Genomic DNA, 55,623 nt, shown 5'->3' on the forward strand with positions numbered 1-55,623 from the left:
TCGCCTGCTCCCCCCGCCCCCTCGGCCCATCCGCTCTACTGGAGGCGCTGCAGGCGGTTAACTCCCGCCCTGTGTACACCCGGGGCGCGGCCCCCCCCCCCCCCGCGCCCCCGCGCGGCCCCTCCCGGGGCCTGACCTCGAGCACACTTCAGGTCGCAGCCTGACGGCATGACGGCCCCGGAGGGAGCCGCGCTCTTCCACGATCTCCCGACGTCCGTCCAGGTCCCGCCGAGTGGGAGAATGGGGCGTTCGTTCGGCAACCCTCAGCAGGAGAAGGCGGTCAGCGTGTCGGAAACCGGCCCGGAGAGGCTGCGCGCCGACTGTTCCCGGTGCGTCGGGCTCTGCTGCGTGGCCCCGGCGTTCGCGGCCTCGGCGGACTTCGCGATCGACAAGCCGGCCGGCCGGCCCTGCCCGCACCTGGGGTCGGACTCCCGCTGCGGCATCCACGCGCACCTGCGCGACCGCGGCTTCCCGGGCTGCACCGTCTTCGACTGCTTCGGCGCCGGCCAGCGGGTGACCCGGGTGACGTTCGGCGGACGGGACTGGCGGGACGACGCCGCGACCGCACGGACGATGTTCGACACCTTCGCCGTCGTACGGCCGCTGCACGAGCTGCTCTGGTACCTGACCGAGGCGCTGGCGCTGGACCCGCCACCGGACCTGCGCGCGGCGCTGGCGGACGCGCTCGCCGAGACCGACCGGCTGGCCGGCGGCGACCCGGACACGCTGCGGACGCTGGACGTCGACGCGCACCGGGGACGGGTCAACCCGTTGCTGTCCCGCGCCGGGGACCACGCGCGCGCCCGGGGCGGCCGACCCGGCCCGGACCGGCGCGGAGCCGCCCTGTTCGGCGCGGACCTGCGGACCGTGGACCTGCGGCGGGCGAACCTGCGCGGGGCGCTGCTGATCGGTGCCGACCTGCGGGGTGTGCACCTGGGCGGCGCCGACCTGACCGGCGCGGACCTGCGCGGAGCGGACCTGCGCGGCGCGGACCTGTCCGGCAGCCTGTTCGTGCACCAGTCCCAGCTCGACGCGGCACGTGGTGACCGGCACACCGTCCTGCCACCGGGGCGTACCCGCCCCGCGCACTGGACGGCGCTGCCGCTGACCCCGGTCCCCCGCCGCCGACCGACCGCGGCGCGGCGCCGCCCTCGCTGACCGCCCCCACCGCGACCGGTCGACGTTCACGTTTCCACCGGGAAGGGCCGGGTAGGCGGTGCGGGACACGGTCACCATCGCCGATCGGGGAGGCACGGGCGTGGGATACCGAGTGCGGCAGGGTGAGCAGCCGGTCGATCCGGAGCACGCCGAGGACGAGGCCGGTCAGGCCCGGCTGGTCCAGGTCGACGCGGACACCGACGTGCCGCCGCCGGACGGGACGACGACGAAACCGGACATCGTGACCGAGGACGACGGGTCCGGCGTGGCCGGGGGGTCCTCGGGCAGCAGCAGCGGCGGGTCCGGCATGCCGGGCCACCCGGACGCGGCCCGCTGACGTTTCCGTCGAGCCTGACGGGGCAGGAGAGCGCCATGACCGACCAACACCGTTTCGACCTGGCCGACACCGACGAGCCGGACGGCGCCACCGCGATGGAGGCGTCGCTGCGGCCGCCGGGTGAATCCCTGCACACCACCGAGGACATCGGCGACGACTTCGAGGACCTGCCCGCCGAGGACCGGCGGTCGGCCCGGGAGGTCAGCCGCGCCGGGTACGACGTGGCGGAGGTCTCCGGCACCACCGACCCGAACCGGGAGTGAGACCGGGCCGCGCGGCGCGGCCCGGCCCAGCGCCCGGCGTGACAGGGGAGACAGGTCACCCCGCCGGCTCGGTCGCGGGACTCGCACCGGCCGGGGCCGCCGTTCCGGCGACCGGCGCGGGCTCGCCCGGAGCGGTGAGGGGTCCGGTTTCGGGGAAGTGGCAGGCGGTGGCCTGCCGGCCGCCGTCGCGGGGGGTGAGGTCGGGTTCCTGGGTGGCGCAGATGTCGCGGGCTTTCCAGCAGCGGGTGCGGAAGCGGCAGATCCGGGTCAATGTGGCAACGCGACGACCACGGTTGCGGTTGTCATCCGCGCGTTTCATTTTCATGTCGGTTCCTCGACGCCGGGCCGCGGGAACGCCGGCCGACGACCACGAGGGCCGGCGACGGTGTCAGCCGTCGGAGCGGGAGGCCCGGATCGGCGGGGCACCCGTGACGGGCGGAGGGACGGTCCACGTCGCCCGGCGGCGGGACGGCACCAGGCGGTCCCGGAGCCGGGCGGCGGCGTCACCGGCGGTCGCGGCGACCATCGGCAGCAGGCGCGTGGAGCTCATCACCGCGACCTCCTCGGCCGGCGTGGTGGCGCCGTCGAGGAAGCGCAGCACCCGCTCCGGCGGGTTGCGGTCGAAGAGCCGGTCGAAGAAGTCGGGGCCGCCCACGCCGCCCCGGTCCAGCGCCCGCAGTGCGACCGCGTCCATCCACAGGTGACGGCGGGGGTACGCGGGCGCCGGCACCGGCGGCCGGCCGGCGGCCAGCGCACGGGCCACCTGGTCGGCCTGGCGGTGCATGGCGGAGAACGTGAAGCCGGTGGACGGGCGGGTGGCGCCGCCGGCGGTGCCGAGGCGTACCACCCGGGGCGAGGGCCGGGGCTCGAACGGGCCGTCGGTCATCGGGATCACCCCGTTCTCGACCTCCCGTACGGTCAGCCGGGCCGGGTCCAGGCCCAGCAGGTCCCGGTACGCCACCAGCGCCGCGTCGTAACCGGAGTCGGCGAGCAGGCCGGGGGTGAACTCGGTGTACTCCACGAGCGCGTACCGGTCACTGACCGGAAGCACGTACCCGAAGGAGACGCCCCGCGCCGGTTGCGGGGTGCGGAAGTCCATCAGCACCGCCCGCCGCGGGTCGAACACCGGCCGGTCGGCCGCCACCCACCACCCCCGGAAGTGCTGGAGCCAGTTGGTGCGCCCCGACCGCCGGGGCGGGCGGGGCCGTGAGTCGAGCACCCAGGACGCCCGGAACGTCGACCCGGCCGCGTGCACGGTGACGCGTTCGCCGTCGTCGTCGAGGGCCTCCGCCGGGGCGACGACGCGGATCACGTCGAGGCGCTGCTCGGCGGCGGCAGCCCGGTCGTAGACCGGGCCCGAGCGCAGCATGGCGTACCGCAGCGGGGTGAGGTCCAGGACGCGGCGCCGCGCCGGCGTCGCCACCTCGACCTGCGACCAGCTCGCCGCGAGCAGCGGATCGAGGTCGTCGTCGGGCCGGCCCCAGAACGCCCAGGTGCGGTCCTGGCCGCGGCGGTGCACCGGGTCGACGACCGCGACCCGCAGGCCGCGCACGCGGTGCCGGTCGAGGGCGGCGAGCACGAGCGACGCGGCGCCCCCGCCGCCGACCAGGGCGAGGTCGACGTCGACGGGCGCGGCGGTGTGCACCCGTCCACGCTGCCACACGGACGCCGGGGGCCGACCGGCGGCCTTGGTCCACTCGATGCCGGCGGCCTCGCGCAATCCCGGCGGTTACCGACGCCGCCGGGTCGGCGGCATCGGGTCATTCCGGGCCATCGGCCCACGGGTGACCGCCCGGCCCCGGGCGGCATCGACCGGAGCAAGCCACGCGCACGCCCCGTCCCGGCATATCCGCTGCTGCCTCCGCCTCGCGGGTGGACACGTGACGGCAACGAGGATTTCTCATTTTCACCGGATCGAGGGCCCAACCCTCCTAGTGTTGGGCACACCGGTGCTAGTCGCGGAGTTGGCCACCCGAACGACGTCCCACCCAACTGCGGACGAAGAGTGAGGGAAGACGCGTATGAAGGCGAAGACAGTCCTCGTGTCGGCGGCGGTCGGCGTCGGCCTCGGCACGCTCCTGCTGCCCGGCGCCGCGTGGGCGGAGACGACCGTGTCGCCGGCCACCACACCGGCGGGCGGGACGATCGTGTCGCCGGCCACCACCCCGGTGGGCGGAACGGTCATCCTCACCGCCACCACCTGCAACCCGAAGTCCGGCGACGCGATCTTCCGCGTCACCGGCCCCAACCGTGACATCAACGTCCGCTCCACCACGGCCGCGGCCGGCGGCGGGCTCAGCGCGGAACTCTTCACCGCCGGCTTCACGCTCGGCACGTACACGGTGACCGCCACCTGCGGCGACGGAAGCGCCGCCGGCACGGCCACGTTCACGGTCACCCCGATCGGCGGCGCCCAGGCCGGGGGCGGCACGCCCGGTGACCGCACCGGCTCCGTCGCCGCGGGGGTCGCGCTCCTCGGCTCCGCGGCCGGCGGCGCGCTCATCCTGGCCCGCCGCCGCCGGCACGCGGTCACCGCCGCGACCGGCTGAACCGGGCCCGTCCATCCCTGGATACGGGTGCCCGCCCGGCGAGCCGCCGGCGCGGGCACCCGGGCGACGCGCGTACGGAGGTGGGAGTTGTCCCGACGCCGGCCCGGCTGGGCGGTCCGAGTCGTCGCCCTGCTCGCCGCCGCCGGACTGGGCCTGCTGACCAGCGGACTTCCGGCGTCCCCGCCCCGGCCCCGGCCGGGCGACGCCCCGGCCGGCGCGCGCCCCGCGACCCCGCTGCCGCCCCTGCCCCGGGCCGAACCCGTCGAGGTCCGCATCCCGGCGATCGGGGTGCGGGCGCGGCTCGTACCGGTCGGCGCCGACGCCCGCGGGGAACTCGAGGTGCCGCCGCTGGACCGGCCGGGCATCGCCGGGTGGTACCGGCACGGCGTCACGCCCGGCGAGACCGGCAACGCCGTCGTCGTCGGCCACGTCGACACCACCGCCGGTCCGGCGGTCTTCTTCGACCTGGGGCGGCTGCGCCCCGGTGACACCGTCCGGATCGCCCGCGCCGACCGGAGCGTCGCCACCTTCGCCGTCGACGGCGTCGCCGCGTACCCGAAGGAACAGTTCCCCACCGCCCTGGTCTACGGCCCGAGTTCCGCCGCCGGCCTGCGCCTCGTCACCTGCGGCGGCCGCTTCGACCCCGACCGCCGCAGCTACGTCGACAACGTGATCGTCTCCGCCACCCGGGTGCCGTGATCCGGAGTGGGCCCTCCCCGCCCAACGGCCTCAGTCGTCGTCCTTCTCCTCGTCCTGCTTCTCGTCGTCCTTGTCGTCCTGCTTGTCATGCTTCTTGTCGTCGTCCTTCTCGGCCGGGGTGTTCTGGCCGGCCACGGAGAGCACGGAGCCACAGGTCGCGCCGTCGAGCTGGAACTGGCCCGGCAGGGAGTTCACACCCCGGTAGGTCCCCTCCACGGTCGCCGTACGGGACGTCGCCGCCGGCAGCTCACCGATTCGCGCCTGCACCGAGTGGCCCGCCTGCCGCCAACCACCGGGTGAGCCCCGTAGGAGCCGCTGTTCACCGGGGAGGGCGAAGGTGAGCCGGCCGGCGCGGAACGGGACGGTTCCGGTGTTGGCGACGCTGACCGCCGCGGCGAACCGGCCGTCGACGGCCCGACGGACGGTGTATTCGACGGTGCACTCCGGCGCGCGCTCTCCCAGCGCCGCCACGGCCGCCGGCGGGGCAGCCAGCGTCCGGTCTGCCCGGCCGGTGTCAGCCGAGAACGGCGCCGCCACCACGACGCCGGCGGCCACCAGGGCGGCGGCACCGGTGCCCGCGACAGCCGCCCGCCGGGCGGACGGCATGTGCCGCCAGCGACGCAGCGGCGCGTCCAGGGGGCGGCCCGCCCACCAGGCCGCAGCGGCGGCGACCCGGCCCGGCAGGTCCACCGCGGTACGGGTCCGGGTGGCCGCACCGGCGTCGCCGGCCTGGGGCAGCAGGAGGGTGGCGGGAGCCAGGCCCGCCACGGAACCGAGGGCCTCCGCGACCTCGGCCGCCGAAGGGCGCTGGTCCGGGTCCTTGTCCAGGCACCGCCGGCACAGGTCGCCCACCTCGGGCGGCAGGTCGGCGATCCCCGGCAGTGGCGCCGGCTGCTGGTAGCGGTGGGCGGTCAGCATCTGTGTGGTGGTGGCGGCCTGCCACGGCAGCCGGCCGGCCAGGGCGCGGTACAGCAGCAGGCCGAGGGCGTACACGTCGGTGGCGGGCCGTACGGCGCCGCGCTCCAACCGCTCCGGCGCCAGGTACGCCGGTGTGCCGTACAACTGGCCACCGGCCTCGGACTCCCCCGACGTCGCCGAGATGCCGAAGTCGACCAGCCGCACCCCGGCACCGGCGACCACCACGTTGCCGGGCGTGACATCACGGTGGACCACACCCTGTTCGTGTGCCGCGGCGAGCGCGGCGGCGACCTGGGCGCAGATCAGCACGGCCACCCGCCACGGCAACGCGCCGCCGGTGAGCAGCTCCGCCAGGGACCGCCCCTCGACCACCTCCATCACTACGTACGGCAACGGCCGGCCACCGCTGCCGGTCGCGTCGCCGTAGTCGTACACGGCCACGATGTTCGGATGGCGCAGCCGGGCGGCCGCGCGGGCCTCCGCGCGGATGCGGTCCAGCAGCTGCGGGTCGGCGGCCAGGTCGGACGAGAGCACCTTGACCGCGACGTCCCGCCCCAGCACCTCGTCGTGGGCCCGCCAGACCACCGACATGCCGCCCGCGCCGAGCCGCTCCCGCAGCCGGTACCGCCCGCCCAGCAGAGATCCGGTGTCCATAGTCCGTAGCGATGCCCACCGGGCACCTGCGGAAAACACCGGCAGCCGCCGGCTACCCGGGACGACCACGCCACCCCTGGCCGGCCACGCCTTCCTCCGCGCGGAAAGATGACCACCATGGCGAAGCGTGGAGAGCGGGCCGGCCAGGTCGGAACCTGCCCGTGCGGCTCGGGCATGCCCTACCCGGAGTGCTGCGGCCGGCTGCACCGGGGCGAGGCCGACGCGCCGACCGCCGAGGCGCTCATGCGCTCCCGCTACTCCGCCTTCGCGGTCGGGGATGCCGCGTACCTGCTGCGCACCTGGCACTCCACGACCCGCCCGGCGCGGCTACGGCTGGAGACGGACGAGCGCTGGACCGGCCTGGAGGTCGTCGACACCGAGCTGGGCGGCCTGTTCGACACGACCGGCACGGTGGAGTTCCGGGCGCACTACCGGGAGCGCGGCCGGCCGGGCACCCTGACCGAGCGCAGCCGGTTCGTCCGGGAGGACGGCCGCTGGGTCTACCTGGACGGCGAGACGCGCTGACGGCCGGGGACGCTCGGACACCCGTGGTGCGGCGTCCGGGTGTCCGACGACCCGTCGGGGCGGCTAGGATGGGGCCGGCGCCGTCCTGCGCCACACCTCCCTCCCGGTGCTCACGCCACCGGCCTCGCGGAGGCAAAGGGGGCCCAGCCCTCGGGACGCACCACCACGTGCCCCACTCCGGCGGGGTCGACGGGAGCGTGAGTCCCTGCGACCGCGCCGTTGACAGGGAGCATGTGATGACCAATCAGCGCGCCTTCAAGGCCCGGGTCCGCGCCCGGATGGACAAGACCGGCGAGAGCTACACCACCGCCCGCCGGCACCTGCTGGCCCGGATGCCCGCCGTCGCACCGGGGACCGAACACCCGGCCGTCGAGGCCGGGACCGAAAACCCGGCCGTCGAGCCATCTGCCGCACCGGCCGCCGCCCCCGGCACCGGGCCGGCCGACCCGCCGGCAGGGTCGCCGGCGGCCGAGGCTTCGCCGGCCGGTGGCGGCACCGCCGGGCAGGTGGCCCGGATCCCGGACGCCCTGCTGCGCGAGCGCACCGGGCGGGGCTGGGAGGAGTGGTTCGGCCTGCTCGACGAGTGGGGCGGGACCGAACACACCCACACCGAGATCGCCCGCTGGCTGGTGGCCGTCCACGAGGTGCCGGGCTGGTGGGCGCAGACCGTCACCGTCGGGTACGAGCAGTCGCGCGGCCTGCGCGCCCCCGGCCAGCAGCGCGGCGGCGCGTACTCGGCCGGGGGCAGCCGCACGGTGGCCGTGCCGGTGGACCGCCTGTTCGCCGCGTTCGCCGACGAGACGCTGCGCCGCCGCTGGCTGCCCGACGTCGACGTGCGGGTGCGTACCGCCACCGCGCCGAAGACGTTCCGCGCCGACTGGGCGGGCGGCCCGACCCGGATCGTGGTCGGGTTCGTGCCGGCCGGCGACACGAAGTCCCGGCTGTCCGTGCTGCACGAGAAGGTCGACAGCGCGGGGCGGGCGGCAAAGCTCAAGGCGTACTGGCGGGAGCGGCTCGACGCGCTCAAGCGCCTCCTCGAGACGGAGGGGGACCGACGGTGACGCGCGGGCCGGCCGCCGGTCAGCCGGCCCGCGCCACGGTCAGCCGACCGGGGTGCCGGTCAGCCCGCGCGGTCAGCGGGCCCGGGTGGCGGGCGAGGCTCGCCGGGCCCGACCGGCCGCCATCAGCAGGGCCATGACGAGGTACGGGCCCGCGGCCACCGCGAACGCGACACCGTTGCCGGCGGCGGTGGCGAGCAGCCCGTACGTGGCGTAGACGGCGATGATCGTCACGTCGGTCGCCATGCCGGCCAGCGACGTGACCGTCGCCCGGCTCGGGCCGGTGATCCGGGCCTGGAGCCGGGCGTCGGCCAGCACGGTCGCCAGTTGGAAGCCGCCGAAGGCGGCACCGACCAGCACGAACCCGACCGGCTGGCCGAGCAGCGCGCCCACCGCCAGCGCGACGGCCGACCCGGCGAGCAGGCCGCCGTAGCCCCGGCGGCCGAGCCGCTCCCCCGCCGGGGCGAGCAGGCCGCCGACCGCCACCCCGACCCAGGTGAGCAGGAGCAGCAGCGGCACGGCCGGCTCGGAGACGCCGGTGTCCCGGGCCAGCAGGGGGGTGTACTCGTCGAGCGCGCCCCACACCGCGGCGACCGCGGCGACCAGCAGCACCGCCGCCCGGACCCGCCGGTCGGCGTGCGCCTCGGCGAGCCCGGCGCGCAGGCTGCCCCACCAGCCGAGGTCGCCGCGGTCGTCATCGTCGCAGTCCGTGCCACCCGACTGGCCGGACCGGCCGAAACCGTCGGAACCACCGGAGTCGCGGGAACCGCCGGAACCGCCGGCAACGCCGGAGCGGGCGGAACCGCCGGAGCGGGCGGCGTCACCGGGCGGACCGGAGCCGGCGTGGTCGGGATCGTGGTGCTCCGGCAGGCGGGTGGCGACCGCGGCGGCGAGCAGGCACGCGAGGACGCTCGCCGCCCCCACGGCCGGGTAGCCGCCGACGGCCAGCACGGGCGCGGCCAGCACGATGGACGCCAGCACGCCGACGGTCTCCGCGGTGCGGGCCCGGCCGATGACGCGCGCGTACCGGCCGGCCGCGCCGAGGTGGTCGAGTTCGGTGAAAACCAGCGCCTCCAGCGCGCCGGAGGCGAGCGCCCCACCGGCGCCCCAGAGCAGGAAACCGGCGGCGAACGCCGGGTACGACGGGACGAGCACCCAGACGGCGAACCCGGCGGCGGTCACCAGCGGCGCGAGGCAGAGCAGCAGCCGCCGCGAGAGCGCGTCCGCGAGCGCGCCGGAGGGGACCTCCAGCAGGATGCCGCTCGCCGACCAGATGACGAACAGGGTGGAGATCTGCCAGACCGACAGGCCGGTGTCGGCGAAGAGGAGCGCGTAGACGGGATAGAGCAGCACGAGGTCGCGCAGGACCGCGTACGCGTAGAGGGTCGCCGCGAGCCGGCGGACCCGGCGGTCGGGCCGCCGGACGGTGGTGGGGGTCATGGAACCTTCCCGTGGGGTGGGAGTGGACGCCGGACGTACGGCGGCCACGGCGGCCCACGGGACGGGCTCTCAGCGGTGGATCAACATCGCCACGTCATGCCGGTGATGCTAGACGGCCCCGGCGCGGGCGACCACACGGTTCGGGGCGGGATCCGTCGTGGATCCCGCCCCGAACACCGGCCGGTCAGCGGCGGAACTTCTCGCTGTCCGCCGGCGGGATGACCACCGTCGCCTCGACGTCGTCGGCCGCCGGTTGCGCCGGTCGCGACGGGACCGGGGTGGCGTCGGCGTCACCGGCACGCGGCACGGGCACGGTCGGGTCGGCGTCCGTCGTCGCCCGCGGCACGACCTGCGTCACGTCGGCACCGGCGCCCAGGTGCGCCTCGGTGTCCCGGCGTCCCGCCTGGTAGGCGCGGGCGTGGGTGGCGATGGCGTGGGACTCCTGCTCGGCCCGGCTCAGCCACGACTCCCAGCGGCTCTGCATCGGACGGACCAGGCCGCCGCCGACCCCGACGACGAGGATGCCGCCGACGGTGGCGAGCACGGCCACGAGCACCGGGGTGGTGATCGCGGTGGCGACGCCGATCTGGTTCAGCGCGGCGATCACGCCGAGGCCGAGGATGAAGACGTACGCGATGGTGGCCAGGATCCGCCCGTACGACAGGCCGCCCAGGGCGCCGCTGACGATGTCGCGGACCGCGTTGGCGATCGCGGCCGCGACCACCACGATCACGATCGCCACGAACGCCCGCGGCAGCCAGGCGATCACGCCGGCGATCAGGTCGGAGATCGGGTTCGGGCCCCAGATGCCGAAGGCGAGCTGGAGCGTCACCAGCAGGATCGCGTAGTAGACGAGCTTGGCCACGATGTCGCTGGCGTCGTACCGGGAGCGGGCGAGCGCGCGGCGGATGCCGCCGCGCTCGACGGCGCGGTCGAAGCCGACCCGCTCCAGCACCTTGTCGACGATCTTGAGGGCTGCCTTGGCGACCAGCCAACCGACCACCAAAATGGCCACGAAGGCGAGGGCCTTGGGCAGGAAGAGCAGCACCGAGCGGAGGGCGTCCCCCGCCGCGTCACCAATGTTCTCTCTCATCGAGTTCCTCCAGGGGCATGCGGTTCGTCCGCCCGACCTACCCCTGGCGCCGACGCGAGAAACCCGGCCTCAGCGGCGGCAGGCGTAGCTGACCTCCGTTCGCGCCTGCGCCGGCGCGGGCTCGGTGATGTTGACCGTCGCCGTCTCGGTGGTGCGGCCGACCCCGGCGAACGACCACCGCAGCGTCAGGTCCACGGTGCGCTGGCCGCGGCCGACCCGTTCGGTGAGCACCGCGCCCGGCGCGCTGCCGGAGCGCAGCCACTGGTAGCGGATCTCACCCGCCCGGCCGTTGGTCGTCACCGTGGCGACCACGTCGACGGTGACGTCGCAGCGGTCACCGGCCGGCTCGGGCACCGCCACGGTCACCCCGTTGATCTCCAGTGGACGGAGCTGCTGCCACAGGTAGAGCCCGACGACCGCCACCAGCACCAGGGTGAGCAGGGTGGACAGCACCGACGTCACGCGCCGCCACAGCGGGCGCCGGCGCGGCGGCGACGCGGACGACGGCCAGGCCGGGGCGGACGGCGGCGCGGCGGGCACACCGGGGCCGAACCGCACCTCGCCGCCCGTCGGGGCTGGTGCTGTTCCCGGGGTACGCGCGCCGCCACGGGAGGTGGGCAGGCCGGTGCGTCCGCCGAAGACGGTTCCCGGTCCGGTAGCCGCGGTGCCCTCCCCCGCCGCGGTGGCGGTCGACTCCCCGCCCGGTGCCGCAGCGGTCGAACTCCAGGTGGGCGCGGCGGTCGTCGGCTCCCACGTCGGCGCGGCGGCGGTCGTGGTCTCCCAGGTCGGGGCGGCGGCGAGGTGGACCGTGCGCTCGTCGGCCGGTTCCGGCGCGCGCAGGTGCACGGTCGCCTCGCCCTGGTGCACGGTCGCCTCGCCGTCGTACGCGGTCCACCCGCCGGCGCGCAGATCCGTCGTCGGCTCCTCGGGAGACCGACGCGCGGCGGGCGGGGCGGCCGACAGGTGCAGGGTCGGCTGACCCTCCGGGCCCGGCGCCGGGGCGGGGACGAACCGGGTCGTGGCCGCGTCCGGCGCCAGCCGGGCGGTGGCCTCGTCGCCGCCCAGACGCACGGTCGCGTCGAGGTGGGTGGTCGGCTCGTCCGGCGTAGGTGGACCGCCCAGGTGCACGGTCGCGCCGTCGTCGGGTGTCCACCCGCCCGGCGTCGTCCGGTCGTCCGGCTGGGTCACGGCAGCCCGCCTCCTGTCGGTGTGCCGGGCGTCGTCAGCCCGGGGTGCAGTACGGGTAGAGCGTCACGTACACCGGGCCGCCCTCCGCCGAGGTGTTGCCGGCCCGGTCGGTCGCGACCACCCGGACCGGGATGCGCGTGCTGTCGGCCGGCCGGGGCAGGTCGCCGAGCACGCCGGTGAACACGCCCCGCCCGGCGGCGCTCATCGTGACCTCGGTGGTGCGGTTGTCCAGCGTGTACCGCAGTCGTACCCGCAGGTCCCCGGCGGCGGTGCGGTCGTCGGAGGCGGTGGCGGTGACGGTGCTCGCGGTGGGCCCGTACGGGCAGCCCTTCGGGTCGAGCTGGGTGGGGCTGGCGCCGACCTTCCCGACCGTCGGGGCGGTCGTGTCCGGTGGAGGCGGCGGGCTGGTGGACGTGGTGGGCGGGGGTGCCGGCGGGGTGGTCGCCGGGGCGGTCGTCGCCGGTGCGCCCGGCGTGGTCGGGTCACCCGGCGCGCCCGGGGTGCCGGTCGCGCCGCCGGTCGGCGCCGCCGTCGTGGGGCCGGCGGTCACCGTGGGAATGGCCGTCGGGTCGGGCGTCGCGGTCGGCGCCCCGGGCGCGGCGCCCGGAGCCGTCGTGACGACGGTGTCGGCGGTGGGCTTCGCGTCGGCCGTCGCGCCGGGCGCCGAGTCCTCCCGGGCGGCGTAGCTCAACCCGGCGCCGCCCAGCACGACGGCCGCCGCTACGACGCCGGCCACCAGGGCAGGGCGGGCCCGGCCGCCGCGCAGCCGCCCCCACCGGCCGGTGCCCGAACTCAACGTCGTGGTCGCCACGCTGGTGGCGCCGCCGGTGCCGTCGCGGAACGGGAAGAGAGCGGCGAGCAGGGCGGCCCGGCGGGCCAGCTCGCGCAGGCCGCGCTCCTCCCACTCCGGCCCGTACGCGTCCGCCGCCACCTGTTCCAGGGCGGCGAGGAAGACCTCCGCCGGCTGGGGACGCTCGTCCGGGCGCTTCGCCATGCCGTGCCGCAGCAGGTCGTGCACCGGCGTCGGGGCCGGGTCGGTGGGGATCGGCTCCTCCGCGTGCTGCCGGCGCAGCGTGAACAGGTCCCGCCCGTCGTACGGGGGCCGGCCGGTCAGGCACTCGTAGAAGGTGGCGGTCGCGGCGTAGATGTCGCAGGCCGGGCTGGCCGGCGCGCCGGTCCACTGCTCGGGCGCCATGTAGCGGGGTGTCCCGGAGACGGTGGCGCCGGAGCCGGTGCCGGCCGGCAGGGCGATCCCGAAGTCGGCGAGCTTGCTGGCGCCCTCGGCGGTGACCAGCACGTTCTCCGGTTTGTAGTCCCGGTGCACCACGTCACGGGCGTGGGCCGCGCCGAGCCCCGCCAGGGATCCCTTGAGGACGACCAGCGCCGCCTCGGGCGTGGTGGCGCCGTTGGCGCGCAGCATCTGGCGCAGGGAGACACCGTTGACCAGTTCCATGACGATGGCCGCGCCGCCGGGCGACTCGACGTACTCGTAGAGGCGCGACACGTGCGGGTTGTCGATCTCGGCCAGCACGCGGGCCTCGGTGCGGAACGCGTCCCGGAACGACGGGGCGTCGCCGACCGCGCCGGTCAGGTACTTGATCGCCACCGGCGTGCCCGTCGCGTCGTGGACGGCGAGGTCGACCCGCCCGGACGCGCCCACGCCGAGCTGCCGCACGGGCGTGTAGCCGGAGACCTGCCAGCCGGTCACGCCAACCCCTCCTCCGACCCGGCAGGGCGGGTCAGCCGCCCGCCCCGCTGCTCATTGTGGTCGGGCCGGCGGGCCGGGCCATCGGCGCATCGGTTGCTTCCCCGGCCCGGACGTCGGGCCGGGGCCGCCCCGGGGACCGGGCTCCCGGGATCATGGTCGGTTACGGACACGGCCCAGTGGTAGCAGGTACCCGCAAGCTCACCGGCCGGGGACCGGGGCGGGACGGCGCGCGTCGTACCTCCACGGCGGGGGCCGGGGAGTGACCCGCCCGCCCGGCCTACCGGCGCGGGCCGCCGTCGCCGCGGTGACCGTCGCCGGGCAGCGGGCCCACCGGCTCCGCCACGACCTCGCCCTGGTCGGCGGACGTGGTACGCGCGTACTTGTCGAAGAAGCGCAGCAACTCCACCGGGAACGGCATCACCAGCGTGCTGTTCTTCTCCGCGGCCACGTCCGACACGGTCTGCAGCAGCCGCAACTGGTACGCCCCCGGGGTGCCGGCCATCATCCGGGATGCGTCGGCCAGCCGCCGGGACGCCTGGTACTCGCCGTCGGCGGCGATGACCCGCGCCCGCCGGTCCCGCTCGGCCTCGGCCTGGCGGGACATCGAGCGCTTCATCCCCTCCGGCAACGCGACGTCCTTGACCTCGACCCGTTCGATGTTCAGCCCCCACGGTTCCTCGGTCGGGGCGTCGATCACCGACTTGAGGTCGGCGTTGACCCTGTCCCGGTCGGAGAGGAGGGTGTCCAGGTCCACCTTGCCGATGACCGACCGCAGCGCGGTCTGCGAGATCTGCAGCACCGCCGCCGGGTACTGGCGCACGTTCACCAGGGCCTTCACCGGGTCCACGACGCGGTAGTAGACCACCGCGTCCACGGTGACGGTCACGTTGTCGCGGGTGATGACGCCCTGCGACGGCACGTCGATCACCGTGGTCTGCATGCTGACCCGGACCATCCGGTCCGCGACGGGGATGATCAGCCGTAGGCCGGGCTGCCGGACGGGCTGCACCACGCGGCCGAACCGGAACACGACACCGCGCTGGTACTGCTGCACGATCCGGATGCTCAACACGCCGAGCAGCACCAGGACCGCGAGCGCGATCACCACGCCGATGACACCGCCTACCATGAAACCCCCGATCGGTACGCCTCCGCGGCGGCCCTTTCCCGCTGCGGGGCGGAATAGTCCTCGGGGAACCGGCCGGGTCACGCGTGGGAGTCGAGCAGCCGGTCGAGGTTCACGGCGGTGCCGATCAGCGACAGGTGGCTGAAGGCCTGCGGGAAGTTGCCGGTCTGCTCGCCGCTGGCCGCGATCTCCTCGGAGTAGAGGCCGAGCGGGCTGGCGTAGGTGAACATCTTCTCGAGGGTCAGCCGGGCGTCGTCGAGCCGGCCGGACTCGGCGAGGGCCTGGACGTACCAGAACGTGCACATGGTGAAGGTGCTCTCGCTGCCGACCAGGCCGTCCGGTGCCGCCTCCGGGTTGTAGCGGTAGACGAGGCTGTCGGAGACGAGCTCGGCGTCCATGGCGCGCAGGGTCGACTGCCACATCGGGTCGGTCGGCGACACGAAGCCGACGGCGGGCATGGCGAGCAGCGCCGCGTCCAGCACCTCGGTGCCGTAGTGCTGGACGAACGCCTGGCGGCCGGGGCGGAAACCCCTCGCCATGATCTGGTGGTAGATGTCGTCGCGGACGGCCGTCCAGCGGTTCGTGTCGCCGGGGCGTCCGTGCCGGTGCGCGAGCCGGACGGCCCGGTCGAGAGCGACCCAGGACATCAGCCGCCCGTAGGTGAAGTCGTGCCGGCCGCCGCGGGTCTCCCAGATCCCGTCCTCGGGCTGGTCCCAGTTGTCGCAGAGCCAGTCCACCAGGCGCGCGGTGTTCCGCCATCCCTCGTGGCCCGGCTGCAGTCCCTGGCCGTCGGCGACGTGGAGAGCGTTGAGCGCCTCTCCGTAGATGTCGAGTTGCAGCTGATTGGCGGCACCGTTGCCCACGCGCACCGGCGCCGAGCCGCGGTAGCCCTCGAAGTGGTCGAGCAATTCCTCGGCGAGGTCCGGCGAGCCGTCGACGCGGTACATGATCTGCAGTGGTCGATCGCTCTCCCCGGCGTCCCGGACCCGGTCGTTGACCCAGCGCATGTACTGCATCGCCTCGTCCTTGAAGCCCAGGCACAGGAGCGAGTGCACCGAGAAGGACGCGTCGCGGATCCAGGTGTAGCGGTAGTCCCAGTTGCGGACGCCGCCGACGTGCTCGGGCAGCCCCGCGGTGGGGGCGGCGATCAGCGCCCCGGTGGGCGCGTACGTCATGAGCTTGAGGGTCATCGCGGACCGCTCCACCATCTCCCGCCAGCGGCCGGTGTACCGGGAGCGGCCCAGCCAGCGCCGCCAGAAGTTGCGGGTCTCCTCGAGCAGTTCCCGCGCCTCGCCGGGGCTGTAGGCGCCGGGCGGATCCGGCGATTCGCCGGTCTCCAGGTGGATACCCCCGGCCTCGCCCTCGTGCAGGGTGGCGATGAGACACAGGCCGTCCTCGCTGCGCTGGCGTTCGTGCTCCTCGGACAGCCGTTCCGCATAGCGGATGGGACTCAGGGCGAGGGAGAGCGTGGAACTGCGCAGGATGCTGCCGTTGGGGTGCACCTCGAGCTGGTAGGGATCACGGCCGTAGTTGAACCGGGGCCGGCAGTCGAGCCGGAACCGCATGCTGCCCCGAACCATGCGGAGCAGCCGCACCAGCCGGTGCCGGTCGGTCGGCTGGTCTCCCGCCACCGGCATGAAGTCCACCAGCTCACCCACGCCGTCCGCGCTCATGAACCGGGTGATCAGGATCGCCGTGCCGGGCAGGTAGAGCTGCTTGCTCACGTAGTCGACGCCGTCCGGCACGATCTGGAAGTAGCCACCCCGGTGCCGGTCCAGCAGTCCGCCGAAGATGCTCGGCGAGTCGAACCGCGGGGCGCAGAACCAGTCGATCGTGCCGTCCATGCTCACCAGCGCCGCGGTCTGCAGGTCGCCGATCAGCCCGTGCGCCTCCACGGCAGGGTACGAGTCCACCCGACCTCCCCAGGTCCTTTCCGACCGCGCGACTACCCCCGACCTCGCCCGGCACACCTCGCATCGGGTCCGGGCACGGAAGCCGGCGCGAGCCGGTCCGGGCTCGGGCCAGCGGCCGGAGATTGGATCTCGCTCCGCCACCGCTGTCCGTCCCTACGATGGGTGCTCGACCGCCCCGAGGGAGGACGTCGGATGCCGGAGCCGTTCACCGACCTGTCCACGCCGCTGGTGGCCGACGCGTGCGTACGGCTGGGGTTGCCGCTGCGGGCCGCGCCCGCCGGGATCCGGCCGGTCGTCGCCGGCCAGCGCGTCGCGGGGCGGGTGCTGCCGGTCCGCCACCACGGAAGCGTGGACGTGTTCCTGGAGGCGTACACCCGGGCGGCGCCCGGTGAGGTGCTGGTGATCGACAACGCCGGGCGGACGGACGAGGCGTGCGTGGGTGACCTGGCGGTGCTGGAGGCCGCGGCGGCCGGGGTCGCCGGGCTGGTGGTGTGGGGCCTGCACCGCGACACCCCCGAGCTGGTGGAGATCGGCGTGCCGGTCTTCAGCTACGGCGCGCTGCCGCTGGGCCCGATGCGACTCGACGACCGGGGTCCCGAGACGCTGACCAGCGCCCGGGTCGGCCCGCACGTGGTCGACGGCGCGGACCTGGTGCTGGCGGACGACGACGGGGTGCTGTTCGTCCCGGCCGCCCGGGCCGAGGAGGTGTCCGCGACCGCCGAGCGGATCCGCCGCACCGAGCGCGTCCAGGCCCAGCGCATCCGGGCCGGCGAGACGCTGCGGGAGCAGACCGCCTTCGCGGAGTACCTGGCCCGCCGCGACGCCGACCCGGGGTACACGTTCCGGGCGCACCTGCGCCGGGTCGGCGGGGCCATCGAGGAGTGACGAATCCGCAGGCCCGGCGGCACGTGAGGGTGGTCATAACGGCTGGACGGCGGATCGTCACGCGCTGCTAGTCTCGGTCCAGGTCATGAGCGCCAGCGCGAAGCCCCGGCTTGCTGGCCGGCAACCCTCGTCCACGTAGGGGTGCCCCGGGTGAGGACCGGGCACCGGAGCGGGCTCCGGTGCAAGCGTGGCCTGGCACCCCAGGTCAGCACCGACCTGGAGGAGAGCCATGTCCGTCCGCACCGTCGCCCCGCCGGCCCTGACCCGGCGTCGTCACGTCGACATGATGCGGGTCTGCAGCGCCGCGTGTAGCTGAGCGCCCCACTCCCTCGCACCGAACCATCCCAGCGGTCCGCCCACCGGCGCACCGCCGGCGGCGCACGCCCGTGCCCGCCCGGACACCCCTCTCGGAGACACCTGTGCGATTCCTTCCTGCCCTGACCCGGGCCGCCGCCCTCGCCGTCGCCGCCGTCCTCGGCGCCGCCACCCTCGCCGCCTGCGGCGGTGACGACGCCACCGGCTCGGCGGACAACCCGTACGGCCTGCTCCAGCCCGGCGTGCTGCGGGCCGGCACGCTCACCGACGCACCGCCGAACGTCTACCTGAAGGACGGGACGTTCACCGGCTTCGACAACGACCTGCTGGTCGCGGCGGCCGACCGGATCGGCCTGAAGGTGGAGTTCGTCGGCACCGACTTCTCGGCGCTGCTCGCCCAGGTGGCGAACCGCAAGTTCGATGTTGGAAGCTCGTCGATCACCATCACCGAGGCGCGGAAGAGGACCGTCGACTTCGGTAACGGCTACGACTTCGGCTACTTCGGACTCGACGTGCCGGCCGGCTCCACCATCACCGGATTCGACCAGCTCGAAGGCAGGCGGGTGGTGGTCGTCCAGGGCACCGTGCAGGACGACTACGCCACCCGCGAGGGCCTCGACCCGGTGCGGGTGCCGGACTACAACGGCGCGATCAACCAGCTCAAGGCGGGCACCGCCGACGCCTGGATCGCCCCGGCGGAGATCGGCGACACGTCCGCCGCGGAGAGCAACGGCAAGATCAAGGTGGCGGCCAAGGAGCTCAGCCCGGCCCCGACCGCGTACGCGTTCGCCAAGGACAACGACAAGCTGCGCGCGGCCCTCGACAAGGCGCTCGACGAGGTCATCGCCGACGGCACCTGGAGCCGGCTGCAGCAGCAGTACTACCCCGGCCGACCGATCCCGCCGGACTTCAAGCCCGGCAGCGGCACGGTACCGGTCGGCTGACAAGGAAGGGCCCCTTGTTAACGCCTGGCGAGGTGAAGGGGCCCCTTCTTAACAGGAGAGAGCGAGCGGGGCGGTAGGAGAGGCGACTGATGGATCCGTTGAGCACCCTGTGGGAGACCTTCTTCGACTGGGACTCCATGCGCGAGGCGCTGCCCGAGATGCTGACCGTCGGGCTGCCCAACACGCTGGTCCTGGCGGTCTCCGCCGCCCTGCTCGGCTCGCTGCTGGGCATGCTGCTGGCGGTCGCGGGCATCTCGCGTACCCGATGGTTGCGCTGGCCGGCCCGCGTCTACACCGACGTCTTCCGCGGCCTGCCGGCGGCGGCGACGATCCTCCTGATCGGCGTCGGGCTGGCGCCACTGGGGATGGAGGTGTGGGGCCCGAACCCGTACCCGCTCGGCATCCTGGCGCTGTCGCTGATCGCGGCGGCGTACATCGGGGAGATCTTCCGGTCCGGCATCCAGTCGGTGGAGGCCGCCCAACTGGACGCCGCCCGGGCCCTCGGCTTCTCGTGGGCCGAGGCGATGCGGGTGGTGATCATCCCGCAGGGCGTCCGCCGCGTGCTGCCCGCGTGGGTCAACCAGCTCATCGCGCTGATCAAGGACTCCAGCCTGGTGTACTTCCTCGGCCTGCTGGCCAGCCAGCGGGAGCTGTTCCGGATCGGGCAGGACCACGCGGCGAACACCGGCAACCAGTCTGCGCTGCTGCTGGCCGGCCTGTTCTACCTGGCGCTGACCGTGCCGTTGACCCATGCCGTCAACTGGATCGACCGGCGGCTGCGGCACGGGCGTCCGGCCGGCCCACCCGGTGACGAGGACGGCGACCTGACGCCCGCCGGCGCGGTGGAGGGGAGCCCCCGATGAGTACGTCGGTCAGTGTGAGCCTCCGCGACGTGCACCTCGCGTTCGGCGCGAACCGCGTGCTGCGCGGCGTCGACCTGGACGTCCCGCGCGGGGCGACCGCCTGCGTGATCGGCCCGTCGGGCTCCGGCAAGTCCACGTTGCTGCGGACGGTCAACCGGCTGATCGAGCCGGACCGCGGTGACGTGCTCCTCGACGGCCGCAGCGTCCTGGGCGACGACCCGGACCGGTTGCGGCAGCGGGTCGGCATGGTGTTCCAGCAGTTCAACCTGTTCCCGCACATGAGCGTGCTGCGCAACGTCACCCTCGCGCTCCGGCGGATCCGGAAGCTGTCCGAGGACGAGGCCGTCGCGGTGGCCCGGCACGAGTTGGACCGGGTCGGCCTCGCCGCCAAGGCGGACGCGCGGCCGGCACAGCTCTCCGGCGGGCAGCAGCAGCGGGTCGCCATCGCCCGCGCGCTGGCGTTGCAGCCGCAGGTGATGCTCTTCGACGAGGCGACGTCGGCGTTGGACCCCGAGCTGGTCAAGGGCGTGCTGTCGCTGATGGCGGAGTTGTCCGCGGGGGGCATGACGATGGTGGTGGTCACGCACGAGATGGGCTTCGCCCGGGAGGTGGCCGACACGGTCGCCTTCATGGACCGGGGCGTGGTGCTGGAGGCGGGTGCGCCAGCCGCGGTGTTCGACTCCGCCCGGCATCCGCGCCTGCGCCGGTTCCTCTCCCAGGTCCTCTGACGAGGGTCCGATCGGCACAGGCCCTAGCGCTGCCGGCGTCCTGGCAATATTCTCCACCTCACGCCCGGCCTTTGGAGCTGGTTTTCACGCGGCTCACTCCCACCCCCGCGTGCCGGGCGCGGAGGAGATGCCATGCACGTCGAGCAGAGCGAACTGGACCGACGCACGCTGCTGCGGGCCGGCCTCGGCGCCGCCACCGTGGCGGTCGTCGGCAGTGAACTCGCCTTCCCGGCCACCGCCCACGCCGACCCGGGCGCCGACCTGGACTGGATCTACAGCTGCGACGAGTGGGGCGCGCGGCCACCCAAGGACCCCCTGGTGGTCAGCGCGATCCCGACCAACAAGATCATCGTGCACCACATGGCGTTCCCGAACGTCACCGACTACAGCGAGGCGCAGGCCATCAAGCTGGCCCGCGACTGCCAGAACCTGCACATCGACGGCAACGGCTGGTCCGACACCGGCCAGCACTTCACCGTCAGCCGCGGCGGGTACGTCCTCGAGGGACGGCGGGGCAGCCTGGAACGGCTCCAGGCCGGCGACCGGCAGATGGTCTCCGCGCACTGCCCGGGCGAGAACGGCCGCGCCATCGGCATCGAGAACGAGGGCACGTACGTCACCGAGACGCCGCCCGAGGCGCTGCTCGACTCGCTGGTCAAACTCTGCACGACCATCTGCCGGCAGTACGGGCTGCACGCCCACGACATCTTCGGCCACTGGGACTTCCGCAACACGCTGTGCCCCGGCGCCGCCTTCTACCGACAGTTCCCGATGCTGCGCCGCCGGGTCTTCGCCGCGCTCGGCACGCGCCTGGCCGACGTGCCGGCCCGCCGCTGGCCGGACCTGTGGCGGTTCGTCGGGTCGCCGTCGGTGCGGGTGGTGCAGTACCTGCTCGCCCACCACGGGTACGCGGTGACCCCGACCAGCGTCTTCGACGCGGCCACCGTCGCCGCCGTGCAGGACTGGCAGGCCCGCAACGGCATCCCGGTCGACGTCGACGCCACCCTCACCACGCCCACCTGGGAGACCCTCGCGCCCGAGCTGGACCACCGCGCCTCCGGCCTGCCGGTCGCCGCGGTGCAGTTCATCCTCAACGCCAAGGGCTACGCCGAGGTCACCGTCACCGGCCAGTACGACCGCGCCACCCGCCAGGCCGTGAAGGACGTGCAGGTCCTGCACCGGCTGCCCGACAACGGCAAGGTCAACACCAGCACGTGGTGTGTGCTGGTGGGCGGGGTCGTCCGCCAGTCCTTCCGCAAGGACGACTGAGCGACGGTGCCGGCGCGGGGGACGCGGCAGCATCTCCCCGCGCCGGCACGGAACTCGCGTTCGTCCGCCTCGTTGGTCACCCTGCCACCCCTTCGCGACGATGGCGCGGAGGCCGACGAAGGAGGACGCGGTGCAGACGCAGCTCAACCCGTACCTGAACTTCCCCGGCAACGCCCGGGAGGCGATGAAGCTCTACCACTCGGTCTTCGGCGGTGACCTCACCGTGACCACCTTCGGGGAGTTCGGCGAGAACGACCCGGCGATCGCCGACAAGGTCATGCACGCCCTGCTGCGCTCCCCCGTCGGCCTGGTGCTGATGGCCTCCGACCTGGCGCCCGGCATGGAGCACCGGCCCGGCACCAACATCTCGATCAGCCTGAGCGGCGACGACGCCGACGAGTTGCGCGGCTACTGGGACGAACTGTCCGCGAGCGGCTCCGTCGTCATGCCGCTGGAGAAGCAGATGTGGGGCGACGAGTTCGGCATGTGCGTCGACCGGTTCGGCATCCAGTGGATGGTCAACATCACCGCGCCGACGCCCTGACCCGCCGGACCGCGTTTGGCGTACCGGCCGGGCGGAGAACAACAGCGGCATGAGCTGGGCCAACCGAGCCGTACCCGCCGCCGTCGCCGCCGTGGCCGCTCTCGCCGCGCGCGACCTGCTGCAACGTGACCACGCGCTGCTGCGCAACTTCCCGGTCCTCGGTCGCGCCCGCTACCTGCTGGAGTCGATCGGGCCGGAGCTGCGCCAGTACATCGTGGCCGGCAACAACGAGGAGCGACCGTTCACGCGCGACCAGCGACGCTGGGTGTACGCGTCGGCGAAGGAGCAGAACAACTACTTCGGGTTCGGCACGGACAACGACATCGAGTACACCCCCGGGTACCCGATCATCAAGCACCGCACGTTCGGCCGGGCGGTGCCGCCGTCGTCCCCCGGCGCCGGGCACGACGTCACGCTCCCCTGCGCGAAGGTGCTCGGCGCCGCCCGGGGCCGGGCCCGCGCGTTCCGTCCGGAGTCGGTGGTCAACATCTCCGGCATGAGCTTCGGCTCCCTCTCGGGCAGGGCGGTCGAGGCGCTGAACCGGGGCGCCGCCCTGGCCGGCTGCCTGCACAACACCGGTGAGGGCGGGCTGTCGCCGTACCACCGCAAGGGCGGTGACCTGGTCTTCCAGATCGGCACCGCGTACTTCGGATGCCGCGACGAGCACGGCCGGTTCAGCCTGGAACGACTCAAGGACCTGGTCGCCGGCGCGCCGGTCAAGGCGCTGGAGATCAAGCTCAGCCAGGGCGCGAAGCCGAGCCTCGGCGGCCTGCTGCCGGCGGCGAAGGTGTCCGCCGAGATCGCCGCGACCCGCGGAATCGCCCAGGGTCGGGACTGCGTCAGCCCGTCGCGGCACGCCGAGTTCTCCGACTGCGACAGCCTCCTGGACTGGGTGGAACTGCTCGCCGCCGAGACCGGCCTGCCGGTGGGCATCAAGTCCGCCGTCGGCGACCTCGGCTTCTGGGAGGAGCTGACCACGCTGATGCGCGACACCGGGCGCGGCGTGGACTTCGTGACGGTCGACGGCGGCGAGGGCGGCACGGGCGCCGCGCCCTTGATCTTCACCGACTCGGTGTCGTTGCCGTTCCAGCAGGGCTTCTCGCGGGTCCACCGGGTCTTCGCCGAGCGGGGCCTGCACGAGCAGGTCGTCTTCGTCGGCGCGGGCAAGCTCGGCCTGCCGGACAACGCCGTGGTGGCGTTCGCCCTCGGCGCCGACATGGTGAACGTCGGCCGTGAGGCGATGCTGGCCATCGGCTGCATCCAGGCCCAGAAGTGCCACACCGACACCTGCCCCACCGGCGTCGCCACCCAGAACGCGTGGCTGGCCCGGGGCCTCGACCCCGCCCGCAAGTCGGTGCGGGCCGCGAACTACATCCGTACGTTGCGGCGCGACCTGATGAAGGTGGCCGAGGCGTGCGGCGTCGAGCACCCCGGGCTGATCGACACGGGCTCAATCGAGGTCCTCGACGGGCGTACCGCCTCCACCCCGCTGGACCAGGTGTACGGGTACCGCCCCGGGTGGGGACTCCCGTCGGCCGCCGACCGGGCCGAGATCGTCCGGCTGATGACGGCCGAGGCGCCGCAGGGCAGCAGCGCACCCCCCTCCCCGACCGCGGTGGGCTGACCACGAAAAATCGCGGGCGCCGCCGGGCGGGTCTCGCCTACGGTGACGCGGTGCTGATCCGACGTGAGTCCCCCGCCGACATCGCCGCCATCCACGCCGTGCACGCCGCCGCGTTCGCGGACCCGCAGCGGCCGGACGCCGTACCGGTGGAGGCCGCCCTGGTCGACGCGCTGCGCGCCGACGCCGGCTGGCTGCCGGCGCTCTCCCTGGTCGCCGTCGTCGACGGCGAGGTGGTGGGGCACGTCGTGGCCACCCGTGGGCACGTCGACGGCGAGCCGGTCGCACTGGGGCTCGGGCCGCTCGGGGTGCTGCCGGTCCGGCAGCGGCGCGGGGTCGGGTCGGCGCTGATGCACGCCGTGCTCGGCGCCGCCGACGCGCTCGACGAGCCGCTCGTGGTGCTCCTCGGCCACCTCGACTACTACCCGCGGTTCGGGTTCCGCCCCGCGGTCGACCTGGGCGTCACCCCACCGGTGCCGGCGTGGGGCGCCCACTTCCAGGCCCGCCCGATGACGGCCTGGCGGGACACCATCAAGGGCGAGTTCGCGTACGCGGCTCCGTTCGCGGACCTGTAGGCTGCCCGGCTCCCGCCGATCCGACCGGCACCCGCCCGACCGGTCCCGCCCCAGCTGGGAGACTGGACGGGCGTCTGGAGGTTCCGGGTGCTGGCTGTCGGGAGGTCGCCGTGGCGGTGGACGTGGTGTCGGAGGTCGTCATCGACCGTCCGGTCGCCCGGGTGGCGGCGTTCGCGGGCGACCCGACGAACGCTCCGGCCTGGTACGTGAACATCGGGTCGGTGGAGTGGCTGACGCCCCCGCCGCCGCGGGTCGGCTCGCGGGTGGCGTTCGTGGCGCAGTTCCTCGGCCGTCGGCTGGCCTACACGTACGAGATCGTCGACCTGGTGCCCGACGACCGGTTGGTGATGCGCACGGCGGAGGGCCCCTTCCCGATGGAGACCACCTACCGCTGGGAAGCGCTGGACGGCGGCCGCACCCGCATGACGCTGCGCAACCGGGGCGAGCCGAGCGGTTTCGCCTCGATCGCCGCCCCGGTGCTGGCCGGGGCGATGCGCCGGGCGAACCGCAAGGACCTGGCACGGCTCAAGGGCCTGCTGGAACGACCGGAGCGGTGAGCGGCGGCGTTCCGGCAGGTCGTCGCACGAATTAGAACATGTGTGCGAACATGGGTGCGTGTCGACCGAGGCCACCGTCCTGCACGCCGACCTGGACGCGTTCTACGCGTCGGTGGAGCAGCGGGACGACCCACGCCTTCGCGGCCGGCCGGTCATCGTCGGCGGCGGCGTGGTGCTCGCCTGCAGCTACGAGGCCAAGGCGCGGGGCGTCCGCAGCGCGATGAACGGCCGGCAGGCCCGCCGGCTCTGCCCCGACGCGGTCGTGGTGCCGCCCCGGATGGCGGCGTACACGGCGGCCAGCCGCGCGGTGTTCGAGATCTTCCGGCGCACCACGCCGCTGGTGGAGGGGCTCTCGGTCGACGAGGCGTTCCTCGAGGTGGGCGGCCTGCGCCGGCTGGCGGGTCCACCGGCCGACATCGCCGTCCGGCTGCGCCGGGAGGTCCGCGAGCAGGTCGGCCTGCCGATCACGGTCGGCGTCGCCCGGACGAAATTCCTCGCCAAGGTGGCCAGCGGCGTCGCCAAGCCCGACGGGCTTCTTGTCGTCCCACCCGGGCAGGAACTGGCGTTCCTGCACCCGTTGCCGGTCGAGCGGCTGTGGGGCGTGGGCCCGGTGACGGCGGCGAAGCTGCGCGAGCGGGGCGTCCGCACCGTCGGTCAGGTGGCCCGGCTCGGGGAGGCGACGCTGGTGACGCTGCTCGGCGCGGGAGCCGGCCGGCACCTGCACGCGCTGGCGCACAACCGCGACCCGCGGCCGGTGCAGGTGGGGCGCCGGCGGTCGTCGATGGGCGCGCAGCACGCCCTCGGCCGCGGCCCGCACTCCCCCGCCGACCTGGACGCGATCCTTTCCGGTCTGGTGGACCGGGTGACCCGTCGGATGCGGGCGGCCGCCCGCTCGGGGCGCACCATGATGCTGCGGCTGCGCTTCGCCGACTACACGCGGGCGACCCGCTCGCACACGATTGGCAAGGCGACGGCGGACACGGCGCCGCTGCTGGCCACCGCGCGGTCGCTGCTGCGGGCGGCGCTGCCGGAGATCGAGCGGCGAGGCGTCACGCTGATCGGCGTCTCGGTCGGCAACCTGGACGACGCCCCGGTCCAGCCGCCGCTGCCGTTCGAACGCGACCCGGGGGCCGACCTGGACGCCGCCGTGGACGCGGTGCGCAGCCGCTTCGGCTCGGCCGCGCTGACCCGGGCGACCCTGCTCGGCCGGGACCCCGGCGTGGAGATGCCGCTGCTGCCCGACTGACGGTAAACGGGCAGGCCGGGCGGCAGACTGAGGTCATGCCGCGATTGGCCGGCCCTTCCGACAGCGATCCCGCCCGTCCGCCCCTGTCGGCGTGGCGGTTCGTGCTCTGGTTCGGTGTCGTGGCGATGCTCGCCGACGTCGTTTACGAGGGCGCGCGGTCGATCACCGGGCCGCTCCTGGCCGGCCTGGGGGCGAGCGCACTGACGGTGGGCGTCATCACCGGCGTGGGCGAGGCGTCCGCGCTGGTGCTGCGGTTGGTGTCCGGGCCGCTGGCGGACCGTACCGGCCGTTTCTGGGCGTGGGCCCTCGCCGGGTACGGGCTCACCGTCGTGAGCGTCCCGCTGCTGGGCGTCGCCTCGGTGGTCTGGGTGGCCGGAACGCTGGTCGTCGCGGAACGGGTGGGCAAGGCAATCCGCCAGCCGGCCAAGGACACGCTGCTCTCCCACGCCGCCGCCGTGACCGGTCGCGGTCGCGGTTTCGCGGCGCACGAGGCACTGGACCAGGCGGGAGCGCTGGTCGGGCCGCTGGCCGTGGCCGCCGTGCTGGCGGCGAGCGGCGGCGACTACGGGCCGGCGCTGCTCGCGCTCGCGGTGCCGGGAGCGCTCACTCTCATCGTCCTGGTGTGGTTGCGGATGCGGGTTCCGCACCCGACCCGCTACGAGAGCGGCGGGCCCCCCGAGCGGCCGCGACGGCGGGACCGGGCGGCGCCGCGGGAGGCGAGCCGACTGCCGGGCAGGTTCTGGGTGTACGCCGCCTTCGCGGGGCTGACCATGACCGGCTTCGCCACCTTCGGGGTGCTCTCCTTCCACCTGGTGGAGGCGGACCTGCTGCCCGCGACGGCGGTGCCGGTGCTCTACGCCGCCGCGATGGTCGTCGACGCGGTCGCCGCCGTCGCCACCGGGTGGGCGTACGACCGGTACGGCGCGCGGATCCTGGTCGTCCTGCCGATCGTGGCCGCCACCGTCCCCGCGCTCGCCTTCTCCCCCACGGTCGGGCCGGCGGTGGCCGGCGTGCTGGTGTGGGGCGCCGTGCTCGGCGTGCAGGAGTCGACGTTGAAGGCCACCGTCGCGGATCTGGTGGGTCCGGGCCGGCGCGCGACGGCCTACGGCGTCTTCGGAGCGGTGGTCGGCGTCGCGGCGGCCGTGGGTGGCGCGCTGACCGGCGGGCTGTACGAGACGTCCGTGCCGCTGCTCGTGGCGGTGACCGCGACGGTCCAGGCGGTCGCGCTGGGCGTGCTGGTGACCGTCCTGCGCCGGGACCGGGTCGGCTCGCCGCGCCGGGGCGGTGTCGGAGGTGCGGGTTGACGTGCGGACGTGACCGGACCTGGGGATGTCCCACCCGAGCTTCTCGACCGGCTGCGACAGATCTGTCTCGGCCTGCCCCAGGCGTGCTGCCCGGGTGGCACCCCCGGTGCTTCCGGGCGGCCCCGCCCGCTGAGGCAGCGGGTGGCCGGGGGCTCCGATCGACGCGCCCGCGACGGCGGTCGGTCACGGTGCGTACGCCGTCAGGCGGCCGGCGGTCCCCCGGTCGGTCGGGCTTCGGGCCCGTGTGTCGTACCGCCGGAACCCCGCCGTGTCCGCTCTCGTTACGTGACCGCGAGCCCCGGCCGCCCTCCCGGCGGCGACGCTCGGCGGAGGTGAGCGGTGTCGGAACGTCACGATCCGGTGACTCCCGCGTGGGTATGCCGGGACTGCGGGCAGAGTTGGCCGTGCCCGACCCGCCGCCAGTTGCTGCTCCGGGAGTACGGGCCGCAGCCGGCCAACCTCAGTGTCTACCTGGCGGCCTGCCTGACCGCCGCCACCGCGGACCTGCGGTCGCCGCCGGCCGCCCTGCGGGAGCGGTTCCTCGGCTGGATCCCGCACCCGCGCCACCGCGCGTTCTGAATTGTCGGTTCCCGGTCGGGCCCCTGCTGAACAACCACGATGACCGTGCCCGCCGACGGGTACCGGATTTGTCACACAACCGTCATGCGGCCGAAGGGTGACCGCGAATCTGGGCCGGCAGGTTGTGGGCTGAACGGATGCGTCGCGGGCCCGACGGAGGCGGCGACACCGTACCCGGTGAGCCCGCAGCTGAAGGAGGGACCGGCACGATGACGGTCGTCCGGGGCGACGAGCGAACGACACTGGTCTGCGACATCTGCGGGGACACGGTCGTCGAAACGGGAGGCGGCCCGGCGGACGGTGGCGTGGTCTGGACCATGGTCGCCGACCACGGCTGGAGCGGCTCGCCCCTCGCCGACGGCCCCCACCGATGCGCCCACTGCACCATGGCGGCGAGGTCCGGCCACGCGGTGCCGGACGGGCCGGGGACCGGCGGGATCCTCGGAATCGACCACCGTGGGGACGCGACCGTGATCACGTGCGCGGGCGACATCGACGTCGACGGCGAGGACACCATGCGCACCGCCCTGCGCCACGCGACCGACATGGGCGGGCACGTCGTCGTGGATCTCACCCACGTGCACCTGATCGACTCGACCGGGCTGGGCCTGCTGGTCCGCGCGCACCGCGACGCCGCCGCCCGCGGCGCCACCGTGAGCCTCGCCGCGCCGTCGCCGTTCCTCCGCACCGTCCTGCGGACGCTACGCCTCGACGGGATGTTCCCGGTGTACGACAGCCGCGCCGAAGCGGTCGCCCAGCTGAGCGGGCGGGCCGGGTCCGCGGCGTCCGGGGGCCGGCCCTGATCCCGAGCAACGAGCCCCGCTTCGGCCTGGAGGTCCCCGTGGCGTCGATGTCGATCACCGTGACCATCCTGTCCGCCGGCGTCGTGGTCCTGGTACTACGGGGCGGCATGCGCGGCGCGGACGTCGACACTCTCCGCGACGCGCTGCACCGGGTGCTGCGCGACCGGCCCCGGGAGGTGCACCTCGACCTCTCCGGCGTGGTCGACGTCGAGCCGTCCGCCGCCGCCGCCGTCACCGCCGCCGCCCTCGAGGCGGAGCGGACCGGGACGATGGTGCGGGTCGTCCATGCCTCCCCGCCGGTACGGCAGCGGATGACGACGGCCGGCGCGGACGGTCTGCTGCGCTGACGGTTTGCCGGCGGGACGGGCGGGAACGCCAGGGTCCGGGCGGCACGAGCGCGTCCTTGTGCCGCAGCCGACACGGGGAGGTTGACATGGGTGACCGCGAACGGCTCCACGACCTGCGCCAGAAGGCCCACGACGCGGGCATCGAGGGCAACTCGAAGATGACCGAGGACCAGCTCCGCGACGCGTTGCGCCGGGTCGGCAGGGGCGCCGACCCGCAGCTGGCCAAGCAGCAGGCCAAGCGCTGACGGTACGGCACGTCCCGCGCCGGTCCGGTACCCGAGCCGGCGCGGGACGTCGTGCCCGGATCAGCTCATCGTCGCCAGCAGGTCCCGGCATGCCTGCTCGCAGGCGCGGCAGGCGTCGGCGCAGATCCGGCAGTGCTCGTGCCGGTCCGCGTGCCGGGCGCACTCGTCGCCACACGCCCGGCAGGCGGTCGCGCACGCCTCCAGCAGGCTGCGGCTGATGTTCGCGTCGTACCCGGTGTGCCGGGACAGGACCCGTGCCGTCGTGGTGCACACGTCGGCGCAGTCCAGGTTGGTGCGGACGCACTTCGCCAGTTCGGCGACCATGTCCTCGCTCAGGCAGGCGTCGGCGCAGGCGGTGCAGGCCTGCGCGCAGTCGTTGAGGGCGTCGATCACCGCGGCCAGCCTCTTACGGTCCAGGTTGATCGACTTCGGGTACGTCTCCAGCATCGGCATGGTGGTGCCGGTCATGGCTTCTCCTCTCGGGATCGTCGTCTCAACGTCGTACCCCTTCCCTCACGCCGCACTCCCGGACGTCCGGGAGCCCCCACCGGTGACGGACGGCTCGACCGACGTCGGTGGCAGCGCGGGCGGGGTGGGCTCGGCAGCTTCGGACGACGTGGTGGTTCGCGGGGTGGGCGTCGGTTCCGCCGTCACCGGCGGCTCGGACGTGGCCGACGGCTCCGACGTCACCGGCGGCTCCGACGTGGCCGACGGGACCGACGTGACCGGCGGCTCCGACGGCGGCGGCGCGCTGGTCGGCGGCGCGGTGGTCGGTGGGTCCGACGGCGGCGTCGGCGTCGGCGCGGCGCCGGACGGAGTGGTCACCGACGGTGACGGCGGCACGGGCGCCCCGCCCGCTCCGCGACCACTGCTGCGGGCGTCGCCCGCCGGTGGCCCGCCGGCGGAGCCCCGGCCGGCCGTCCCCGTCGGCGCCGCGGCCGGGACGGCCGCGACGGACGGGAGCACGGACGTCCGGACGTGCGTGCCCGTGCGGTCGCAGACGACGTCGCCCACCGTGAACCGGCGGGGTGGCTCGTGTCCACCGGTGTCCGCCCGGCCGTGCAGCGTCGCGGTCAGGTCCCCTCCCGGTACGGGCGGCTCGGCGAGGCGGAGCGTCACCCGCCGCTCGTCCCGGGTCCAGGCGGCGCCGACGACGTCGAGGAGCCGCTGCCCCTCCGGAAGGGTGAAGGTCAGCGTGCGGTGCTGCGTGCCCGGACCGCCGATGCCCGTCACGGTGATCCGTGCCGTGAAGCCGCCGTCGGCTCCCTGCTGCGCCAGGTAGCGGGTTCGGCAGCCGGCCCCGGACGGGGCCGGGTCGGCGGATCGGTCCTCGGCGGTGACCAGTCCCGGCAACAGCCCGGCGAGCGCGGCGGCCGCCGCGGCGGGAGCCGCGAGGCGAACGCCACGGCGTACGCCTCGCGCCGGCCGGCTCGCGACCCGCGGGCGCGCGCGCCGGGTGGGGCCCGGGACGGTCCGGGCGGGCACCGCGGGTCGGGCACCACCGGCCGTCGGGTCCACCGCCACGGTCGTCCCGGTGAGCGGCCCGAGCGCCGACGCCAGCTCCGCCGCTGTCGGCCGCCGGCCGGGATCCGTCTCCAGGCACGCGCGGACCAGCTCCACGTGGGGCGCCGCGAGCCCCGGGAGGGCGACGCTGGCTGCCGGTTCGTGGGGGGCCCGCTCCGGCACCTGACCGGTGAGGCACTCGGCGAGGACGACGCCGAGCGCGAACACGTCGCCCGCCGGCGCCGCCTCCGCGCCGGCCGCCTGCTCCGGCGGCAGGTAGGCCGGCGTACCCCAGACCAGCCCGTCCGGGTCCGCCACGTCCTCGCCCACGCCGGCGGCGATTCCGAAGTCGACGACCTTCACCCCGCTTCGGGTGAGCATGATGTTGCCGGGCTTGACGTCGCGGTGCACCACGCCGTGCGCGTGGGCGGCGGCGAGGGCCGCCGCCACCTGCCGACCGGCCCGCAGCACCTCCGGTGCCGGGAGCGGCCCGTCACCGCGGAGCCGGGCGGCCAGGGTCCGCCCGTCGACGAACTCCATCACCAGGAACGGAGTGGGGGTGCGGGTCAGGTGCCACTGCTCGCCGTAGTCGTAGACCCGGGCGACGTTCGGGTGGTCGAAACGGGCGGCGGCCAACGCCTCATGGCGGATCCGGTCCCGGGCCGCCGGGTCGCCCAGCGCCGACGACAACAGCTTCACCGCCACGGTACGCTGCAACCGCAGGTCGTAGCCGCGCCAGACGGTCGCCATGCCTCCCCGGCCGACCGGCTCGTCGAGCCGGTAACGCCGTTGCAGACAACGCACCGCCCTGCCCCCTCCCGGTCCGGCACCCTCGCGGGCGCCGTGTCGCTGTCGGTCGACATCGGAGCCGGAGCCCCGGTCGACCATCGCGCTACCCGGCCCCCGGCCGGCGAAAACTCCGATCGGGAGCCCGCCCGGTGTTGTCACACGACCGTCACGTTGCCGCGCGACGGCCGTCACACCTCGGAGCGTTCCTGGTGACAGGAGCACTGTCGACGGTCACGACGAAGGCAGGTGATCACCATGGTCGGGCAGCACGGCGTCCGCCGCGCGGCGATCGCCGCGGGACTGGTCGCCGCCCTGCTGTCGGGCGGCTGCTCCCGGGACCCCGGCCCCGAACCGCCGCGGCGGCCCGCCAGCACCAGCCCGCCGAGCACGCTCGCCCGTGCCGCCGTCGGCGACCGGCTCACCGTGACCGCCGCCGTCGAGCGGGTCATCGACGAGGGCGCGATCGTCGTCCGGGACGTCGACCTGAGCGACGGCCCACTGCTCGTGCTGACCCGGCAGGCCGTCGAGGCGACGCCACCGCAGCTGGTCACCGTCGAGGGAACCGTCATCCTGTTCTCGTCCGGCGACCTCGCCGCGGAGTTCGCCCCGCACCCGTACCGCGCGTTCGACGGGAAGAAGGCGCTGGCTGCCGGGACCGTCACCGTGTGGCGGTGACGATCCGTCTCCGGCGGCCACCGCTCCCGAGGGTGTCATCCGTACCGACCTGCCCTGCCCGCGACGGCGGGCACGGGCGACACCCGATGGCGTCGCAGACGGCGGATTCCCGCGCCGGGCCCCCGGGCGGGGCATAGCGTGGGCAGGGACGCGACCGGACCGGAGGGAGAGTGCCGTGACCGAGCCGGAGGAGGGCCGGGAGAAGAGCCCGAAGACCGACCGGGTGCTGTTCTCGCCCGACGGCGACCCGCACCACACCGTGGCCCAGGCACCCCAGCCGGACGAGCATCTGGAGGTGACGGTCACGCACGACGACCGCACCGACGTCGTCGACGACGAACAGTCATGACGGTCACGCGTCCGGATGCTTCTCCAGCGTCGACGCGGAGTAGTGGATGGTCTGCGCCACCGGCAGGCCGTCCGGCCGACTTCTGACCGAGCCGGTCAGCGCAGGCGGTCGGCTGTGGTGAAACCGCCCCTGGGCCAGCATCGCGGACGGAAACTGACCGGGTGAGCGTTCCGCCGCCCCTCCGCCGCTCGCGGTGGCTCATGCCGGTGGCACCCGGCAGCCGGGTCACCCGGCTGGAGCTGTTCTACGACCTGATCTTCGTCTTCGCGTTCCTCAACGTGACCGGTCTCGTGTCCCGGGAACTGACCCCCGTCTCCGTGCTGTCCGGCACGATCGTCCTGGCGCTGCTCTGGTTCTGCTGGACCGGGTTCGCGTCGCTCGGCAACGTCGTCCGCGCCGACCACGGGTTCCTGCCGCCGCTCGGCTTCGGCATCATGGCGGCGGCGTTCATCCTGGCGATCACCATTCCGCAGGCCTTCATCGACCAACCCGACGACCTGCCCGGCCCGGTGGTGTTCGCGGTCTCCTACCTGGCCGTACGCGGCCTCACGTCGGCCGGGTTCCTCTACGTGCTCAGCCGGGCGGGCCGTTCCCGCCGGCAACTGGTCGTCATCACCGCCCCGGCGGTGCTGGCCGCCCTGCTGGTCGGGCTGGCCACCACCGCGCCCTGGTGGGTTCCGGCCGACGCGGTCCTCGCCGCACGCCTGACGCTGTGGGGCGCCGCCCTGCTGGTCGAGTACTCGGTCGGCCTGTTCCTGCCGTACGCCCGCTGGGGGGTCGCCTCGGCGGGGCACTGGGCGGAGCGGCACGCCCTGATCATCCTGATCGCCCTCGGTGAGGCGGTCATCGCGCTGGGGCTGGGACCGGGCCGCTTCGACCGGCTCGCCCTGACCGGGCCGGTCATCACCGGCTCCGTCCTCGGCATCGCGTTGCTCGCCGCGATGTGGTGGTTGCACTTCGACACCCTCGCGCCCAGTGTCGAGCATGCGATGCACGGCACCCGGGGCCCGAGCCGGATACCCCTGGCCCGGGACGTCTTCACCTACCTGCACCTGCTGGTCCTGGTCGGAATCGTGATGACCGCGCTCGGGCTCAAGCTCGTGCTCGAGGAGGTCGCCGCGCCCGGCGTCGAACCGCTGCCGGGGCCCAGCGCCATCACCCTGTACGGCGGCGTCGCCCTCTTTCTCCTTGCCGACGCGCTCGTCGCCGCGCGCACCTTCCGCCGGTTCCGGCGCTCCAATCTCGTCGCCGCGCCGGCACTGGCTGTGCTGGTCGTGCCGGCGACCCTGGTCACCCCGCTCATCGCGCTGGGCGTGCTCGTCGTCTTCTGCGGCGTCGTCGCCCTGGTCCAGCGGTTCACCGGAGCGGATGCCCGCGAGCGGATCAAGGACTCGGTCCGCCAGGAGGAGCGGGTGACCGAGAGGGCGCTCAGCGAGTGGCGCTGCCAGCATCTCTGACCGCTACCGCCCCTCGTCGCGCACATCGGCGAGACTGCTGCCGTCGCCGAGGCCGCTGCGGGTGATGACGCTGAGGCTGCCGTCCGTCTCCAGCACCACCGCCGCGAGTTCACCGAGGTCGCCGGCGCCCTGGCTGCGGGCGACCTGCCGGATCTCACTCTCCGCCACCCGGACCCGGCGCATGGTGTCGTACCGTGGCCGCCCGTCCCGCAGCAGCATGGTCGGCCGGGCCTTCAGCAGCCGCTGCGACGGGGGCCAGCGGACGGCGAGCAGGGCGACCGCGTACTGCAACGCCACCAGCAGGGCCAGCGCGAGGATCCCCTCGACCAGCGAGACGTCCCGCGACAGCAGTATCGTCGCCAGCGTCGAGCCCAATGCCACCGTGACGACGAGGTCGAACGCGTTGAGCTTGGACAGCGTCCGTTTCCCGGACACCCGCAGGATCACCACCAGTGCCGGATAGACGAGCACGGCGACGAGGAGCAGGCGCAGCAGGTCGGCGGGGTTCTTCAACACCATCCCCGGGAGCTACCCCACACGTCCGGCGGTATCCGCCCGCGCGCCGGATTCGGTCAGCCGGTGGCCCACGGCGAGGTCGGCTGCAGGACGGCCTCCCGCAGGGCCTCCGTGCGCCACCGGGTCACCTCCTGGTACTCCGGATCGGCGACCATCCGGCTGAAGGCCGTACGGCTCGGGTAGCGCACCAGCAGCACCGCGTCCCAGGCCTGGCCCTCCTCGGCCACCAGGGCCGGGCCACCGTCTCCGGCGTAGAGCACCTCGCCGCCGTACCGCGGCAGGAACGTCTCCCGCAGCGCCGCGGCGTACCGCTCGTACGACTCCCGCCCGCCCTCGGCGAAGCGCAGGAGGTTGAGCATCACCACCGGCTCCTCAGGGGTGGCTGCCAGGAACTGCTTCAGGTCGCGACCGGTCGGGTCGACTGCCATCAGTGCGCCTCCAGTCCGCTGTCCGGGTGGCGATCATCAGACCACAGGTCACCGGCGGTCGAAAAGGGAGCCGGCGCGGTGGTTGTCGGCCCCCCGATGACGGGTAGGGCGGACGGAGCAATGCCTCCACGTGCCGGATGAAACTCCTATATCGTCGCAAATTAGTGCTGCCACTGACCGTGCCCGGAAGACGAGGAAACCATGGCAGATCGAGGGCGCCGGAGTTTCGCCCGCCCCTGGAAGCGCCGTCCCGCCGGCCGCGCCGGGCGACGGTTCGGAGCCGTCGTACGGATGGTCGCGGCGCTGGTGCTGGCCGGCGGCGCGTACACGGTGTTCGCGCCCCAGGCGCAAGCGCAGGAGGAGCCGCGGTTGAGTGCCGCCGCGGCGGAGGGTGAGGCGCTGTTCGAGGTCGGCTGCATCACCTGCCACGGTCGCTCCGCCGGCGGGGTGGAGGGGCGGGGCCCGAGCCTGATCAACGTGGGTGGGGCTTCGGTGGAGTTCCAGGTGGGCACCGGCCGGATGCCGCTGGCCCGGCAGGAGGCACAGGCACAGCGCAAACCCGAGCTGTACACCGACGAGCAGGTGCGCCAGCTGGCCGCGTACATCGACTCGCTGGGGGTCGGCCCGGTGGTGCCGGACGACGTGGACGCCCTGGTCAAGGACGCGAACCTCGCCCGCGGCGGTGAGCTGTTCCGGATCAACTGTTCGCAGTGCCACGCGTTCGGTGGCGGTGGCGGGGCCCTGTCGTCGGGCAAGTACGCGCCGAGCCTCTACCCGGCGAGCGACCGGATCATCTACGCGGCGATGCTCAGCGGGCCGCAGAACATGCCGGTGTTCGGCGACACCACGCTGACCCCGGACCAGAAGGCGGACATCATCGCCTACATCCAGCAGGTGATCCAGACCGACACCGACCCCGGCGGGTTCGACCTCGGGCGGTACGGTCCCTCCACCGAGGGCCTGGCGGTCTTCCTGGTCGGCATCGTCGCGCTGGTCTTCGCCAGTCTGTGGATCGCGGGCAAGTCGTGAGCGAGCAGCACGTGACGCGGCAACAGCGGGGGGCGGTCGACGTCAACGACCGGTCGCTGTCGCGCTTCGACATCGTCCGGGAAGGCGCCCGCCGCGACGACATCGAGATCGTCCACTACGAGCCGCAGGTCGTGTCCGGCTCGAAGGCCGAGCGCCGGCTGGTACGGATCGTCGCGGCGCTGTTCCTGATCGCCGGGCTGGCGGCGACCGCGTTCCTCGCGGTCTACATCTGGTGGCCGTGGCGCTACCGACTGGTCGCCGACATCGAGGAGTACTACACGCCGCTGCTCGGGGCGACCCTGGGCATCGCGCTGCTGGGTGTCGGCTTCGGCGTTCTCGTGTGGGGCAAGAAGCTACTGCCCAAGGAGGTGTCCATCCAGGACCGGCACGAGGGCGCCGTGTCCCCCGACGAGCAGCGCATCACCGGTCAGACCATGCTCTACATGGCCGACGAACTCGGCGTGCGGCGTCGACCGCTGCTCGGAGTCTCGCTGCTCGCCGGGCTCGTCCCCGTCGGCGCGGTCGTCGCCGCACCCCTGGTCGGCGGCCTCATCCGCGACCCGCACACCGGCCGGGAGCTGCACCAGACCGGCTTCGCGCCCGCCGACGAGCAGGGCGCCATCACCCGGGTCCGCCTGGTCCGCGAGGACGGGCGTCCCGTGCGCCCCTCCGACCTGCTCGCCGGCGGCCAGGTCACCGTCTTCCCCGGCATCCCGCACGGCGTCAGCAACCAGTACGCCGACTCGGTCACGCTGCTCATCCACCTGCGCGCCGAGGACGCGATCACCGCCCGCCTCAACAACCGCGACGCCGGCAAGTTCGACTGGATGTGGGGCAACTACATCGCCTACTCGAAGATCTGCACCCACGCCGGCTGCCCCGCCAGCCTCTACGAACAGCAGACCAACCGGCTGCTCTGCCCCTGCCACCAGTCCCAGTTCCTCATCACCAACAACGCCGAACCCGTCTTCGGCCCGGCCAACCGCCGCCTGCCCCAGCTGCCGATCGAGGTGGACGAGGAGGGTTTCTTCGTCGCCACCGCCGACTACCAGGAGCCGATCGGCCCCGACTTCTGGGAGCGCCCCTGACCGCGCCGCCGGCCGGCGGCGGGCGGACGTCCGGCGCCGGTCACCCGTCCGGTGGGCACAGCCGGTTGCTGACGTCGTGGACGTCCGCGGCACCCCAGGCGAGGGTGTGGGCGTGGGCGCTCACGTCGGCCGAGCTGACCGTCCCCTCCAGGATGACCACCCGGTTCTGCACCTCGATGCAGATGCGCTCGTGGCGCAGCACCGGATCCCGCTGCATCTGCTCGAGCAGCCGGCAGGCCAACCGGGCGTCCTCCGAGGCGGGGGTGTTCTGGAACAGCGATGGCAGGTCGTCGGGGAAGAACCAGGGGTACGTCACGACTTACTCCTCACGTCTTGATGACCTGCGGAGAGCCCTACCCCCACGCTTCGCCGTCAATACGACAAGGTCGTGACGATTCGTGCCCGCGACGGTGACGAGTCACCGCGGCCCGCACCGGCCACCGCCGGACCGAACACCGCCACCCGCTGACGCCGTGCCCACCCACCGCCGGCCCCTGCCGCCCACCCGGCTCCCCGGATGACCGGCCGCCAGGGCGACGAGCGGTCCCGCGACGCCGTCCTCAACGGTCTCGCCCGGCGGCTGGACAAGCCGATGGGCGCCCTCGGCGTGCTCTTCCTGCTGGTCGTGCTCGGTCAGTCACTCGCCCGGCACCCCACCCTGTCCACCGCCCTGACCGTCACCAGCTGGGTCCTGTGGGCGGTGTTCGTGGCCGAGTTCGCCCTGCGCGCCTGGCTCGCCCGGCACCGCCCCCGCGCCTTCTGGCGCCGCAACTGGTGGCAGGTCATCTTCCTCGCCGTACCGTTCCTGCGGTTCGCCCGGGCCGCCGCCACCCTGCGCGCCACCCGCGCCGGCGGCGTCATCACCGCCGCCGTCCGCGGCTCCCGCTCCGCCGGACGCCTGCTCACCGACCGGCTCGCCTGGCTGGCGATCATCACCACCACGGTCATCCTGTCCGTCGGGCAGTTGCTCGTTCTCACCGGCTCCTACCGGACGTACGGGCAGGCGCTGCACGACGTCGCCCTCACCACCATCACGGGCGAGCCGCTCACCGCCACCGACCCGCTCGCCCAGGTCGTCGAACTGATGCTCGCGGTCTACTCGGTGGTCGTCTTCGCCACCCTGGCCGGAGCGCTGGGAGCGTTCTTCCTCAGCTCGGAACGACAACGGGACGAGGGTGACCGGGAGCAGCGGGAGTGACGGCCTGCGGCACCCCCCGGTCCGGGCGGTACGTCGTACGCCGGGCGGAACCGTCCCGCGTACGCCAGGATCAGGGCGTGACGCCCGGGATCTGGACGCCGTGAGTCGGCCCCGCAGCCCAGCGGCGCTGGCCGCCGACGTGCTGGCCAGCTTCTGGCTGCTGCCGGCGGTCTGCGCCGTGGGGGCGGTGGCGGCGGCGATCGGCCTGTCGGTGCTGGAGCTGCACCTGGACCTCCCCGTCGAGTGGCTCCTGCCCGGCGGGCCGGCCGGCGCCCGGTCGCTGCTGTCGTCGATCATCACGGCGATGATCTCCTTCACGGCGCTGGTCTTCTCCATCACGGTCGTGGCCCTGCAACTCGCCAGCAGCCAGTACTCGCCCCGGGTGCTGCGCACCTTCCTGCAGGACCGGACCATCCAGGCGACGCTGGGCACGTTCGTCGCGACCTTCCTGTTCGCGATGGTCGTCCTCGCCGCGCTGCCGGCCCGGCACGAGCAGCGGCTGCCGGAGTTGTCGCTCGCCGTCTCGATGTCGCTCGTCCTGGGCAGCAGCGGGATGTTCATCTACTACCTGCACCACATCACCACCGTGATGCGGGTGTCGCACATCATCGCGTCGATCGGCGCGCAGACGCGCCGGACCATCGAGCGACACCTGCCGGACGACGAACATCCGCCGCTGCGGGTCACCGGCGACGTCGTGCAGGTCCTGCCGGCTCCGGTGCCGGGCATGGTCACCGACGTCGACGTCGCCCGGCTCGCCCGGCTGGCCCGGGAACACGGCTGCGCCATCTCGGTCGTCCCCACACCGGGCGATTTCGTGGTCGCGGGCGCGCCGCTGTTCCGCGCGCACCGGTGTCCGGGCGACGAACCTCGCCCGCTGCCCGCCGATCGCGCCGCACGCACGGTGACCATCGGTGTGGAACGCACCCCGGGTCAGGACGTCGGCTTCGGCTTCCGGCAACTCGCCGACATCGCCGAGCGGGCCCTCTCCCCTGCCTCGAACGACGTCACCACCGCGACCCGCGCCGTACAGGAGGCCCACGACCTGCTCCGCCGGCTCGCCACCCGCCCCGAGCGGGCCCGCACGGTCCGCGACGACGACGGAACCGTCCGGGTACAGGTGAACAGCCTGCCGTTCGACACGTACCTGGCGATGATCGTCGACGACGTGCGCGCGACCGCGGGCCCGCAGCCACGGATCACCCGCCTGCTGGACACACTCCTCGACGACCTGTACGCCGTCGCGCTGCCCACCCACCGGCCCGCGATCCGGCGTCGCATGCCACACGGGTGACGCACACCAGCGAGGTCCTCCGCCGCCTCACGACGGCGGCGTCGTCCGGGGTGGTGGCACGGGGCGGGCGGCGGCATCCTCGGTCGGCGTGCCGTCCGGCGATTCGAGGCGCTGGCGCAGCGCCGCGATCTCCCGCCGCAGCGCGGCGATGTCCTCGGCGGTGGCGGCGGGTTGCTGGCCGCGGCCGGAGACCCGGTCGACGATCCAGGTGGCGAGGGAGCCGGTCACGAAACCGATCAGCCCGATACCGCCGATCATCAGGCCGACCGCCACGAACCGTCCCTCGGTCGTGACCGGGTAGAAGTCGCCGTATCCGACCGTGGTGATGGTCACGGCCGCCCACCACAGGGCGTCCCCGTAGCTGGTGATGGAGGAGTCCGGGGCGTACCGCTCGGCGTCGAGGACCGCCAGGGCCGCGACCACCACCAGCAGCAGGGTGGTCGCCGCCACGTAGACGCCGAGCCGGCCGCGGACCCAGATCTCGGTACGCCGGCTCAGCGTGAGCACGACCGTCACCAACCGCAACGCCCGTAGCGGGCGGAGCACCGGCAGGAGCAGCACCGCGAGATCGAACAGGTGCTCGCGGACGAACCGCCGTCGATCCGGCTGCTGAACGAAGCGGACACCGATGTCGAGCCAGAACAGCAGCCAGATGGCGAGGGTCGTCAGCTGGCAGGCGCGCCTCCAGCCCGCCCCGAGCTGCGGATCCAGGATCGGCGCCGCGTAAGCCGCCAGGAACACCAGGGAGAGAACGGTCAACGGCAGCGCGGTCACCCGCTCCCAGCGGGTGGTCCGCACCGCCGGTGAGCCGGTGGAGCCGGCATTTCCCATGGTCACCCCTCCGACCATAAATGCGTGTACCCGTGCAATCATTGGCCGGTGCGACTCTACGTGGAGCCGGCGGAGTCCCCGACGGCGGTGGACGAGGGCCTCGTGGATGCCCTGGCGGCACTGAGCCGATCGCTGGTCGGCATCACCGTCCGCTCGCTCGGGGTCCTGGACGTCGACCTCACGATGTCGCAGTACCGGACCCTCGTCCTCCTCGCGTCCCGGGGGCCGGTCCGGGTCGTCGACCTTGCCGTGGCGCTGCAGGTCCACCCGTCCACCGTCACCCGGACCTGTGACCGCCTGGTCCGTCGCGGTCTGGTGGCACGGCGACCGGGCGAGAGCGACCGGCGGGTTTCCTGGCTCAGCCTCACGACGGCGGGCAAGGACATCGTCGGCGCTGTGATCCAGCACCGCACCGCCGAGATCCGGCGCCTGGTGGCGACGACCGGGGTGCGGGCCGGCGGCGGGCTGAGGGAATCGGTCGAGGTACTGGTGGCGGCAGCCGGCGAACCGGACGAACGACAGTGGCGACGGCACTGGGAACGATGCGCCGGGCCGCCCGCCCCGCCGACATGAGCCTGCCACTCGAATGGGCCTTCCGACGCGACTTCCGCGCCGGCTCCACCCGGATCGTGCTCGCCGGTGGCTGCCCGCCCGACGCGGAACCGCTGCTGGCCGCCGTCCTGCGGGACGGCGACGTCGACGCCCCGCTGGCCCTCGTCATCGACCTGCGGGACCTTCCCGCCGTCGCGGTCGCGTCAGCCGGCACGGTGATCGTCCCCTGGGCCGCCGCCCGCGCCGGCGGGCCGGTCCTGACCGTCGAGCCGCCGACGCACGCCGCCGGCCTGCTGCCGGCCGGCACCGGTCGGGATCCGCAAGGGGCACCTGGTCGCCGCCGGGCCCACCTGAACCTGCCCGCGCACCCGGATTCCCCCGCCGCCGCGCGCCGGCTCGTCGCCGACCGCTGTCGGGCGTGGGGTCGCCCGGCGATGACGGAGCGCGCCGTCATCGTCACGTCCGAGCTCGTCAGCAACGCCGTGGAACACGCCGGCACCGAGCTCGACGTCACGCTGGTGGAACAGGCGGGGGCGGTGCGGGTGAGTGTGCGGGACCGCGCCGCCGACCGCCCGGACCCGGCCGCAAACGGGAACCTGCTCGCCGAGCGGGGCCGTGGCATCCCCATCGTCGCGGCCCTCGCCTCCGACTGGGGCTTCGTGACCGTCGGCGACGGCAAGACGACCTGGGCCGTCGTCGGGGGCGACCTTCCGGCCGACGGGTGACCTGGGGCGCGTCCGGACCGCACCGGGACGGCCGGATGTTGCGCCGCAACATGCGCCGTGAGCTGGTCACCGAGGAGGAGCTGTACGCCAAGCTGCGCGAGCAGGGCGTCGACGACATCGCCGACGCGCGTGAGGTCCGGATGGAGTCCGACGGCGAGTTCAGCGTCATCACCCGCTGCGGGCAGGGCGGCGCCGGCGGGAGGTCCCGCAGGCGGGGTGCGGCCTGACCGGTCACCGTCCCACGGCCGTGTCGCCGCGCCGGAGCCGGCCGCGGGCGATCAGCTCCACGGTGAGCACCACCGCGACCACCTCCACGGCGAGCAGGCCGATGAGCACGAACAGCTGGGTCACTCCGGCGGTGAGCGGGTCGGCGCCGCCGAGCAGCACCCCGACGAACGCCCCGGGCAGGGTGACCAGGCCGACCGTGCGGGTCTGGTCGAGCGCCGGGATCAGCGCCTGACCCGCCGCCGGCCGGCACACCAGCAGCGCCGCGTCGCGTGGGGGCAGGCCCAGGGCGAGGGCCGCTTCCACCTCGCCGCGGCGGCCGGTCAGGTCGTCGAGGGCCCGGCGGCCGGCCAGCGAGGTGGCCGTCATCGCCCCGCCGATCAGGATGCCGGCGACCGGGATGACCGCGATCCCCCGCAGCGGCAGCAGGCCGGTCAGGAGCAGGGCCGCCACGAGCGGCAGGCTGCCCGTGACGATCGGCGTGCCGGCCCACCAGCCCCGCCGGCCGCCGGTGATCCGGCGGCCGGCGGTCACCGTGGCGACGGCGCACATGAGCAGCACGAAGCCCGCGGTCGCCCACATCGACCCGACGATCGCGGCGATCGCCACCGACACCGCCGCCAGTTGCAGCGTGGCGCGCACGGCGGCGGTCACGATCTGCCGCCCGTGCCCCAGCCGGCCGGCCGTCGCGACGGCCGCGGCCAGCGCCGTCAGGACGACCAGCGCGACGGCCAGCCTCGGCCCGATCACCAGCATCGTCGACGTCATGCGCCAGTGCTTACCCGATCCGGTCCGGCTGCGTGGTGGGATGCCGCCCACACGGCCGGCCGCCGGCGCCCGGGCCCGAGCACGGTGGCGGGTCGGCCCACCCGCTTCGCCACGACCGCGACGAGCTATCCCCGCGCCAGCTCGGCCAGCCGGTCGACCTGGCGCGGGTCGGCCAGCGCCGAACCGACCCCGACCACCCGGGCGCCGGCGGCGAGGAAGTCGGCGGCGTTGGTGGCGTCGATCCCGCCGGTGGCCACGAAGCGCAGGTCGGGCAGCGGTCCGGCGACCGCCCGTTTTGGAACCGGTTCGTCGGCCGGGACAAGACACTGCTGATCGGCTCGTCCAACACCGTCGGCCCGGACGTCGGGCGGCTGAACGTGACCCTGCACCACAACCTCTTCGACGGGGTCCGCCAACGCCTGCCCCGGGTCCGCTTCGGCCAGGTCGACGTCTACAACAACCACTACCGGCTGGCCGGCGACGGGTTCGCCTACGCGATCGGGATCGGCGTGCGGTCGGCGGTGCACGTCGAGCGCAACGCCTTCACCCTCGGCGCGGGGATCACCGCCGCCGACCTGCCTTACGACTGGGGCGGCACCGCGGTCACCACCCGCGGCAACGTCGTCGACCCGGCCGACGGCCCGGCCCGCCCGGTGGACCTGGCGGGCGCCTACAACGCCGCCCACGACCCCGACCTGGCACCCGACGCCGGGTGGACGCCCACCCTGCGCCACGGCCCGGTGCTGCCGGCCGTGGCCGTGCCGTACGTCGTCGGGGCGTTCGCCGGCGCCGACCGCCTGCTGCCCTGACCACCCTCCCGTCCACACCGTGGTAGCCGGTCACGGCGGTGTCCGGCGGCCGCCGGGCACCGCCGTAACCCGGACGGGTGGCCGGACGGCGTTCCCGGCCGCCCGCCGCCCCCGCGTCCCTAAGGTTCGACAGGTGTCGTGGGAAAACGGGGAGACCGGCATGTCGGCCTACCCGGCAATCGAGGATCACGGTCTCATCGGGGACCTGCAGACCGCCGCCCTGGTCACCCGCAACGGCACCATCGACTGGTTCTGTGCGCCCCGGTTCGACTCGCCGAGCATCTTCGGGGCGCTGCTGGACCGCCGGCGCGGCGGGTACTTCTCGATCGTGCCGGACGGGGTGCGGTACATCAGCAAGCAGCTCTACCTGCCGGACACGCCGATTCTCATCACCCGCTTCATCAGCGCGGACGGCGTCAGCGAGATCGTCGACTTCATGCCGGTGACCGGCGAGCGGCCCACCGACCAGCACCGGATCATCCGGACCATCAACATGGTGCGGGGCAGCATGCGGTTCCGCGCCGAGTGCTGCCCCCGCTTCGACTACGGCCGGGAGCGGCACGAGTTGGACGTGCACGCGGACGGTGCCGTCTTCCGGAGCCCGTCGGCCACCCTGACGCTGCACACCTCCCATCCCGACGGCCGGCTTATCCCGATCGAGAACCTGCAGAACCTCGACGGGGACCTGATCGCCTTCACCACCCTGCAGGAGGGGGACACGGGCGCGATCGTCATGGAGACCGCCGGCACCCAGGCGCCCCGCCGCTTCAGCCGGGAAGAGGTCCAGGCGCTGTTCGAGTTCACCCGCGACTACTGGCGCCAGTGGCTCGACCGGTCCCGGTACACCGGGCGGTGGCGGGAGATGGTGGAACGGTCCGCGATCACCCTCAAGCTCATGACGTACGCGCCGACCGGCGCAATGATCGCCGCACCGACCGCCTCCCTGCCCGAGGAGATCGGGGGGACCCGCAACTGGGACTACCGCTACACCTGGATCCGCGACACCTCGTTCTCGGTGCACGCCCTGCTCGGGCTGGGCTTCACCGAGGAGGCGGCCCGGTACACCAACTGGCTCGACGAGCGCATCCGCGAGGCCGGCGACCACGCGGCACCCCTCAAGATCATGTACCGGGTGGACGGCTCGTCCGACCTGCACGAGGAGGTCCTCGACCACCTGGAGGGGTACATGGGGTCGGGGCCGGTCCGGATCGGCAACGGCGCCGCCGACCAGCTCCAGCTCGACATCCACGGCGAGGCCCTGGACGCCATGCTCTTCGCCGACGAGCAGGGCATCCGCGCCTCGCACCAGGTGTGGCGCAGCACCGTCCGGATGGTCGACTGGCTCTGCGACAACTGGGACCAGCCGGACGCGGGCATCTGGGAGAGCCGCAGCCACCCCCGTGACTACACCTTCGGCCGCCTGATGTCCTGGGTGGCCATGGACCGGGCGATCCGCCTCTCCACCCGCCACGGCCGCCCCGGCGACGTGTCCCGCTGGGTCCGCGAACGGGACGCGATCTACAACCAGATCATGTTGCGGGGGTACGACTGGAACCGCCGCTCCTTCGTCCAGGCGTACGGGGAGCACGTCCTCGACGCCGCCCTGCTCATCATGCCGTCGGTCGGGTTCGTCACCCCGAGCGACCCGCTGTGGCAGTCCACCTTGCAGGCCATCGACCGGGACCTGGTCTCCGACAGCCTCGTGCACCGGTACAAGCCCTCCGAGGCGCCGGACGGGCTCCCCGGCGACGAGGGCACCTTCAACATGTGCACCTTCTGGTACGTCGCCGCCCTGGCCTGCTCCGGGCGACTCGACGACGCCCTGCTCACGTTCGAGAAGATGTTCACCTTCAGCAACCACCTGCGCCTCTACGCGGAGGAGATCGCCCTCACCGGCCAGCAGATCGGCAACTTCCCGCAGGCGTTCAGCCATCTCTCCCTGATCACCACGGCCCTGGCGCTCAACGACATGCTGGACGCCCGCAACCGGCGGGGGTGACCGGCGCTCACTCCACGTCGGTGTGGTTGTCCGACCACCGGCCGCCCACCGGTGGGGTGTCCAGGCGCAGCGCGCCGTCGGCGTTGCCGGCGAGGTCGTTGTCCTCGATCCGGCAGGCCACGCAGCTGCCCCGCCCGGTGATCCACAGGCCGTACGTCTGGGTTCCGGCGCCGGTGTCCCACACCCGGTTGCCCCGTACGGTCGCCGAATCGAGCGGGGCGTTGACGGTGATCCCGGCGCGGACCGGCGGCGGGGCGGGCAGCTCGTACCGGCTGCCGGGCTCCGGCACCGCTTCGTTCCACCCGCTGGCGGCGTCCGGCCGCACCTCGGCGAGGCTGAGCTCGGTGGCGCTGTTGCCGGCGACCACGGCCGTCCGCCCGCCGACGTGGACGACCTTGCCCCGGTGACCGTCCGGTGGCCAGGTCGCGCCGACGTCGGTCACCGTCCTGCGCCCGTACCGCACGGAGGCTCCCGACCCGCTCGTGGCCGGGGCGCAGCGGCGGCCGTTGTCGCGGATCCGGTTGCCGACCAGGAAGGCGTCGACCATCGGCCGGTCGACCCGGACGGCGTCGAGACCGTTGTCGGCGAGGTCGTTGCCGTCGACCACGACGGCCACGGCCGGACCCCGGTAGCCGTTGCCCAGGTCGTGCTCGTGGAAGCCGTACCCGCCGTTGCCGCTGATCCGGTTTCCCCGGATCGTGTACGGGCCCGGCGTGTTTCCCATGCTGATGCCGTCGCCGACGTTGCGGTCGACGACGCAGTCGGTGAGGATCCCGCCGCGGCCGGCGACGCCGGCGGTGCCGTTGGCGGAGACGTCGAAGCCCGCCTCCAGGTTGCCGGTCAGCGTGCAGGCGGAGACGACGAGACCGTCGGCGCCCCAGTCGGAGATGCCGAAGCGGTTGGCCTGGCTGTGGCAGCCGACGATGCGGTAGCCGCGCGGCGGCGTCCAGTCCGGCTTCTGGAGTTCCAGGAAGATCCCGTTGGTGCCGTTGCCCAGCGTGGTGCAGTTGGCGATGGTGCAGCGCTCGATCTCGCCCCACCCGCCGACGCCGATGCCGATGCCCGCACCGCCCATCTGGAGGCCGTTGTCCAGGCGGCCGCAGCCGACCACGACCACCCCGTCGATCAGCGTGTCCTGGAGGAAGTCGCAGCCCAGGCCGGTGGCGCCGGTGTGGTGGATGTAGAGGTTGCGGAACACGCCCCGCACGACGTACTGCAGGCCCAGGCCCTTGGCGAGGTAGCTGTACTCGGTCATCGCCACGCCCGAGCCGTCGATCTCGAAGTCGGCGAAGGTGCACTCGGCGATGTGCCGGTCCCGGTCCGCGCCGTGCTGCACCGTGGTCCAGAAGGCGAGCGGCACCGGGTCGGACCGGTTGCCCTCGTTGCTGAGCAGGAAGCGGGTCGCCGCCGGGCCGGCCCCGATGAGTGACACGCCGCTGCGCCACACCGTGCCGGCGTCCCGGATCGCGTAGATCCCGGGCGGGCAGTAGATCACCCGGGCCCGTCCGTCGGCCGCGTACCCCTCGCCGAGCCGGTCCACCAGCGCCGCCAGGGCCGGCTGGTCGTTGGTCACCCCGTCCCCGCGCAGCCCGTGGTCCCGGGCGTCGCACCAGAGGGGCGCCCCGGCCACGGGCGTGAGCCGCTTCGGCACCGCGGTGGACAGACCCTGGTGGGACACGGCGGGCTCCTCCGACCGTCGATCGGCTGTCGGGCGCCGCCCGTGTTCCCGTTGCCGGCCCCGGGAAACCCGTCAGGCCGCACGCGCGCGGAAGGCCGAGCCGGCGAGCGACGCCACGGCGAGGACGACGAGCCCGGTCCCGGCCGTGACGAGCGGGACGACGTCGACCGCACCGAACCGGGCGCAGAGGCTGCCCAGGGCCGAGCCGGCGAGGATCCCGACCTGGAAGAGGATGCTGTGCAGGGCGCTGGCGGTCTCCGCCCGCCCGCCGTCGACCCGGCGCAGGACGGCCAGCGCGGTGAGGACCGCGAGCAGCGAGAACGACGCGCCGGAGAGGACCAGCAGCGCCGCGCCCGGCACCGTGGCGCCCACCCGGCTGCTCAGCCACAGCGCCGCCGGCACCACGGTGAACGCCGCCGCGGCCACCCGCACGCTGGCGACCGGCCCGGCGTCGGCGAGCCGGCCCCCGGCCGCGCTGCCGGCCACCGACGCGATCCCGTAGCAGAGCAGGACGAGCGAGAGGCCGGCGTCCCGGACGCCGAGTTCGCGGTCGGCGTACGGCGCCAGGTAGGTGAAGAACGCGAAGTGCCCGGCGACGGCGAGCAGGGTGACGGCCAGGACGGTCGGCAGCCCCGCCGTGCGCAGCGTGACGGCCAGCCGGCCGTCGGTGCCCGGGCCACGGTCGCCGGGCAGCGCCGGCAGCGTCCGGGCGAGGGCCCCGGCGAGGGCGAGCGAGGCGACGACGACGGTCGCCGCGGCGGCGCGCCATCCCCACGCCTGGCCGACGAGGGTGACCAGGGGGGTCCCGACCACCAGGGCGCTGGCCCCGCCGACCGCGACCCGGCTGCCCGCGCGGCCCTGGCGGTGCGGGGCGGCGAGGCGGGTCGCCACCGGCATCGCGACCGCGAAGTAGACACCGTGCGCGGCCGCCGACACGCACCGCCCGGCCATCAGGACGGCGACGGTCGGCGCCAACGCGGTGACGAGGTGCCCGAGCGCGAAGGTGGCGGCGCAGGCGACCAGGACCCGGCGCCGGTCCCAGCGGGCGAGCAGCCGGGTCAGCGGTACGGCGGTGGCCGCCGCGACGGCGGCGTAGACGGCCACCGAGAGACCGACCACGCTCGGCGCGGCGGGCAGGTCCGCGGCGATCTGCCCGAGCAGCCCCACCGGCAGCGTCTCACCGGTGACGAGGGCGAAGGCGGTCGCCGCGAGGACGAACGCCGCGACCCCGTCCCGTGCGGCGGGCCGGTCGGCCGGCCGGTGGTGCGGGGAGGTGACCGCGGGGGCTGCTGCGCTCATGCCGTTCCTTTCGGCGCGCGCCCGGCGCGGCAGCGGTCGTGCCCCCGGGAGCGGGTGTCGACCGGCCGCCGCGTCGCGGCCCGATCATCATGCGGACGCCAGCGTCTCACACCCGCCGCGGGCACCCGGAACGCGGCTCCGGCGGTGTGCGCGGGCACACCGCCGGAGACCCGGTCCACGCCCGGCGGTGCGACCGACCGCCCGGGGACACGTCAGGCGGCGAGCGCCACCGCCGGCACGTCCGGTGCGCCGGACCGGACGGCGTCTGCGGCCTCGTCGTCGGCCTGCTCGTGCGCCGCCCGCTCGGCGTGCACCCGGGCCACGTAGTGGGCCACCTCCCGGTCGACCCGCTCGGCGTCCCAGCCGAGCACCGGCGCCATCAGCTCGGCGGCCGGGCCGGCGGCGGCGAGCCCGCGGTCGAAGGTCTCGATCGAGATGTGCGTACGCCGGGTGAGCACGTCCTCCAGGTGCAGGGCGCCCTCGGCGGACGCCGCGTACACGATCTCCACGCGCAGGTAGTCGTCGGCGCCGTCGAGCGGCTCGGCCAGCGCCGGGTCCTCCCGCAGCAGGTCCAGCACCTCGTCGACGGCGGCGCCGTGGCGGCGCAGCAGGTGCTCGACCCGCTCGGCGGACAGGCCGTGCTGCCGGGCGATCCGGCGGCGCTGGTTCCACCGGGCGACGTAGCCCTCGGCCCCGTGCAGCGGCACCCGGTCGGTGCACGAGGCGGGCACGCCCTCGCCGAGACCGCGCACCGCCTCGTCGACCGCGTCCCGCGCCATCACCCGGTACGTCGTGTACTTGCCGCCGGCGACCATGACCAGTCCCGGCACCGGGCTGGCCACGGTGTGCTCCCGGGACAGCTTGGCCGTGGCGTCGGAGTGCCCGGACAGCAGCGGGCGCAGGCCCGCGTACACGCCCTCGACGTCGCCGCGGGTCAGCGGGGTGGCCAGGACCTCGTTGACCCGCTCCAGCAGGTAGTCGATGTCGCGGCTGGTGGCGGCGGGGTGCGCCTTGTCCAGGTCCCAGTCGGTGTCGGTGGTGCCGATCAGCCAGTGCCGGCCCCACGGGATCACGAACAGAACGCTGGTCTCGGTGCGCAGGATCAGGCCGGTGGTGGAGTGGATCCGGTCGCGGGGCACCACCAGGTGGATGCCCTTCGACGCGCGGACCTGCACCGGGCCGCGCTCGCCGACGAGTGCCTGGATGTCGTCGGTCCACACGCCGGTGGCGTTGATGACCTGCCGGGCGCGGACCTCGAAGACCCGGTCGGTCTCCAGGTCGTGCACCCGCGCGCCGATGACCCGGTCGCCGTCGCGCAGGAAGCCCACGACGCGGGCCCGGGACAGCGGGTGGGCGCCGTGCGCCGCGGCGGTGCGGACCAGGCAGGTCACCAGCCGGGCGTCGTCGACCTGGGCGTCGTAGTACTGCAACGCGCCGACCAGCGCCTCCGGCCGCAGCGACGGGCAGGCGCGGACCGCGCCGCGCCGGGTGAGGTGCCGGTGGGCCGGTACGCCCCGGGCGTGGTTGCCGGAGAGGCTCATCGTGTCGTAGAGCAGGACGCCGGCTCCCGCGTACAGCCGCTCCCACCCGCGGTGGCGCAGCGGGTAGAGGAACGGCACCGGGCGGACCAGGTGCGGGGCGAGCCGTTGCAGCAACAGGCCGCGCTCGCGCAGCGCCTCGCGGACCAGGCCGAAGTCGAGCATCTCCAGGTAGCGCAGGCCGCCGTGGATCAGCTTGCTGGAGCGGCTGGACGTGCCGCTGGCCCAGTCACGGGCCTCGACGAGCCCGACCGACAGGCCCCGGGTGACGGCGTCGAGGGCGCAGCCGGCGCCGGTGACGCCGCCGCCGACCACCAGGACGTCCAGTTCCTGACCGCTGCTGAGCGCGGCCAGGGACCGCTCGCGGGCGGCCGGTGACAGTGTCGCGGAGTGCATGCGTTCGTTCTCCTGTTTCTGGGCGGCCGGCGCGGACGTCGGCCGGTCCGGGCGGCCGGCGGGGGACGCCGGCCGCCCGGTCCTCGGGTGGGGGTGTTGCTGATCAGTCGACGTCGACCCAGTCGAGGGTGCGCTGGACCGCCTTCTTCCAGCGGCCGTAGCCGTTCTCGCGCTGCTCGGGCGACCAGCTGGGCTGCCAGCGCCTGCTCTCGTTCCAGTTCTCCCGCAGCTCGTCGGTGTTCTTCCAGAAGCCGACGGCGAGGCCGGCGGCGTACGCGGCGCCGAGCGCGGTGGTCTCGGCGACCACCGGCCGGCTCACCGGCACGCCGAGGATGTCGGCCTGCATCTGCATGCACAGGTCGTTGACGGTGACGCCGCCGTCGACCTTGAGGACGTCCAGGGGCACCCCGGAGTCCTTCTCCATGGCCTCGGCCACGTCCCGGCTCTGGTAGCAGATGGACTCCAGCGTGGCCCGGGCGATGTGGGCGTCGGTGTTGAACCGGGACAGCCCGACGATCGCGCCGCGGGCGTCGGAGCGCCAGTACGGGGCGAACAGCCCCGAGAACGCCGGTACGAAGTACACGCCGCCGTTGTCCTCGACCTGGCGGGCGAGGATCTCGCTCTGCGCCGCCGTGCTGATGATCTTGAGCTGGTCGCGCAGCCACTGCACCGCCGACCCGGTGACCGCGATGGAGCCCTCCAGGGCGTACACCGGGGCATCGGTGCCGAACTGGTAGCACACCGTGGTGAGCAGGCCGGCCTTGGACCGGACGATCTCGGTGCCGGTGTTGAGCAGCATGAAGTTGCCGGTGCCGTACGTGTTCTTGGCCTCGCCGGGGGCGAAGCAGACCTGCCCGACGGTGGCGGCCTGCTGGTCGCCGAGGTCTCCGGTGAGCGGGACCGGGCCGGTGAACGGGCCGTGCGGCGCGGTGGTCCCGTACGTGTTCGGGTCCGACGACGGCCGGATCTGCGGCAGCATGGCGCGCGGGATGCCGAAGAACGACAGCAGTTCGTCGTCCCAGTCCAGCGTCTCCAGGTTCATCAGCATGGTGCGGCTGGCGTTGGTGGGGTCGGTGACGTGCACCCCGCCCTCGGTGCCGCCGGTGAGGTTCCACAGCAGCCAGGTGTCGGTGTTGCCGAAGATCGCCTCACCGCGCTCGGCGTCCTCCCGGACCCCCTCGACGTTCTCCAGGATCCACTGGATCTTGCCGCCGGAGAAGTACGTCGCCGGCGGCAGGCCGGCCTTGCGCCGGATGACATCGCCCTTGCCCTCGCGCTCCAGCGCGGAGGCGATCCGGTCGGTCCGGGTGTCCTGCCAGACGATGGCGTTGTAGTAGGGGCGGCCGGTGCGGCGGTTCCACACGACGGTGGTCTCGCGCTGGTTGGTGATGCCCAGTGCGGCGAGGTCGGCGGCGCTGAGGCCGCGCTCGTTCATCGCGGTCTGGATGACGGTCTGGGTCCGCTCCCAGATCTCCAGCGGGTTGTGCTCGACCCAGCCGGCCTGCGGCAGGATCTGCTGGTGCTCGAGCTGGTGGCGGCCGATCTCGTTGCCACCGTGGTCGAAGATCATGAAACGGGTGCTGGTGGTGCCCTGGTCCACCGCGCCGACGAAGTCAGCCATGCGGGAGGTCTCCTCTGCGGGTCGTAGGGGGATGTGTCGATCAGACGCGGGCGGGCTCGGGCTCCGCAACCGTCTCGGTTGCGAGAGTGCCCGGCTCCGGCTCGTCGCTCGGCAGGAACCGGCCGATGAGCAGCTCGTAGAGGCCGGCGCCGAGAACACCGCCGACGAGCGGCCCGACGATGGGCACCCAGAAGTACGGATATCCGCCGGCGTCCTGGAACGCCGTCTCGTACCCGGTCAGGAACGACGCGAGGCGGGGGCCGAAGTCACGGGCGGGGTTGATCGCGTAGCCGGCGTTGACCGCGAAGGCCATGCCGATCGCGACGACGATCAGGCCGACGATCAGCGGGGCGAGGTTGGAACCGGGCAGGGAGTTGCGGGCGTCGGTGACGGCGAGCACGAGGAACAGGAGGATCGCCGTACCGATGATCTGGTCGCGCAGCGCGCCCCACTCGGTGACGCCGGCGCCCGGCAGGGTGGAGAAGACGCCCTGGCTCTTGCTGGTGAGGCCCGGGTCGAACCGGGACAGCACCTCGCTGTAGTTCCAGCGGATGATCAGGGCCGCGACGAACGCGCCGGCGGTCTGGGCCAGCGCGTACGGCATGACCTTGCGCCAGGAGAAGCCCTTGAAGACGGCGAGGGCGAGGGTCACCGCGGGGTTGAGGTGGGCACCGCTGATCCGGCCGGCGACGTAGACGCCGAGGGTCACGCCGAGGCCCCAGGCCCAGGCGATGCTGTCGAATTCGCCGGTGCCGGCGGCGGCGACCTGGGCGACGACGCCCACGCCGAACAGGATCAGGATGGCGGTGCCGGCGAACTCGGCGGCAAGTTCGCCGAGCAGGCCCGGCGCTCTCAATCGCTGTGTCATGGTGCCTCCAGGGGGGGGTGGCGGCCCTCCGCTAGCAGGGGGACGGGCGGAGGGCCGGTCGGTGTCGGCGAGGTGTCGGACGTCGCCGTGCGGTGAACCGTAGGAAACGCAGGAAGGCGGGTCAACGAACCCCGGTCGACAATGTCGAACACTGTTGCGATGGCCCGAACGCGATTAGCATTCCGGCCCATGCCGGGTCAGGTGCAGTCCATCGCACGTGCCGCGGCGATCCTCCGCCTGCTGGCCAGCAGTTCCGGCCGGCTCGGCATCGGAGAGATCGCCCGCTCCCTCGACCTGCCCAAGGGCACGGCGCACGGCATCGTGCGCACCCTCCAGGACGTCGGGTTCGTGGAGCAGGACAAGACCTCCGGCAAGTACCAGCTCGGCGCCGCCCTGCTGCACCTCGGCACGAGCTACCTCGACGTCAACGAACTCCGCTCCCGCTCCATCAACTGGGCGGACCCCCTCGCCGCGCGCAGCGGCGAGGCAGTCCGCATCGGCACCCTGCTGGACGGCAAGGTGCTGGTGGTCCACCACGTGTTCCGCCCCGACGACACCCTCCAGACCCTGGACGTCGGGTCGCTGCTGCCCCCGCACGCCACCGCGCTCGGCAAGGTCCTGCTCGCCTACGACGTGGGCGCCGCCAACACGGTCATGCAGGGCGAGCCCGAGCCCTACACCCGCCGCACCCTGGTCACCGCACGGGCCCTCACCCGGGCCCTCAGCGAGATCCGGGACAACGGCTGGGGAGCCGAGATCGAGGAGATGACCCCCGGCAAGGCCGGCATCGCCGCGCCGATCCGCGGCTACGGCGGCCTGGTCGTGGGCGCGATCGGACTCTCCGGCCCGGTGGACCGCATCTGCGACGGATCGGGAGTCCCCCGCCCGACCCTCGTCACGTACGTCCGCGACGCCGCCCGCGCGGTGTCCCGTGATCTCGGCGCCGCGCGCTGGTGATCAGCCCACCCCACCACCCGGCTTCACGAAGGACGAGCCATGACCGAGAGCTACGTCGTCGCCATCGACCAGGGAACGACCTCCACCCGCTGCATCGTGTTCGACCGCCGCGGCAACCTCGTCTCGGTGGCCCAGCGGGAGCACCAGCAGCACTTCCCCCGGCCCGGCTGGGTGGAGCACGACGCCGCGGAGATCTGGCGCAACGTGGGCCGGGTCGTCCCCCGCGCCCTCGCCCAGGCCGGCGTCACCGCCGACCAGATCGCCGCGATCGGCATCGCCAACCAGCGCGAGAGCACGATCGTCTGGGACCGGCGCACCGGCGTCCCGGTGGCGCCCGCGATCATCTGGCAGGACACCCGCACCGACGCGGTGGTGGAGACCCTGACCCGCTCCCCCGGCGCCGAGGACGTCCAGCGGCTCTGCGGGCTGCCACTGACCACGTACTTCTCCGGGCCGAAGCTGCGCTGGCTGCTCGACCACACGCCCGGCCTCGCCGAGCGGGCCGAGCGCGGCGAGGTGCTCTTCGGGACGATGGAGAGCTGGCTGATCTGGAACCTCACCGGCGGCCCGGACGGCGGCCTGCACCTGACCGACGTCACCAACGCCAGCCGCACCATGCTGATGGACCTGCGGACCCTCGACTGGCACCCGGACCTGCTGGCCTTCTTCGGTGTCCCCGCCGCCATGCTGCCCGAGATCCGCTCCTCCTCCGAGGTGTACGGCACCGCCACGACCGTCCTGCCGGGCGTCCGGATCGCGGCGGCCCTCGGCGACCAGCAGGCGGCCCTGTTCGGGCAGACCTGCTTCGCCCCCGGCGACGCCAAGTGCACCTACGGCACCGGCAGTTTCCTGCTGCTCAACACCGGCGCCGAGCCGGTGCACTCCAGTCACGGGCTGCTCACCACCGTCGGCTACCGGATCGGCGACGAGCCCGCCGTGTACGCCCTCGAAGGGTCCATCGCGATCACCGGGTCCCTGGTGCAGTGGTTCCGCGACCGGCTGGAGCTGATCAGCACCGCGCCGGAGATCGAGACCCTCGCCCGGACGGTCGACGACAACGGCGGCTGCTACATCGTGCCCGCCTTCTCGGGGCTGTTCGCGCCGCACTGGCGCAGCGAGGCGCGCGGGGTGATCGTCGGGCTGACCTCGTACATCACCAAGGGGCACCTGGCCCGCGCGGTGCTGGAGGCGACCGGTTGGCAGACCCGCGAGGTGGTCGACGCGATGAACGCCGACTCCGGGCTGGACCTGACGGCCCTGCGGGTGGACGGCGGGATGACCGCGAACAACCTGCTGATGCAGTTCGTCGCGGACGTGCTCGCCGTGCCGGTGGTACGCCCGATGGTGGCCGAGACGGTCTCCCTCGGCGCCGCGTACGCGGCCGGGCTCGCGGTCGGGTACTGGCCCGACCTGGAGGGCCTGCGCCGCAACTGGCACCTCGCCGCCCGGTGGACGCCGGAGATGGACGCCACGGTCCGCGACCAGGAGCGGGAGAACTGGCAACGCGCCGTCGAGCGGACCTTCGGGTGGATCAAGCCTGAGGCCCGGGCCGCGAACGGCTGACCCGGTGCCATGGC

Annotated in this window: 57 protein-coding genes, 1 pseudogene and 1 riboswitch; of the genes and pseudogenes, 36 read left to right on the top strand and 22 right to left on the bottom strand. The window is 74.0% G+C overall.

What is annotated here, in order from left to right; genetic code table 11:
- Positions 1-285: 285 nt before the first annotated feature.
- From AB0873_RS21230 to AB0873_RS21240, 3 genes are all read left to right on the top strand, one after another.
- Positions 286-1,158 carry a pentapeptide repeat-containing protein gene (locus AB0873_RS21230; RefSeq protein ID WP_366601661.1) on the top strand — a complete coding sequence of 291 codons (873 nt, stop codon included), beginning with the start codon at positions 286-288 and terminating at the stop codon, positions 1,156-1,158.
- A 100-nt stretch (positions 1,159-1,258) separates the two neighbouring features.
- Positions 1,259-1,495: a preprotein translocase YidC gene (locus AB0873_RS21235; RefSeq protein WP_155332121.1), complete on the top strand. Its 237-nt coding sequence runs from the start codon at positions 1,259-1,261 to the stop codon at positions 1,493-1,495.
- 35 nt (positions 1,496-1,530) lie between these two features.
- Complete coding sequence (locus tag AB0873_RS21240) at positions 1,531-1,758, top strand: hypothetical protein (RefSeq protein WP_366601530.1); 228 nt, start codon at positions 1,531-1,533, stop codon at positions 1,756-1,758.
- 55 nt (positions 1,759-1,813) lie between these two features.
- On the opposite strand, the pseudogene AB0873_RS21245 reads toward AB0873_RS21240, so the two are convergent.
- Both AB0873_RS21245 and AB0873_RS21250 read right to left on the bottom strand, forming a co-directional pair.
- Positions 1,814-2,017, bottom strand: a pseudogene (locus tag AB0873_RS21245) (dipeptide/oligopeptide/nickel ABC transporter ATP-binding protein); the annotation flags it as partial.
- A 129-nt stretch (positions 2,018-2,146) separates the two neighbouring features.
- The gene (locus AB0873_RS21250) at positions 2,147-3,403 is read right to left on the bottom strand and encodes a lycopene cyclase family protein (RefSeq protein ID WP_366601663.1); all 1,257 of its coding nucleotides are present in this window, start codon (positions 3,401-3,403) and stop codon (positions 2,147-2,149) included.
- 376 nt (positions 3,404-3,779) lie between these two features.
- Here AB0873_RS21250 and AB0873_RS21255 point away from each other — a divergent pair, with 376 nt between their 5' ends.
- Together AB0873_RS21255 and AB0873_RS21260 are read left to right on the top strand one after the other, a co-directional pair.
- Positions 3,780-4,307 carry a hypothetical protein gene (locus AB0873_RS21255; protein WP_155332114.1) on the top strand — a complete coding sequence of 176 codons (528 nt, stop codon included), beginning with the start codon at positions 3,780-3,782 and terminating at the stop codon, positions 4,305-4,307.
- 87 nt (positions 4,308-4,394) lie between these two features.
- Positions 4,395-5,006: a class F sortase gene (locus AB0873_RS21260; protein WP_366601532.1), complete on the top strand. Its 612-nt coding sequence runs from the start codon at positions 4,395-4,397 to the stop codon at positions 5,004-5,006.
- Positions 5,007-5,036: 30 nt separating this feature from the next.
- On the opposite strand, the gene AB0873_RS21265 is transcribed toward AB0873_RS21260, so the two are convergent.
- A complete protein-coding gene (locus AB0873_RS21265; RefSeq protein ID WP_366601534.1) occupies positions 5,037-6,578 on the bottom strand; it encodes a serine/threonine-protein kinase in 1,542 nt (513 codons plus the stop codon).
- A gap of 117 nt (positions 6,579-6,695) precedes the next feature.
- Here AB0873_RS21265 and AB0873_RS21270 point away from each other — a divergent pair, with 117 nt between their 5' ends.
- Both AB0873_RS21270 and AB0873_RS21275 read left to right on the top strand, forming a co-directional pair.
- Entirely contained in the window at positions 6,696-7,103 is a 408-nt protein-coding gene (locus tag AB0873_RS21270) for a YchJ family protein (RefSeq protein ID WP_366601536.1), read from the top strand.
- A 236-nt stretch (positions 7,104-7,339) separates the two neighbouring features.
- Complete coding sequence (locus AB0873_RS21275; RefSeq protein WP_366601537.1) at positions 7,340-8,164, top strand: hypothetical protein; 825 nt, start codon at positions 7,340-7,342, stop codon at positions 8,162-8,164.
- 72 nt (positions 8,165-8,236) lie between these two features.
- Here the strand turns inward: AB0873_RS21275 and AB0873_RS21280 are convergent, their stop codons facing one another.
- The 6 genes from AB0873_RS21280 to AB0873_RS21305 all read right to left on the bottom strand — a co-directional run bounded on the left by AB0873_RS21280 (position 8,237) and on the right by AB0873_RS21305 (position 16,629).
- Positions 8,237-9,601, bottom strand: a complete 1,365-nt coding sequence (locus tag AB0873_RS21280) for an MFS transporter (protein ID WP_366601539.1) — start codon at positions 9,599-9,601, stop codon at positions 8,237-8,239.
- A 184-nt stretch (positions 9,602-9,785) separates the two neighbouring features.
- Positions 9,786-10,694 (bottom strand): hypothetical protein, encoded by a 909-nt coding sequence (locus tag AB0873_RS21285; protein ID WP_366601541.1) that lies wholly within the window; start codon positions 10,692-10,694, stop codon positions 9,786-9,788.
- Between the two features lie 69 nt (positions 10,695-10,763).
- Complete coding sequence (locus tag AB0873_RS21290; protein ID WP_366601542.1) at positions 10,764-11,882, bottom strand: hypothetical protein; 1,119 nt, start codon at positions 11,880-11,882, stop codon at positions 10,764-10,766.
- A gap of 34 nt (positions 11,883-11,916) precedes the next feature.
- A complete protein-coding gene (locus tag AB0873_RS21295) occupies positions 11,917-13,590 on the bottom strand; it encodes a serine/threonine-protein kinase (protein ID WP_366601544.1) in 1,674 nt (557 codons plus the stop codon).
- 277 nt (positions 13,591-13,867) lie between these two features.
- A complete protein-coding gene (locus AB0873_RS21300) occupies positions 13,868-14,719 on the bottom strand; it encodes a slipin family protein (protein WP_366601546.1) in 852 nt (283 codons plus the stop codon).
- Between the two features lie 77 nt (positions 14,720-14,796).
- A complete protein-coding gene (locus AB0873_RS21305) occupies positions 14,797-16,629 on the bottom strand; it encodes a glycoside hydrolase family 15 protein (protein ID WP_366601548.1) in 1,833 nt (610 codons plus the stop codon).
- A gap of 192 nt (positions 16,630-16,821) precedes the next feature.
- On the opposite strand from AB0873_RS21305, the gene AB0873_RS21310 reads away from it, so the two are divergent.
- From AB0873_RS21310 to AB0873_RS21380, 15 genes are all read left to right on the top strand, one after another.
- Positions 16,822-17,514 carry an RraA family protein gene (locus AB0873_RS21310; protein WP_366601550.1) on the top strand — a complete coding sequence of 231 codons (693 nt, stop codon included), beginning with the start codon at positions 16,822-16,824 and terminating at the stop codon, positions 17,512-17,514.
- Positions 17,515-17,595: 81 nt separating this feature from the next.
- Positions 17,596-17,708: riboswitch (SAM riboswitch) on the top strand.
- A 225-nt stretch (positions 17,709-17,933) separates the two neighbouring features.
- The gene (locus AB0873_RS21315) at positions 17,934-18,773 is read left to right on the top strand and encodes an ABC transporter substrate-binding protein (protein ID WP_366601551.1); all 840 of its coding nucleotides are present in this window, start codon (positions 17,934-17,936) and stop codon (positions 18,771-18,773) included.
- 89 nt (positions 18,774-18,862) lie between these two features.
- On the top strand, positions 18,863-19,636 hold the full coding sequence (locus AB0873_RS21320) for an amino acid ABC transporter permease (protein ID WP_366601552.1): 774 nt from the start codon (positions 18,863-18,865) through the stop codon (positions 19,634-19,636).
- A complete protein-coding gene (locus tag AB0873_RS21325; RefSeq protein ID WP_366601553.1) occupies positions 19,633-20,364 on the top strand; it encodes an amino acid ABC transporter ATP-binding protein in 732 nt (243 codons plus the stop codon). Before AB0873_RS21320 ends, AB0873_RS21325 begins: the two co-directional genes overlap by 4 nt.
- Positions 20,365-20,496: 132 nt before the next feature.
- Positions 20,497-21,633 (top strand): N-acetylmuramoyl-L-alanine amidase, encoded by a 1,137-nt coding sequence (locus tag AB0873_RS21330; protein ID WP_366601555.1) that lies wholly within the window; start codon positions 20,497-20,499, stop codon positions 21,631-21,633.
- 130 nt (positions 21,634-21,763) lie between these two features.
- Positions 21,764-22,177, top strand: coding sequence for a VOC family protein (locus tag AB0873_RS21335; protein WP_366601557.1), 414 nt, complete (start codon positions 21,764-21,766; stop codon positions 22,175-22,177).
- Positions 22,178-22,226: 49 nt separating this feature from the next.
- The gene (locus AB0873_RS21340; protein ID WP_366601559.1) at positions 22,227-23,801 is read left to right on the top strand and encodes an FMN-binding glutamate synthase family protein; all 1,575 of its coding nucleotides are present in this window, start codon (positions 22,227-22,229) and stop codon (positions 23,799-23,801) included.
- 50 nt (positions 23,802-23,851) lie between these two features.
- Positions 23,852-24,373, top strand: coding sequence for a GNAT family N-acetyltransferase (locus AB0873_RS21345; RefSeq protein ID WP_155332096.1), 522 nt, complete (start codon positions 23,852-23,854; stop codon positions 24,371-24,373).
- Positions 24,374-24,483: 110 nt separating this feature from the next.
- Positions 24,484-24,930 (top strand): SRPBCC family protein, encoded by a 447-nt coding sequence (locus tag AB0873_RS21350; RefSeq protein ID WP_366601560.1) that lies wholly within the window; start codon positions 24,484-24,486, stop codon positions 24,928-24,930.
- Positions 24,931-24,988: 58 nt separating this feature from the next.
- Entirely contained in the window at positions 24,989-26,176 is a 1,188-nt protein-coding gene (gene dinB, locus AB0873_RS21355) for a DNA polymerase IV (protein WP_366601562.1), read from the top strand.
- A gap of 35 nt (positions 26,177-26,211) precedes the next feature.
- A complete protein-coding gene (locus AB0873_RS21360) occupies positions 26,212-27,480 on the top strand; it encodes an MFS transporter (RefSeq protein ID WP_366601564.1) in 1,269 nt (422 codons plus the stop codon).
- A gap of 339 nt (positions 27,481-27,819) precedes the next feature.
- On the top strand, positions 27,820-28,059 hold the full coding sequence (locus tag AB0873_RS21365) for a hypothetical protein (RefSeq protein ID WP_155332090.1): 240 nt from the start codon (positions 27,820-27,822) through the stop codon (positions 28,057-28,059).
- Between the two features lie 209 nt (positions 28,060-28,268).
- A complete protein-coding gene (locus AB0873_RS21370) occupies positions 28,269-28,862 on the top strand; it encodes an STAS domain-containing protein (protein WP_155332089.1) in 594 nt (197 codons plus the stop codon).
- 47 nt (positions 28,863-28,909) lie between these two features.
- Positions 28,910-29,209, top strand: coding sequence for an STAS domain-containing protein (locus AB0873_RS21375; protein WP_155332088.1), 300 nt, complete (start codon positions 28,910-28,912; stop codon positions 29,207-29,209).
- Positions 29,210-29,295: 86 nt separating this feature from the next.
- A complete protein-coding gene (locus tag AB0873_RS21380) occupies positions 29,296-29,454 on the top strand; it encodes a hypothetical protein (protein ID WP_155332087.1) in 159 nt (52 codons plus the stop codon).
- Between the two features lie 60 nt (positions 29,455-29,514).
- Here the strand turns inward: AB0873_RS21380 and AB0873_RS21385 are convergent, their stop codons facing one another.
- Together AB0873_RS21385 and AB0873_RS21390 are read right to left on the bottom strand one after the other, a co-directional pair.
- The gene (locus tag AB0873_RS21385) at positions 29,515-29,922 is read right to left on the bottom strand and encodes a four-helix bundle copper-binding protein (protein WP_366601566.1); all 408 of its coding nucleotides are present in this window, start codon (positions 29,920-29,922) and stop codon (positions 29,515-29,517) included.
- Between the two features lie 45 nt (positions 29,923-29,967).
- On the bottom strand, positions 29,968-31,761 hold the full coding sequence (locus AB0873_RS21390; protein ID WP_366601567.1) for a protein kinase: 1,794 nt from the start codon (positions 31,759-31,761) through the stop codon (positions 29,968-29,970).
- Positions 31,762-32,001: 240 nt separating this feature from the next.
- Between AB0873_RS21390 and AB0873_RS21395 the strand changes: the two genes are divergently transcribed.
- From AB0873_RS21395 to AB0873_RS21405, 3 genes are all read left to right on the top strand, one after another.
- Positions 32,002-32,421, top strand: a complete 420-nt coding sequence (locus AB0873_RS21395) for a hypothetical protein (protein WP_366601569.1) — start codon at positions 32,002-32,004, stop codon at positions 32,419-32,421.
- Between the two features lie 175 nt (positions 32,422-32,596).
- Positions 32,597-32,770 (top strand): hypothetical protein, encoded by a 174-nt coding sequence (locus AB0873_RS21400; RefSeq protein WP_196255657.1) that lies wholly within the window; start codon positions 32,597-32,599, stop codon positions 32,768-32,770.
- Positions 32,771-32,931: 161 nt separating this feature from the next.
- The gene (locus AB0873_RS21405) at positions 32,932-34,227 is read left to right on the top strand and encodes a low temperature requirement protein A (protein ID WP_366601570.1); all 1,296 of its coding nucleotides are present in this window, start codon (positions 32,932-32,934) and stop codon (positions 34,225-34,227) included.
- A 3-nt stretch (positions 34,228-34,230) separates the two neighbouring features.
- On the opposite strand, the gene AB0873_RS21410 is transcribed toward AB0873_RS21405, so the two are convergent.
- On the bottom strand, positions 34,231-34,746 hold the full coding sequence (locus tag AB0873_RS21410) for a YetF domain-containing protein (protein WP_366601572.1): 516 nt from the start codon (positions 34,744-34,746) through the stop codon (positions 34,231-34,233).
- A 53-nt stretch (positions 34,747-34,799) separates the two neighbouring features.
- Positions 34,800-35,171 carry a DUF1330 domain-containing protein gene (locus AB0873_RS21415; RefSeq protein WP_366601574.1) on the bottom strand — a complete coding sequence of 124 codons (372 nt, stop codon included), beginning with the start codon at positions 35,169-35,171 and terminating at the stop codon, positions 34,800-34,802.
- A gap of 201 nt (positions 35,172-35,372) precedes the next feature.
- On the opposite strand from AB0873_RS21415, the gene AB0873_RS21420 reads away from it, so the two are divergent.
- Positions 35,373-36,200, top strand: coding sequence for a c-type cytochrome (locus tag AB0873_RS21420; RefSeq protein ID WP_366601576.1), 828 nt, complete (start codon positions 35,373-35,375; stop codon positions 36,198-36,200).
- An 11-nt stretch (positions 36,201-36,211) separates the two neighbouring features.
- Positions 36,212-37,288, top strand: coding sequence for a Rieske 2Fe-2S domain-containing protein (locus AB0873_RS21425; protein ID WP_366601578.1), 1,077 nt, complete (start codon positions 36,212-36,214; stop codon positions 37,286-37,288).
- A 40-nt stretch (positions 37,289-37,328) separates the two neighbouring features.
- Here AB0873_RS21425 and AB0873_RS21430 read toward each other — a convergent pair whose 3' ends face one another.
- Positions 37,329-37,604 (bottom strand): BON domain-containing protein, encoded by a 276-nt coding sequence (locus AB0873_RS21430; RefSeq protein ID WP_366601579.1) that lies wholly within the window; start codon positions 37,602-37,604, stop codon positions 37,329-37,331.
- A 201-nt stretch (positions 37,605-37,805) separates the two neighbouring features.
- On the opposite strand from AB0873_RS21430, the gene AB0873_RS21435 reads away from it, so the two are divergent.
- Together AB0873_RS21435 and AB0873_RS21440 are read left to right on the top strand one after the other, a co-directional pair.
- Entirely contained in the window at positions 37,806-38,486 is a 681-nt protein-coding gene (locus AB0873_RS21435; RefSeq protein ID WP_366601580.1) for a hypothetical protein, read from the top strand.
- Between the two features lie 100 nt (positions 38,487-38,586).
- On the top strand, positions 38,587-39,780 hold the full coding sequence (locus tag AB0873_RS21440; protein WP_366601582.1) for a DUF2254 domain-containing protein: 1,194 nt from the start codon (positions 38,587-38,589) through the stop codon (positions 39,778-39,780).
- 27 nt (positions 39,781-39,807) lie between these two features.
- On the opposite strand, the gene AB0873_RS21445 is transcribed toward AB0873_RS21440, so the two are convergent.
- Positions 39,808-40,611, bottom strand: coding sequence for a potassium channel family protein (locus tag AB0873_RS21445; protein WP_366601665.1), 804 nt, complete (start codon positions 40,609-40,611; stop codon positions 39,808-39,810).
- A gap of 48 nt (positions 40,612-40,659) precedes the next feature.
- On the opposite strand from AB0873_RS21445, the gene AB0873_RS21450 reads away from it, so the two are divergent.
- The 3 genes from AB0873_RS21450 to AB0873_RS21460 are packed head-to-tail and all read left to right on the top strand — an operon-like array spanning position 40,660 to position 42,115.
- Positions 40,660-41,184 (top strand): MarR family transcriptional regulator, encoded by a 525-nt coding sequence (locus AB0873_RS21450; RefSeq protein ID WP_155332075.1) that lies wholly within the window; start codon positions 40,660-40,662, stop codon positions 41,182-41,184.
- Positions 41,133-41,888 (top strand): ATP-binding protein, encoded by a 756-nt coding sequence (locus AB0873_RS21455; protein ID WP_366601583.1) that lies wholly within the window; start codon positions 41,133-41,135, stop codon positions 41,886-41,888. The genes AB0873_RS21450 and AB0873_RS21455 overlap by 52 nt, the downstream gene beginning before the upstream one ends.
- 35 nt (positions 41,889-41,923) lie before the next feature.
- The gene (locus AB0873_RS21460; RefSeq protein WP_366601585.1) at positions 41,924-42,115 is read left to right on the top strand and encodes a YetF domain-containing protein; all 192 of its coding nucleotides are present in this window, start codon (positions 41,924-41,926) and stop codon (positions 42,113-42,115) included.
- A 4-nt stretch (positions 42,116-42,119) separates the two neighbouring features.
- On the opposite strand, the gene AB0873_RS21465 is transcribed toward AB0873_RS21460, so the two are convergent.
- Together AB0873_RS21465 and AB0873_RS21470 are read right to left on the bottom strand one after the other, a co-directional pair.
- On the bottom strand, positions 42,120-42,881 hold the full coding sequence (locus AB0873_RS21465) for an ABC transporter permease (RefSeq protein WP_366601586.1): 762 nt from the start codon (positions 42,879-42,881) through the stop codon (positions 42,120-42,122).
- Between the two features lie 125 nt (positions 42,882-43,006).
- Positions 43,007-43,270 carry a hypothetical protein gene (locus tag AB0873_RS21470; protein ID WP_366601667.1) on the bottom strand — a complete coding sequence of 88 codons (264 nt, stop codon included), beginning with the start codon at positions 43,268-43,270 and terminating at the stop codon, positions 43,007-43,009.
- Here AB0873_RS21470 and AB0873_RS21475 point away from each other — a divergent pair.
- Both AB0873_RS21475 and AB0873_RS21480 read left to right on the top strand, forming a co-directional pair.
- A complete protein-coding gene (locus AB0873_RS21475) occupies positions 43,214-43,690 on the top strand; it encodes a hypothetical protein (protein WP_366601669.1) in 477 nt (158 codons plus the stop codon). The genes AB0873_RS21470 and AB0873_RS21475 overlap by 57 nt on opposite strands.
- Positions 43,691-43,850: 160 nt before the next feature.
- Positions 43,851-45,689, top strand: a complete 1,839-nt coding sequence (locus AB0873_RS21480) for a glycoside hydrolase family 15 protein (RefSeq protein WP_366601671.1) — start codon at positions 43,851-43,853, stop codon at positions 45,687-45,689.
- A 7-nt stretch (positions 45,690-45,696) separates the two neighbouring features.
- Here the strand turns inward: AB0873_RS21480 and AB0873_RS21485 are convergent, their stop codons facing one another.
- The 5 genes from AB0873_RS21485 to AB0873_RS21505 all read right to left on the bottom strand — a co-directional run bounded on the left by AB0873_RS21485 (position 45,697) and on the right by AB0873_RS21505 (position 53,089).
- Positions 45,697-47,367: a right-handed parallel beta-helix repeat-containing protein gene (locus AB0873_RS21485; RefSeq protein ID WP_366601588.1), complete on the bottom strand. Its 1,671-nt coding sequence runs from the start codon at positions 47,365-47,367 to the stop codon at positions 45,697-45,699.
- Between the two features lie 72 nt (positions 47,368-47,439).
- A complete protein-coding gene (locus AB0873_RS21490; RefSeq protein WP_366601590.1) occupies positions 47,440-48,666 on the bottom strand; it encodes an MFS transporter in 1,227 nt (408 codons plus the stop codon).
- Positions 48,667-48,878: 212 nt separating this feature from the next.
- Positions 48,879-50,600 (bottom strand): glycerol-3-phosphate dehydrogenase/oxidase, encoded by a 1,722-nt coding sequence (locus AB0873_RS21495; RefSeq protein WP_366601592.1) that lies wholly within the window; start codon positions 50,598-50,600, stop codon positions 48,879-48,881.
- A gap of 103 nt (positions 50,601-50,703) precedes the next feature.
- Positions 50,704-52,221 carry a glycerol kinase GlpK gene (gene glpK / locus AB0873_RS21500; RefSeq protein ID WP_155332070.1) on the bottom strand — a complete coding sequence of 506 codons (1,518 nt, stop codon included), beginning with the start codon at positions 52,219-52,221 and terminating at the stop codon, positions 50,704-50,706.
- A gap of 40 nt (positions 52,222-52,261) precedes the next feature.
- Positions 52,262-53,089: an MIP/aquaporin family protein gene (locus AB0873_RS21505; RefSeq protein ID WP_155332069.1), complete on the bottom strand. Its 828-nt coding sequence runs from the start codon at positions 53,087-53,089 to the stop codon at positions 52,262-52,264.
- 189 nt (positions 53,090-53,278) lie between these two features.
- Here AB0873_RS21505 and AB0873_RS21510 point away from each other — a divergent pair, with 189 nt between their 5' ends.
- Positions 53,279-54,046: an IclR family transcriptional regulator gene (locus AB0873_RS21510; protein ID WP_155332068.1), complete on the top strand. Its 768-nt coding sequence runs from the start codon at positions 53,279-53,281 to the stop codon at positions 54,044-54,046.
- 39 nt (positions 54,047-54,085) lie between these two features.
- Complete coding sequence (glpK, locus tag AB0873_RS21515) at positions 54,086-55,609, top strand: glycerol kinase GlpK (RefSeq protein ID WP_366601594.1); 1,524 nt, start codon at positions 54,086-54,088, stop codon at positions 55,607-55,609.
- Positions 55,610-55,623 lie beyond the last annotated feature (14 nt).

The sequence above is a fragment of the Micromonospora sp. NPDC047707 genome, from assembly GCF_040704235.1.
Taxonomy (GTDB): Bacteria; Actinomycetota; Actinomycetes; order Mycobacteriales; family Micromonosporaceae; genus Micromonospora.

Bases quoted from the DNA above. Each gene is read 5' to 3' on its own strand.
- AB0873_RS21280 (WP_366601539.1), bottom strand. From the start codon at position 9,601: ATGACCCCCACCACCGTCCGGCGGCCCGACCGCCGGGTCCGCCGGCTC.
- AB0873_RS21465 (WP_366601586.1), bottom strand. From the start codon at position 42,881: ATGACGTCGACGATGCTGGTGATCGGGCCGAGGCTGGCCGTCGCGCTG.
- glpK (WP_366601594.1), top strand. From the start codon at position 54,086: ATGACCGAGAGCTACGTCGTCGCCATCGACCAGGGAACGACCTCCACC.
- AB0873_RS21495 (WP_366601592.1), bottom strand. From the start codon at position 50,600: ATGCACTCCGCGACACTGTCACCGGCCGCCCGCGAGCGGTCCCTGGCC.
- AB0873_RS21320 (WP_366601552.1), top strand. From the start codon at position 18,863: ATGGATCCGTTGAGCACCCTGTGGGAGACCTTCTTCGACTGGGACTCC.
- AB0873_RS21325 (WP_366601553.1), top strand. From the start codon at position 19,633: ATGAGTACGTCGGTCAGTGTGAGCCTCCGCGACGTGCACCTCGCGTTC.
- AB0873_RS21395 (WP_366601569.1), top strand. From the start codon at position 32,002: ATGGTCGGGCAGCACGGCGTCCGCCGCGCGGCGATCGCCGCGGGACTG.
- AB0873_RS21435 (WP_366601580.1), top strand. From the start codon at position 37,806: ATGACCGGCCGCCAGGGCGACGAGCGGTCCCGCGACGCCGTCCTCAAC.
- AB0873_RS21360 (WP_366601564.1), top strand. From the start codon at position 26,212: ATGCCGCGATTGGCCGGCCCTTCCGACAGCGATCCCGCCCGTCCGCCC.
- AB0873_RS21340 (WP_366601559.1), top strand. From the start codon at position 22,227: ATGAGCTGGGCCAACCGAGCCGTACCCGCCGCCGTCGCCGCCGTGGCC.
- AB0873_RS21310 (WP_366601550.1), top strand. From the start codon at position 16,822: ATGCCGGAGCCGTTCACCGACCTGTCCACGCCGCTGGTGGCCGACGCG.
- AB0873_RS21460 (WP_366601585.1), top strand. From the start codon at position 41,924: ATGTTGCGCCGCAACATGCGCCGTGAGCTGGTCACCGAGGAGGAGCTG.
- AB0873_RS21275 (WP_366601537.1), top strand. From the start codon at position 7,340: ATGACCAATCAGCGCGCCTTCAAGGCCCGGGTCCGCGCCCGGATGGAC.
- AB0873_RS21285 (WP_366601541.1), bottom strand. From the start codon at position 10,694: ATGAGAGAGAACATTGGTGACGCGGCGGGGGACGCCCTCCGCTCGGTG.
- AB0873_RS21420 (WP_366601576.1), top strand. From the start codon at position 35,373: ATGGCAGATCGAGGGCGCCGGAGTTTCGCCCGCCCCTGGAAGCGCCGT.
- AB0873_RS21300 (WP_366601546.1), bottom strand. From the start codon at position 14,719: ATGGTAGGCGGTGTCATCGGCGTGGTGATCGCGCTCGCGGTCCTGGTG.
- AB0873_RS21270 (WP_366601536.1), top strand. From the start codon at position 6,696: ATGGCGAAGCGTGGAGAGCGGGCCGGCCAGGTCGGAACCTGCCCGTGC.
- AB0873_RS21265 (WP_366601534.1), bottom strand. From the start codon at position 6,578: ATGGACACCGGATCTCTGCTGGGCGGGCGGTACCGGCTGCGGGAGCGG.
- glpK (WP_155332070.1), bottom strand. From the start codon at position 52,221: ATGGCTGACTTCGTCGGCGCGGTGGACCAGGGCACCACCAGCACCCGT.
- AB0873_RS21480 (WP_366601671.1), top strand. From the start codon at position 43,851: ATGTCGGCCTACCCGGCAATCGAGGATCACGGTCTCATCGGGGACCTG.
- AB0873_RS21410 (WP_366601572.1), bottom strand. From the start codon at position 34,746: ATGGTGTTGAAGAACCCCGCCGACCTGCTGCGCCTGCTCCTCGTCGCC.
- AB0873_RS21445 (WP_366601665.1), bottom strand. From the start codon at position 40,611: ATGGGAAATGCCGGCTCCACCGGCTCACCGGCGGTGCGGACCACCCGC.
- AB0873_RS21505 (WP_155332069.1), bottom strand. From the start codon at position 53,089: ATGACACAGCGATTGAGAGCGCCGGGCCTGCTCGGCGAACTTGCCGCC.
- AB0873_RS21510 (WP_155332068.1), top strand. From the start codon at position 53,279: ATGCCGGGTCAGGTGCAGTCCATCGCACGTGCCGCGGCGATCCTCCGC.
- AB0873_RS21370 (WP_155332089.1), top strand. From the start codon at position 28,269: ATGACGGTCGTCCGGGGCGACGAGCGAACGACACTGGTCTGCGACATC.
- AB0873_RS21330 (WP_366601555.1), top strand. From the start codon at position 20,497: ATGCACGTCGAGCAGAGCGAACTGGACCGACGCACGCTGCTGCGGGCC.
- AB0873_RS21415 (WP_366601574.1), bottom strand. From the start codon at position 35,171: ATGGCAGTCGACCCGACCGGTCGCGACCTGAAGCAGTTCCTGGCAGCC.
- AB0873_RS21255 (WP_155332114.1), top strand. From the start codon at position 3,780: ATGAAGGCGAAGACAGTCCTCGTGTCGGCGGCGGTCGGCGTCGGCCTC.
- AB0873_RS21385 (WP_366601566.1), bottom strand. From the start codon at position 29,922: ATGACCGGCACCACCATGCCGATGCTGGAGACGTACCCGAAGTCGATC.
- AB0873_RS21375 (WP_155332088.1), top strand. From the start codon at position 28,910: ATGTCGATCACCGTGACCATCCTGTCCGCCGGCGTCGTGGTCCTGGTA.
- AB0873_RS21490 (WP_366601590.1), bottom strand. From the start codon at position 48,666: ATGAGCGCAGCAGCCCCCGCGGTCACCTCCCCGCACCACCGGCCGGCC.
- AB0873_RS21240 (WP_366601530.1), top strand. From the start codon at position 1,531: ATGACCGACCAACACCGTTTCGACCTGGCCGACACCGACGAGCCGGAC.
- AB0873_RS21380 (WP_155332087.1), top strand. From the start codon at position 29,296: ATGGGTGACCGCGAACGGCTCCACGACCTGCGCCAGAAGGCCCACGAC.